The organism is Xenorhabdus koppenhoeferi (genome assembly GCF_900116635.1).
Classification (GTDB): domain Bacteria; phylum Pseudomonadota; class Gammaproteobacteria; order Enterobacterales; family Enterobacteriaceae; genus Xenorhabdus; species Xenorhabdus koppenhoeferi.
On the sequence record NZ_FPBJ01000005.1, the window covers coordinates 57672 to 115342 of the forward strand.

The following is a 57671-nucleotide window of genomic DNA, read 5'->3' on the forward strand; positions in this document are numbered from 1 at the left end:
CGTTTTACCCGGTGATACCCTAGGCGCCATTTTATGTTTACCCATGGTTCGGCCGAAAATATAGGCACCTGAATCGGCAGCCCATACCAACAGCATCACATACAACAGCCACCATGCACCATCATAAGTATTGTTTTCATAGCTATGAGTACGCAGTACCATCATCCCACAATAAAATGGCACGATAGTCAGAACACCAAACAGCAGGCGCAATATAACCGATGATTTCCAGATAGAAGCAGAGGCTGGATAAGTAACCACTAATAAAATAGCGACTACCCACCAAATTATCCCTGCCCACAATAGATATATAATTTGAGTTTTTTCAATAAGATGAGAAAAATCCGACAAAGAATACTGCAAAGCCAATAAACCTACAGTAAATAACACTGCCAATGTAATGCGTTTAGCTTGAGTAAAGAGACCTGCAAATTGCCCCCATTCCCATGCGGCCAGCGCAGAAACAGTAATGACAACCAGTCCAAATCCCGATGGGGGCAGGAAAAACAGTGCTGCAACAACAAGCGGAATTAATATCAACGTAGTTAAAAGACGGTACTTCAGCAAGTTCTCCTCCTATGATCCCACTTCGGCATCGTCTGGTATTGTTCCGCCGAATCGGCGTTCTCGTTTGGAAAAGGCATTAATAGCACCTTCAAAAGCAATTTCATCAAAATCAGGCCAAAGTATATCGGTAAAATACAATTCTGCATAAGCGATCTGCCATATCAGGAAATTACTGATACGATGCTCACCTCCCGTTCTGATTACAAGATCAACTTCAGGCTGCTGATTTAAATTGATGAAACTGCCAATTGTAGCCTCAGTAATCTCTTCAGGTGCCAGTTCACTTGCCTTAACTTTGTCGGCAATTTGCTTAACACCCTGAAGTAAATCCCAACGTCCGCCATAATTAGCTGCAATATTAAGCTGCAATCCGGTATTGCCCGTGGTTAATTCAACTGAACGGCGAATACGTTCCTGCAACCGTGAGCTAAAACGACTGATATCACCAATGACAGACAATTTTACATTATGCTTATGCAGACTCTTCACTTCATTATCAATAGCAAAAACAAACAATTCCATTAATGAGCTGACTTCTTGCTGTGGGCGATTCCAGTTTTCACTACTGAAAGCATATAACGTCAGTGATTCAATATTATGTTTAACTGAAAAACTTACAGCACTACGTACAGCTTTAATTCCTGCACGATGGCCAAAAGCTCTTAATTTACCACGCTTTTTTGCCCAGCGGCCATTACCATCCATAATGATGGCAACATGTCTGGGTACCGTTGGCAATGAGTCACTATCATTGGGAGATATCACTCAAAATAATCCTTAAATAACTAGGCTGGGCTTACAATAAATTCAATCGCTTCCAAACATGAAAAAGCCGTGTCACGTGTTAATTATTATCACGGCTACCACGGCTATTTCTGGCACGGCCTGAATGAAAGCCTTTACTCTGGTTTTGCTATCAGAACACGGGCGCAAAGTAATTGAATTGGCGATTATAACATCTATAATTTACCCGCGAACTATATCATTTGCCAAAACGCAAACAAACATATACTTATTAACAAAATTCGCTACTTAGCAAAAATTCTGATGGTTTTTCTCGCCGCAATTCTGGCTATTTTATCGATTTCTAAGACCTCTTCTATATCTTGAGGTTCAGATAAATTTAATTTTTCTACCACTAATCGATTGATTTTCGCAATATCTGTGAAACGGATTCCATCTTTCAAAAAAACATCAACGGTTTCTTCATTCACTGCATTCAAAACAGTTGTTGCTGCCTGCCCTTCATGACAAGCTTCAATAGCCAACTTCAGGCAAGGGTAACGCTGATAATCCAGTGTTTCAAAGGTGAGCATACTCAGCTCGGTAAAGTCCAGTGGTTTCGCGCCAGATTGAATACGGTTGGGGTAAGCCATCGCATAAGCTATGGGAGTACACATGTCCTGTGTTCCCAACTGGGCAATAATACTGCCATCTTGATAGCGGACCATAGAATGAATGACTGATTGAGGGTGCAATAATACTTCCATTTCCTCAGCGGACGCATTGAACAAGTAACGTGCTTCAATGTACTCCAGCCCTTTATTCATCATGGTCGCTGAATCAACTGAAATTTTACGTCCCATTGACCAGATTGGATGTGCACACGCTTCATCCGGTGTAACATCAGGCAGCTTATCCAGAGATGTTTTACGGAATGGGCCACCCGAGCCTGTCAGTATAATGTTGGAAATACCATAATCCTTCAAATTTATATTGCCAAGATTATGTTGAACCTCAGCAGGCAAACTTTGGAAAATAGCATTATGTTCACTATCAATGGGTAACAGTTGCGCTTTGTATTGCGCAACTGCATCCATAAACAGGCGCCCACTGGTAATCAGTGATTCTTTATTCGCCAACAGAACTTGCTTACCCCGACGAATAGCCGCCAGTGTTGGTAATAGCCCTGCTACACCAACAATGGCAGACACGACTTGATCGACATCTTCCAGTGCCGCTAAATCACAAATAGCCTCTTTGCCGAATAAAACTTCGGTTTGGTTTCCTTGTTCTTGCAGTAATTGACGTAACGCATTCGCAGATTGCTCATCCGCCATCGCTGCGTATAGCGGGCGGAACTCCAGGCACTGCTGTGCCATAACTTCAATATTTTTCCCAGCGATGAGTGCGACAACATTGAATTTCTCTGGATTATTTCGGACAACAGAAAGCGTACTTTTCCCAATCGAACCCGTTGAGCCAAGAATAGTTAACCGTTTCATTTTAATACTCTGAATATGCTACTGATATAAATATCGCATTAGTTTGAGCTGTACAGATCGCTATGTCCATCGTTTGAGAAAGAAATGTGTATACACTTCGTCTTTCAAACTGCCTCTTTGTTGGCTGCGCTCGCTCACCCCGGCCACATAGTTATCTATGCTCCCGGGGATTTGCTCTCTTGCCGTCGCGATGCAACTTGAAATCCATTGGGTATATGAAGTGTATATCAAGAATAAGAACAACGCCGCAGGGATACGACGCTGTATTTAAGAAATAGAGATTAGAAATCCATTAACTCGGTTTCTTTATTTGCCAATGCTTCATCAATCTTTTTAATAAAGCTGTCGGTCAATTTTTGGATTTCATCCTGTGAACGACGTTCTTCGTCTTCACTGATCTCTTTTTCTTTCAGCAGTGCCTTAACTTTATCGTTAGCATCACGGCGAATGTTACGGATGGATACACGACCCTGCTCCGCTTCACCGCGAACAACTTTGATAAGATCTTTACGGCGTTCTTCTGTCAGTGCAGGCAATGGAACGCGGATAATGGTTCCAGCAGAAGATGGATTCAGACCCAGATCAGAAGCCATAATCGCTTTCTCAATTGCCGGAGTCATGGAGCGATCAAATACCGTAATTGCTAAAGTACGGACATCTTCTGCAACGACATTTGCAATCTGACGCAATGGAGTCGCAGCGCCATAATATTCAACGCTGATGCCATCCAACAGGCTAGGAGAAGCACGGCCAGTACGAACCTTGCTGATTTGGTTTTTCAGTGCTTCGACGCTTTTTTCCATGCGGTCTTGTGCGTCTTTTTTAATTTCATTAATCACGTTACAAACCCTTGGGATGATGGTTATTTTTTTAGGCCATATATGCGTAACTAGCAGATACACTAATTAAGCTGATAATTAGATGGCCCTATGTCATTAAATTTGGCGCATCAGGACGCTGATCATACCGTCAAATTTCACTGATGTCTCTCTGAACACGAATTATGAAAAATCAGTCGTGAGAAATCAGCGTGCCTTCATTTTCACCCATCACAACACGACGAAGTGCGCCTGGTTTATTCATATTAAAAACACGAATAGGCAGTTTATGATCCCGGGCCAACGTAAATGCAGCGAGATCCATCACTTTTAATTCACGTTCCAATACGTCCTGATAAGCGAGTTTATTGTAGAGAACGGCTTCAGGATCTTTCGTAGGATCAGCAGAATAGACGCCATCAACTTTAGTCGCTTTTAACACAACATCTGCTTCAATTTCAATGCCACGCAGACATGCAGCAGAATCTGTTGTAAAGAACGGGTTACCAGTACCCGCAGAAAAAATAACAACCCGACCGTGACGCAGTAAGCTGATCGCCTCAGCCCAGCTGTAATTGTCACACACCCCATTTAGTGGGATGGCTGACATCAAACGAACGTTCACATAAGCGCGGTGTAAAGCATCACGCATCGCCAGACCGTTCATCACAGTCGCTAACATGCCCATGTGATCGCCTACTACACGATTCATTCCTGCTTCTGCCAAGCCAGCACCACGAAACAGGTTACCTCCTCCAATAACGACGCCGACCTGAATACCCAGCTCAACCAGTTCTTTGATTTCCTGAGCCATGCGGTCTAAGACGCTGGCGTCGATACCAAAACCTTCTGCGCCTTGCAGGGCTTCTCCACTGAGCTTAAGAAGGATTCTCTGATATACGGGTTTTGCATTGGTTGCCATGGTGTTCAGTCCTAAGCAAATAAGGATATTGGGGATTTATTCAATTACTACACATCCACGCTACGCAGCCCAGATGTAAACACTCATTATGAGATAAAACAGAACCGCCAATCGGCGGCTCCGTTTAAGAAAATTAAGACTGCTTACTCATTGCAGCAACTTCTGCTGCGAAATCAGCTTCAACTTTCTCGATACCTTCACCAACTTCGAAGCGGATGAAGTTGATCACTTTAGCATTGTTCTCTTTCAGCAGATCGCCAACAGATTTGCTTGGGTCCATTACGAAGTTCTGACCAGTCAGAGAGATTTCGCCGGTGAATTTGTTCATACGGCCAGAAACCATTTTCTCTGCTATTTCGCGAGGCTTACCAGACTGCATTGCGATTTCCATCTGGATCTGATGCTCACGCTCAACCACGTCAGCAGGAACGTCAGTTGGGTTCACGTATTCTGGTTTGCTTGCAGCAACGTGCATTGCAACGTGTTTGATCAGTTCTTCGTTTGCGCCTTCAGCCGCAACCAGAACGCCGATGCGAGCACCGTGCAGGTAAGAACCTACAGCTTCGCCTTCCAGGATTTCAACGCGACGGATGTTGATGTTTTCACCGATTTTCGCAACCAGTTCAGTACGCTGTTCTTCGAACTTAGCTTTCAGAGCATCGATATCAGTGTTTTTGTCAGCCATTACTGCTGCGATCACTTCTTTACCAAACGCCAGGAAGCCTGCATCTTTAGCAACGAAGTCAGTTTCACAGTTCAGTTCAACAATACCCGCGAATGTAGCATCAGCTGCAACTTCAACCAGGATAACACCTTCAGCGGCAACACGGCCTGCTTTCTTAGCAGCTTTTGCCTGACCTGATTTACGCATGTTATCAATAGCAAGCTCGATATCACCATTTGCTTCAACCAGTGCTTTTTTACATTCCATCATGCCTGCGCCAGTACGCTCACGCAGTTCTTTTACCAGAGCAGCGGTAATGTCAGCCATTTGTTTTATTCCTCGATGTGTCTCGCGGGAAGATAATATTCCGCGTGGAAAGTTCTATATCAGATAATAGTTCTATATCAGATATGTAAAGGGGGCCGTAATAGGCCCCCTAACCAATATATTTCAATACCTGGTCAATAAGGGCTCAAAATGAGCATACCTTATTATTCAGCGTCTACGAGACCTTCTTCCGCTTGAACAACCAGATCTTGAGAACGACCTTCACGAACAGCGGTAGCTGCAGCGGTCAGGTACAGTTTTACTGCACGGATTGCGTCGTCATTACCAGGGATGATGAAATCAACGCCATCTGGATCAGAGTTAGTATCAACGATAGCAAATACTGGGATACCCAGATTATTTGCTTCTTTGATAGCAATATGTTCGTGTTCAGCATCGATAACAAACAGAGCATCAGGCAGGCCGCCCATGTTTTTGATACCGCCCAGGCTGTTTTCCAGTTTGCCAAGCTCACGAGTACGCATCAGCGCTTCTTTTTTGGTCAGCTTGTCAAAAGTACCATCCTGAGACTGCACTTCCAGATCTTTCAGACGCTTGATTGACTGACGAACAGTTTTCCAGTTAGTCAGCATACCACCTAACCAACGGTGATTAACGAAGTATTGGTCACAGCTCAGCGCTGCTTCTTTTACTGCTTCACTAGCAGCACGCTTGGTACCAACAAACAGAATTTTACCTTTACGGGAAGCGATTTTGTTCAGCTCTGCCAATGCCCCGTTGAACATTGGAACAGTTTTTTCCAGGTTGATGATATGAACTTTGTTACGAGCACCAAAGATGAAAGGTTTCATTTTTGGGTTCCAGTAACGAGTCTGGTGACCGAAGTGAACGCCTGCTTGCAGCATATCGCGCATGGAAACAGTTGCCATTTTAGACCTCTTAAAGTTAATTGGGGTTATGCCTCCACAGGTCCCATGACACCGACTCTTTAGCTGCAAGCTACCCATATGATTAGCCGCATGAGAGCACCCCGGTGTATGTGCCGACCCGTGTGTGTTATTTACACATAATGAGTTTATTTAGCATCCCTGCGCATTGCATTATGTCAGAAACAATTACACAGAATACCGGCGCGCTTTATACCACAAACCACCACTATACTCCAACATTTGTTACAGCTTTCTGATAGTCTGTCAACCAACGGTTATTGGCAGACATTCGGTGGGCTGGTACCATTACCGACAACAATTTTCCTTAGTTAATATCAAATAGTTGGTCATTTTCCGACTTAAATGGACCTATTTCATGGCTATTTCTATCAAAACAGAAGAAGACATTCAGAAAATGCGTGTTGCCGGACGTCTGGCAGCCGAAGTTCTGGAAATGATTGAGCCTTACGTTAAGGCGGGTGTCACCACAGGTGAACTGGATCGCATCTGCCACAAGCACATCACCGAGAAACAACAGGCCATTTCTGCTTGTCTGGGTTACCACGGTTTCCCTAAATCGGTGTGCATCTCAGTCAATGACGTAATTTGTCACGGTATCCCAAGTGATGACAAAGTGCTGAAAGACGGTGATATCGTCAATATCGACGTTACTGTCATCAAAGATGAGTTCCACGGTGATACATCCAAAATGTTCATCGTCGGTAAGCCAACCATTCAAGGTGAGCGCCTTTGCCGCGTGACGCAAGAAAGCTTGTATCTTGCCCTGAAAATGGTTAAGCCGGGCATTCGCTTGCGTACCCTTGGCAAAGCAATTCAGCAGTTTGTGGAAGCTCAGGATTATTCTGTTGTTCGCGAATATTGCGGTCACGGTATCGGCAGGGTCTTCCACGAAGAGCCACATGTTTTGCATTATGATGCGGATGATGGCGGTGTTGTTTTGCAAAAAGGAATGGCATTCACTATTGAACCCATGGTTAATGCAGGTGATTTCCGCATCCGTACCATGAAAGACGGCTGGACAGTCAAAACCAAAGATCGTGGTTGGTCTGCGCAGTATGAACACACTATTGTCGTAATCGACAATGGTTGTGAAATCATGACATGGCGCAAAGAAGAAGAGCCGTATATTTCAGCAGTCTTAGTCAATGAATAATTGCTGACTGACGCAGTTTATCATTTCTAATCAATGAAGCGTCTGTCAACTCACTGGGCTGGCGCTTCATTCTGTTTCATTCTCATAGCCAATAACCCCTGTTCATCTCACGATTTTCTCAGTAATCTGGTCATTATGGTTCGCTTCCCCATAAGCTTTCTCATAATAGGTTTTTGCATATGCCAGTCGATATCTCCTTAGCGCAAGCACCCGTTCCTCCCCTTTCTCCTGTGGAATTTTCCCACAATGACCTTCAATACCCTGTCCTTAAACAGCATATTGATGAATTTCAGCTATGGCTGGAGCAAGCCTTCAAGGCAGGAATCACGCCGGATGCACTGATTTACGCTCGCAGTGATTATATTGATCAACTGTTGAAGCGCTTGTGGCAGGAACGGGAATTTGACCAAATGGTCTCTCTTTCTCTGATTGCAGCCGGTGGCTATGGTCGCCGTGAATTACATCCTCTATCTGATATTGATCTATTGATCCTAAGTGAATCTCCGCTCACTGAAGAACAATCAGTACAAATCGGAAAGTTCATCGCTCTGCTCTGGGATATTCGTCTGGAAGTAGGTCATAGTGTCAGGACACTCGAAGAGTGCCAGCAAAAAGGGCTTTCCGATCTCACTATCGCCACAAACCTTATTGAAGCACGCTTAATTTGTGGGGATCTGCCTTTATTTCTACGCTTGCAGAAATATATTTTCAGTGATGATTTCTGGCCATCTGCCCAATTTTTCGCGGCTAAACTCGTTGAACAGCAAGAACGTCATCAACGTTATCACAGTACAAGCTACAATCTGGAGCCTGATATCAAAAGCAGCCCCGGTGGATTACGCGACATTCACACTTTACTTTGGGTTGCTCACCGCCATTTTGGCGCGACATCCTTGGATGAGATGGTCGGTTTTGGCTTCCTGACTCGCGAAGAACGTAACGAATTAAACGAATGCCAAAATTTTCTCTGGCGCATCCGTTTTGCCCTTCATCTGGTCGTTACCCGTTATGATAATCGGCTGCTGTTTGAAAGTCAGTTCAGTGTTGCCCGACTGCTCGGCTATGAAGGCGAGCGTAATCAACCCGTCGAACGGATGATGAAAGATTTCTATCGCATGACCCGTCGTATCAGTGAACTCAATAGCATGCTGTTGCAGCTATTTGATGAAGCGATTCTGGCATTGCAGCCTAATGAGAAACCTCGTCCCTTGAATACAGAGTTTCAATTACGGGGTAATCTCATCGATTTAATTGATGAAACGCTGTTTAGTCGTGATCCTACCTCAATATTGAAAATGTTTTATCACATGGCGGAACATCACGAAATTCAGGGGATCTACTCCAGAACATTGCGCCAGCTTCGCTATGCCCGTAGAAATCTGCGTAATCCTTTATGTGAATTGCCCGAAGCACGAAAAGTTTTCATGGATATTCTGCGCCATCCCTGCGCAGTCAGGGGTGCGCTACTCCCAATGCACCACCATAGTGTATTAGGAGCGTATATGCCGATGTGGAGCAATATCGTCGGCCAGATGCAATTTGATCTTTTTCATGCTTATACCGTTGACGAGCACACCATACGGGTACTACAAAAGCTGGAAAGTTTCGCTAATGAAAATAACCGCGTGATCCATCCTTTGTGTGTTGAGCTTTATCCCCGTCTCCCGCAACCGGAACTGCTGCGGTTGGCGGCGTTTTTCCATGATATCGCCAAGGGGCGCAATGGTGATCATTCTGAGCTTGGTGCTAAAGATGCTTTCACGTTCGCAAAAGTACATGGCCTGACAAATCACGAAGCAGAATTAATAGAATGGCTGGTTCGTGATCATTTATTAATGTCAGTCACCGCCCAGCGACGGGATATTCAAGACCCTGATGTTATTCAACAATTTGCTAGAATAGTCAAAAACCAAACCCGATTGAACTATTTAGTTTGTCTGACTGTTGCAGATATTTGCGCCACTAATGCTAAGCTATGGAACAGTTGGAAACAAAGCCTGATACGCGAACTCTTTTTCGCCACAGAAACACAATTGCGCCAAGGTCTCCAAAATCCCCCTGACTTACGAGAACGTATTCGCAATAATCGCACACAATCACTGGCTCTATTGCGACAAGCCAATATTGACGAACAACAATTGCACAACATATGGAGCCGTTTCCATGCTGATTATTTCCTGCGTCATACGCCGGATCAATTGGCATGGCATGCCAGCCACTTAATCCACCATACTTCTTCAGAACCGATGGTGTTGATCAGCACCGCATTTTCCCACGGCGGCACAGAGATTTTTATTTGGTGCCAAGACCGGCCTTCATTGTTCGCCGCAGTTGTTGGAGAGTTGGACAGACGTAATTTAAGCGTCCACGATGCCCAAATCTTTACGAGTCGTGATGAAATGGCAATGGATACATTTGTGGTACTGGAGCCTAACGGTCATCCACTGGCGCTTGATCGTCACGAATCCATCCGCCGTGCTTTACTGAAAGTGGTGAACGATCCTCATCCCAAGGTGCCGAAGGCACGTAATCTACCAACTAAATTACGCCATTTTAATGTCCCGACCCAAGTCAGCTTTTTACCGACGAACAATATCCGCCGCACTTATATGGAATTGGTTGCATTGGATCAACCCGGATTACTGGCTCGGGTAGGCAATATTTTCACTGAATTGGGAATTTCCTTGCATGGAGCCAGAATCACCACCATAGGGGAACGTGTTGAAGATTTTTTTGTACTGGCAGATAAAGATCAAAACGCATTACATAAAAAAATAAGGAATGAATTATCAGAAAGGTTGACAGAAGCCCTCAACACACGGGATAAACTATAGCAATACTCTTGACTTAACAGAAATTAGGAACCGTGTACTTATGCAGCAATTACAAGCTACAATCGAAAATGCGTTTGAAAACCGTGCAAACATTACACCATCCACCGTTGACGTAGCCGCCCGCGAAGCCATTAATCAAGTCATCCAAATGCTGGACAGCGGCAAACTTCGCGTCGCTGAAAAGATTGATGGGGAATGGGTAACGCATCAATGGCTGAAAAAGGCTGTATTGCTTTCCTTCCGCATTAATGACAATCAAGTTATGGAAGGCGCTGAAAGCCGCTATTTCGACAAAGTACCCATGAAATTTGCTGATTATGATCAGGCTCGTTTCGAGAAAGAAGGGTTCCGTGTAGTGCCGCCAGCGGCAGTGCGCCAAGGCGCTTTTATCGCCCGTAACACCGTGCTGATGCCATCTTACGTCAACTTAGGGGCTTATGTGGATGAAGGTTCAATGGTAGATACTTGGGCTACTGTGGGTTCCTGTGCACAAATCGGTAAAAATGTTCACTTATCTGGCGGCGTTGGTATTGGAGGTGTTCTGGAACCCTTGCAGGCTAACCCAACCATTATTGAAGACAATTGTTTTATCGGCGCCCGTTCTGAGATCGTAGAAGGCGTCATCGTGGAAGAAGGCTCCGTGATCTCAATGGGTGTTTATATTGGTCAAAGCACCAAAATCTATGATCGTGAAACCGGTGAAATTCATTATGGCCGTGTGCCAGCAGGTTCAGTTGTCGTATCCGGTAACCTTCCGTCGAAAGATGGCAGCTACAGCCTGTACTGTGCAGTTATCGTGAAAAAAGTAGATGCCAAGACCCGTGGCAAAGTTGGTATTAACGAACTGCTGAGAAATATTGATTAAATTTTTAGAAAATAGCGAAAGCCCCTTACACGATATCTAGGGGCTTTTCTTTAAGCTACCGAAAAAACAACAAAAGATTAGGCGGCTTCCTTACCTTTTGAACAGGCTTTCATAATTCTATCTGTAATATTCTGCTCAATCTTTATTTCAAAGTCGGTAAACAAAGCGATTGGTTTGACATTTTTTCCATTTTTTTCCAGCCGAACAAAACCATGCCGATTAAGTGTTTTTAACGTAGTGGACAAATTGCTGGGTTTCCTTCCGGAAAGCCCGGAAAGTTCAGCTATCGTTTCTGGCTTCTGCTCATCCATCATACGAAGTAAAGCAATATTGTTTTCACTCAACACTTGTGCGAGTGCGATCATGGATGTAAACCACACTTTAGGCTCATCTGGCTGCGGTTTATATTCACTCTTAGCGATTGCCAATATACGTTTGCGAATAAGTTCTTCATTCATTACGCCGATGAGTGCTTTCATTTTGCTAACCTCTAGATTCTCTCTCAGCTATAACCTCATCAATTTTAGCAAAAAAATCCTCAATTAATTGATAAGGTGACGTAAATTCGTATGGTACTCCTTTATCATACGAGTTTCTGTGCATGTGATCGTATACTATACGTCCCTTATATTTCCCTTTCTTAGGTATGGAAATAGCATGCGCATTATCCATACCAAATACTCTAGTGTTATGTTTATCATGTAAGGTCAGGCTATACCTGATTCCATGAGGTATCATCTTTGTTTTGACTACTGTCCACGCCTTTATTTCCCACCAGTAACCATCATCCCTATTAACTCGTTGGCAATGAAGATCTAGTAAGACTTCTAGTCCATGTTCATAATCCACGACTAAAACCTCATTATTGTTATGAGCTAATCATAAGTATATTGATGGGGGATTTCAAGCAATGTCATTATTCTATTTTTATGAGGCTCCTCTCACTCACCATTAACCAATTGACTTTTGGCAACGCCAAAATGGATAATAGATCCACTATTTTTTGCCTTTCCATTTCATTTAGGTGACTAGGTGACGCGCTATGTACGATAACTTGAAAAGTTTGGGGATCACACATCCTGAAGATATTGATCGCTATAGCCTCCGCCAGGAAGCGAATAACGACATTCTGAAGATTTATTTCCGCAAGGACAAAGGCGAATTCTTCGCCAAAAGCGTTAAGTTTAAGTATCCACGTCAGTTAAAAACTATCTCTGATGATAACTCAAGGCAAGGTTACAAAGAAGTCAAAGAGATAAACCCCAATCTGCGTTATGTAATTGAGGAGCTGGATCAGATTTGCAAACACGACCAGATCGAAATGGATCTAAAACACAAGATCCTTGACGATTTACGTCATCTTGAACATGTTGTTGCCAATAAGATTGCGGAAATCGAAACGGATCTAGAAAAACTGACCCGCAAGTAATCAGTTAGCTACACCATTACACCGCTTATCTTCCTAACGTTACATTAAAGTAAAGGCCTAAGCGGTGTAACGGGAAACTTTCCTACAGCAAAGCCCCCCAGTGCTCAATCCAGTCTTGGGAAAAGGCTTCGGGTTCAACTACTTCAATGGCATCAATCAACAGTATATCCCCGATTCGTTTGGCTCCCTGTTCTTGTAACAGTTCATCAAATGCACGGCCACCACCGCAAAATGTGTCGTAACTACGATCGCCCAACACAATCATGCCGTAGCGCAAGTCAGACTGATGCCCCAACTTATCATTCAGTTCTGCGTAGAGTGGTCGGATATTATCGGGCAGCTTACCCTGTCCTGTCGTCGAAGTGATCACTAACACAACCTGTTGCCGGTATTCTTGCCATTGCGCTAAAGTTGCATCTTCAAAGACTTTAACTTCATGCCCTTGCCGTCCAAGGATCTGCTGCGCCTCTTCTGCAACTGCCAGCGCATTGCCATAAACTGTACCAACGAAAACACCAATCTTTGCCATAGATATTGATCTCTTTAATCAGTTTGATACTTCGTTCATTCATGAGCGGTTAGACATTCCAGATCAGGCACAATACACCGCCACCCAAATTGTTCAAGCAAATGCTGCCAGGATGCGTCCCACCGAGCAGTCAGAAGAAGTTTTTCTCCTGTTACAGGATGCTTGAGTTGAAGATGGCTGGCATGCAACATTAACCTACCAGTCTGGTAATATTTAACAACTCCTCGGTTTTGTCGCAAATCGCCATGCGTGGTATCCCCAATGATAGGATGCCGGATATGTGCCATATGCCGCCGCAGTTGATGCTTACGACCCGTTTTTGGCATCAGTTCCAACAGGCTGAAACGTGATGTCGGGTACCGCCCTATTTCAACCGGACACTCAACAGTTGCCAATGAACGATAATGTGTAATTGCTGATTGTGCCTCTCGGTCAGTATCAGCAAACTTATCTGCGATTTTGTCCAACTGTTCCATAAGGGCATAGTCGATAATATCATCACCTTCAACATAACCCCGCACAACCGCATGATACGTTTTTTGTATATCGTGGAATTCAAATTGTTGTGAAAGCGTCCTCGCTACTTCACTTGAAAGAGCCATCAATAAAACGCCTGATGTCGGCCTGTCCAGACGATGGACAGGGAAAACATGCTGTCCAATTTGATCACGCAGTGTCTGCATCACAAAAACGGTTTCGTGGCGCGCCAACCAGCTACGATGAACCAGCCATCCAGCAGGTTTATTGACTGCGACAATATGCTCATCCTGATAAATAATATCCAGCATATCAAGCACCGTGCGCAAATAGAGTATCCAATTCCCTTAAATTCTCCAGCAAAGGTAGATAATGCTCTGCTTCTTCTTTATAAATTTCTTCAAAATACGGGGCGATAGCAAATGCAGTCGGTAAATTAGCCTTTTGTTCTATTAAAGCCCGTATTTTTGGGATTAATACCCATTGAAGCCATTCATCCGCTGACATAGTATCAATAGAAAAAGGCTCGGTACTTTCAAAGGCTTCTGGTTTAGGTGGATAATTTTGCCATATACCTACCATTTTCATGGTGGCTTCAATTAACTGTAATTTAAGTAAAATTTTTTTCTCGATACTCATGATGTTTCGTCTGATGCCTGTCTATTGTTCAGATGGCAGAAACTGCCACTATTTCATTGGAGCATAAGAGTATCATTGATGTGATTTCAGCGGAAAACTTGCGATGAGATAAGATAAAATATACCCAATATATTTTGAGTTTCGGCTTGAAATCCTCTGGGCATAAAAAGAGGAGAGATAAAATATCCCTCCTCTTAGCGGTTTTCATAGCAATCCTGCTAAATGGGTGCATCCTGCTCGTTCCCTGACAAAAAACGTCCCTGCCTGTTATCCTTATACTTAATCATTATACTGATAGATTCTGGCGCTCCTGCCTGTACCTGACCATCCTTGAACCATCTTCCCGATGGAATTATTCCCTGGTTATTGTTTTGCCGTGATTCCTTTCGGAACAGTGAAATGATCTAATATTCAAGCTGCTGAAACAAGTCACTGAATTAGCGTAATAAATTGCATGACAAAAGGATGGTACAACCATAAACTTCATGTCATTGATATATCATAAAAATAATATTCACCAGTAATATTCACTTCATAATTAAGAGAGATATCTCACACGGTATGTGAGATATCTCTTACAAAAAATCAAACCAATATCTGCAACTAACTTACTATGGCAGGCTTGATAATAGAAAGGAAAGTGGCTAGATCCGGGGATAATGTCGTTCGCTCATGGCTGCCAAATTGCTCAAGTATCACTTGTCCTGTCAAATTACAGACAGAAATCAGCCCCATTTCAGAATCTGTCGTTCCAATAAATAGAGTAGGGGAGAGCTTTAACCGCTTCTGAGTGACCAAATGACCAATAAGATTTTCCTGCAACCGGATAAAATCATCTTCACTCCATACCTGAATCAGACTCAGGTTTTGCCCTTCAAAGCTGGCTGCCATATCCCCGGCAAACTGCGTTACATAGTAATCGTGGATAGAACCCTGTAAACAGATATCCAGCGCTGTTTCAACCTTACTCAGCTTTCCTTGAATAGAAAACGGCTGAGGAAGCCAGTACACCACTTCATCTCCTGTGCGATCAATACACGGAGAAGGGATACCATACAGATCGCTACTGGCTGGTGGAAACCCTGTATTTTCTTGCCACAATTCAATATATCGCTGGGTAAAGTCAGAAAGTGCTTTTGTCACATAAAAGGTCATAGAGTTATATCATCCATTATTTTCAGGTATGCAATGTTATCCCACTTATTTCTATACGTTCTTGACAAAATAAGGTCTATACACAATGGATTTCAAGTTGCATCGCGACGGTAAGAGAGCAAATCCCCGGGAGCATAGATAATTATGTGACCGGGGTGAGCGAGCGCAGCCAACAAAGAGGCAGTTTGAAAGACGAAGTGTATATACTCAATGCATTGATAAGCATCTTAATATAACATTCCCTTTCGATGAAAGTACCGATGATCTTGTTATGCATTAGACATGATAGGTTTATTTTTAAATTCATATTAAAAAAACAATCTACAAATAAAATATAAAGGGAATAAAAATAATGATCTCATCAAATTCAATCGAACAAGAAAATAATGATTCACAACAGAATTTCATGGCTGAACCAGAATACCCCCTACTTAATTTCCCTTCAAATATAAAATACGGAAATAGATCATTTAGAAATTGGTCAGGAGAAATTCGGGCTTATAATATTCCATGTTGCATACCACGTAGCACAGAAGACGTTATTTCAATCGCCAATTGGGCATGGAAAGAAAATTATAAGCTCAGACCAATCGGTCAATCCCATAATTGGTCACCACTGATAATGGGAATAGGGAAAAATCCGACAGCCCGCATTATGTTGATGGATCTTTCTCAATTCTTTACTCATGTTAATATCGAGCATCATCCCCAGTTTTCCATCGTCACAGCACAAACGGCTATATTAATGGAAACGCTGCTGACACAAATGGAAGAGCAGGATCTTGGCTTTACTGCAACCCCGGCTCCCGGTGATTTAACCCTTGGGGCGGTTCTCGCAATAAACGGACATGGTAGTGCCATTAAAGCTTTCGGAGAAGAGCCGCTTACCGGGCATACATACGGTTCTCTGAGTAACACAATATTGTCTTTATCTGCTGTCGTTTGGGATACAGAAAGTCAGCAATATACCATCAAACGTTTTGAACGAAATCATCCAGATTGTGCTCCTTTATTGACCCATATCGGCAGTGCCCTCATTCTGGAAGTTCAGTTTCAGGCTGGTAAAAATCAACGTTTACGCTGCCAAAGCTTCACTGATATCCCTGCGGCAGAGTTATTTGCTTTCTCAGGAAATACAAAAGAAAATCGAACTTTCAGCCAGTTCTTAGATAAAAGCGGTCGAGCTGAAATAATTTTGTTCCCCTTTACAGATAAACCATGGCTAAAAGTCTGGAGTGTGTCACCAAACAAACCCGTATCGAGCACTGAAGTTAAAACCCCCTATAACTATCCATTTTCCGATAATATTTCATTATTCATATCCGATATTACAGAAAATATACTTATCCATACCCCCGCATTAACGCCCCTTATAGGTGAAATGCAATATCAGCTTGTAAAGGGTGCCTTACAAGGCCGTGAAAAAGATATCTGGGGCTGGAGTAAAAACCTGCTGTTATATGTGAAACCGACAACATTGCGCGTTACAGCAAATGGTTATGCCATCTTAACACGCCGAGCCGATATTCAACGTGTGCTGAACGTATTCTATACCCAGTGGCAAACTATGATGAAGGAATTCACCGTGACAGGAAAATATCCTGTCAACGGTCCTCTCGAAGTCAGAGTCACTGGATTAGATGATCCTGCTGATGTAGTACATGAAAAAGCCGTTGTTCCCAGCTTATCTGCCATCCGTCCACGTTCGGATCATCCTGAGTGGGATGTTGCAATTTGGCTGGATATACTAACCTTTCCTAAAACACCCCATGCCATTGAATTTATGCGTAAATTCGAGATATGGTTATTTCAGGAATTTAATGGCACTTATGCTTCAGCTCGTGTCGAATGGAGTAAAGGTTGGGCATATAGTGAAAATGCCGCATGGGAAGATGAGGAAGTGCTGACTAAAATAATTCCCGTCTCATTTACTGATGGCTTACCTACAGATAACAACTGGAATTTAGCCGTTTCCGCATTACAGAAACACGATCCGCATAATATATTTAGATCCCCGTTATTGGATAAATTACTTTCTGACTAATCGTAGTCTAATAAATAGCAGGTATAAAAACATATCTGCTATTACCAAATAATGGAGAAATAAAACGGACATATAGCTATTCCATTAAAGAAAAGAGACTCGGCCTCTCAGAAACAGGCTTGAGGAAAATGGCAGTAATGCACAATAAAAATACGAACTTTTAAGATTCACTGATACACTACGGACTTACCTCACAGTCTAAAAATCTAAGAATTTTCTAATCTTAAGGAATCCTAATGTCTCTATATCAGGATAATGAAGCACTCTCCCAGCTTACGTTAGGTAAACCAACTCCCTACAAAGACAGTTATGACTCCACGATACTCCAGGCCGTTCCCCGCAGCCTGAACCGTGAACCCCTTGGGCTGTATCCTGACAATCTCCCTTTTCACGGTGCTGATATCTGGACAATGTACGAACTTTCCTGGCTCAACGCACGCGGCGTCCCTCAAGTTGCTGTCGGGCATGTTAGTCTTAATTCAGCCAGTGAAAATCTTATCGAATCAAAAAGCTTTAAGCTTTATTTGAACAGTTTTAACCAAACCCGTTTTTCTGATTGGGAAACGGTACAAAAAACTCTGCAACAAGATCTATCTGCTTGTGCTAATGGTGATATTGAGGTTGTTCTATATCCTCTGCATCATTTCAGTCAACAGCCAATTGCCGATTTTGCAGGAGAATGCATTGATAATCAGGATATTGAAATTGATGATTATCAGTTCAGTCGAGATTATCTTAATAATGCAGCAACGGGTTCTATCGTTGAAGAGACCTTGGTGAGTCATTTGTTAAAATCAAATTGTCTGATCACCCATCAGCCAGACTGGGGTTCCGTTATGATTCGCTATAAAGGCCCTCAAATTGATCAAGAAAAATTATTGCGTTATTTAGTCTCTTTCCGTCATCACAATGAATTTCATGAACAATGTGTTGAGCGTATTTTTAATGACTTAATGGCATTGTGCGTCCCTGAAAAACTCACTGTTTATGCACGTTATACCCGTCGGGGCGGATTGGATATTAATCCATGGCGCAGTAACGAAGAATTCATTCCGGCGACAGGAAGATTAGCCCGCCAATAATCGAATCTGATTGGCGAAATTTTCAGATGGGGCTGGTGCCAGGGAATACACCCACGGACGGAACACAACAACCATGATACACCTTTTGATTGTAGATGCCCTGAATCTGATTCGGCGCATCCATGCTGTACAGGGAAGCCCTTGCATTTCTGCTTGTGAACATGCCCTGAAGCAATTAATCACCCACACCTCACCGACTCACGCGGTTGCGGTATTTGATGAAAATGATCGCAGCCATAGCTGGCGACATCAGCTTCTTCCCGACTATAAAGCGGGCCGTTCTGCCATGCCGGATAGCTTGCAGCAGGAAATGCCCCTGATCAAGCAGGCATTCAATACACTGGGTGTAGAGTGCTGGCATATGGAAGGACATGAAGCAGATGATTTGGCTGCAACACTGGCAACTAAAGTCGCCAGTAGCGGGCATCAGGTTACGATTGTTTCAACGGATAAAGGCTACTGTCAGCTTCTTTCTCCTAATATCCAGATCCGTGATTACTTTCAAAAACGCTGGCTAGATTTGCTTTTTGTTCAGCAAGAGTTTGGTGTTTCGCCTGCCCAACTTCCTGATTATTGGGGGCTGGCAGGTATTAGTAGCAGTAAAATACCGGGAATTCAGGGCATTGGTTCCAAAACCGCGACCAGCCTGCTACAACAAGCAGGTTCGCTGGATAATTTATTCCAGCATTTGGAAACTCAGCTCGATAAATGGCGGAAAAAATTAGAACCCCACAAAGACATGGCTTATATCTGCCGTGAAGTGGCATCCTTAAGAACCGATTTATCGCTTCAGGGGAATTTGCAGCAATTACGGCTCATCAATAATAGATAAAAATTCATTGCCATAGTCTTTCAAGATGTAGTTTTATTGGCTGCATCTTGAAATCTGTTTCAAATAACGCGTTGAAAATGTATAACGCCTGATGAAGCACATCATCAGGCGTTAAGTAAAATAAGTGTCAACATATCTCAGAACTAGACATTTGCATGAATGACAGTGATGTTTACCCGATCATTTAGCAAACAATTTTGGGATCTCACGTAAGCACCAAGACTTCGCCTCTCCCATACTATCGCGTCGCCAGGCCATAATGACGTTGGTTTCATGGCTGTATTCCGAGCCGAGAACCCGTAAACGGCCTTCAGCAATATCTTGTTCTACCATCGTATACGGCATAGTCGCCACTCCCAGTCCCGCCAAAAGTGCACGGCGTTTATCCTCCAGTGAACTTACCGTCAGGCGGGGCTGTTTATCCAATAGCTGAACCGTCAGAACAGGGCGTTCTCTTGCCGTGTCAGCAACTGCTATCCCGCGATATTTTACCCGCGTGGCATCAGACAGCGGTTCTGGTTCAGAATGGATAGGATGATCCGCACTGGCAACATAGACATTGTTAATCGAATAAAGTGGACGGGAATTCACCTCAGCAGAGGCTCTGAAGTGTAGATCTGGTGCAATCACTATATCAGCATGTCCGGTTGCCAACCGCTCCCAGGCACCCGCCAAAACTTCGGTCATCAACGAAAGTTGTGTATTCGATTTTTTTGCCAGTCTATCCACGAGAGGAAAAAGGGAGGCTGCCGGAAACAGGGCTTCACACACAATTGTCAGATGGGTTTCCCAACCACGGGCAAGCGCTTCTGCATCAGCCGTCAATTTATCCGCAGCTTCAAGCAACAAGCGCCCTCTTTCCAGTAACAGACGGCCAACATTAGTAAATTTCGTGCGATGACCAGAACGGTCAAACAGTACGACATCCAGCTCTTCTTCCAGTTTCTGCATGGTATAACTCAATGCAGAGGGAACCCGCCCCAATTCATCCGCCGCCGCCGCAAAACTTCCCCGTCGGTCTATCGCATCCATAACTCTCAGGGATTCCAATGTTAGCGCACGCTCTTTGCCCATATCTTTCTCAATCAGGAATTTTGAATATAGCCACCAGATTAACTGGCTAACATTTCAACGTCCAGATAATTAAGATCGAAATTTATATACTCTATGGGCTTGGAGCTAATTTGAAAGACAAAGGGTATCGTTTATTAGTTAAAGAGATGACAATGATGATGATAACGAGATCAGCAACTCAATGTGGAAAAGCCGATTATGGTTGGTTACAGGCTCGATATACTTTTTCATTCGGTCACTATTTTGACCCAAAATTTTTGAACTACCAATCATTACGTGTTCTTAATCAGGAAGTTCTGGCACCAAAAGCCGAATTTCAGCCTAAATCTTATCCTCACGTCGATATTTTGAATATTATCCTGCAAGGAGAAGCTCAATATCGTGACAGTGAGGGAAATTATATCCATGCCAAACAAGGTGATTGTTTGCTGTTTTCTGCTCGTCAGGGCATTAGTTATAGTGAACTCAATCCCAGTGACAAAATACCCATGACGCGGCTGCAACTCTGGCTCAACGCCTGTCCTCAGCAAGAACCCCTGCCATTACAACGTAAAATTTTGCCAAATAGGCTGTTAACATTGCTGGCTTCTCCCACATCAGAAAACAGCAGCATGTACCTGCGTCAACAAGTGTGGATAAGCTATTTTGTGATAAAACCCCGAGAACACCAAACGTTGTCTTTGTGGAATAAATATGCCTACCTGCAATCCATCAGTGGCAATGCAAGGATTGGCAGCAGGACAGATGAAGTTGTGATTCAGTGTGGAGATGGTGTATTTATTCAGGAAGAACAAGAAATCACATTGCAAGCAGATACGCTGTTTCGGGGGCTGTTAATTGATTTGGCAGAGTGATTTTTCTGGCTTAGTTTTTTCTGGTTCAGTTTTTTCTGACTTAGCATTCATTTCATCTGACCAAGAAATGAATAAGCCCTACAGAGGAGATACTCTGTAGGGCTAAATTTATGAAGTTGACCGATAAGCCGGGTTCTGTCTTGGACAGCCATTCATCTAGGCCAGCACTTGCGCACTGGCTCAAGCAACCTACCCGGGTTCGGTACGGGCCGTACCATATGAACCCCTATTTGGTCTTGCTCCGGGTGGAGTTTACCGTGCCACGAACTGTTGCCAGCCGCGCGGTGCGCTCTTACCGCACCCTTTCACCCTTACCTGATCCCAAACTTATTTTTACAAATAAACCGGGCCATCGGCGGTTTGCTCTCTGTTGCACTGGTCGTAGGCTTTCACCTCCCAGACGTTATCTGGCACCCTGCCCTGTGGAGCCCGGACTTTCCTCCCCTTTACTTCCCCCGGAGGAGAACGGTAAAGCGGCGACTGTCTGGTCAACTCCGGCGCGGATTATAAGGGGTTTACTATCCGATGTATAGGAATTTTCATACGTCGTCTTTAATTTGCTCAATGGCAGATTTCAATTAACTGTCTTGATCAAGAGCGTAACGGTACAATGCATTTTTCTTCACACCATGTATCTCAGCCGCCAATGCCGCTGCCTTTTTCAATGGCAGCTCTTTTTGCAGCAATGTCAATGTTCGCAAGGCTTCCGGTGGTAAACTATCTTCCGCTGGTTTACGGTAGCCTTCCACAATCAGCACCATTTCACCACGGCGACGGGTTTCATCTTCCCTGATCCATGCCAGAAGTTCTCCCGCAGGCATTCCTTGAATGGACTCCCACGTCTTGGTCAGTTCCCGGGCCAACACAACGTACCGATCTGCTCCCCATACTTCTACAATATCTTCTAAACTGTTCAATAAACGGTGTGTCGATTCGTAGAATATCAGCGTCCTTGGTTCCTGTGCTAATTCACGCAGGGTATCCTGACGCCCTTTACTTTTTGCTGGCAGAAAACCTTCATAGCAAAAACGATCGGAAGGCAGGCCAGCCGCAGACAAAGCTGTAATCGCTGCACAGGGGCCCGGCAATGGAACAACTTTAATTCCTGCTTCCCGACAACGACGGACAAGGTGGTAGCCCGGATCGTTGATCAAAGGTGTACCGGCATCAGACACTAACGCGATGCTTATTCCTTGTTCCAATTTTGCAATCAATTGATCTGCTTTCTGCTGTTCATTATGATCATGAAGTGCGAACATACGCGCATTAATGGCAAAATGTTGAAGCAACAAGCCAGTGTGTCGCGTATCTTCGGCTGCAATCAGATCGACATGTTTAAGAACTTCAAGAGCACGCTGGGTAATATCCCCGAGATTTCCAATAGGGGTTGGCACAACATACAGCGTGGATGTCGTAACCACTGCTCGATTGGTTTGATTCATTGTTTCATCCGAATGACCGATTTAAAATTGAGCATCTTTGAAAAAAACATCACTGGATACAGTATGCTTCCCTCAATTTTTGTGCGTTTCAAAACAGGTTTAGTCTATACAGCACTGCTGTCGACTATGATTATTGCAGGGTGTACCATGCCCACACAGCAAGGGCAACCAACTTCTCAGCCTCAGGACAATATCAGCGCAGAGATTAACCGCTATCAAGCCATTATTGATACAGCTCATAATCAACCATCACTGGATGTTATCCGTGCTTACATTGCGCTGGAACATTATTTATCAAAGACACACGATGTCACAGAAAACCAAGCAACATATGAAGCTGAGCATCAGAAAAACATTGATGAAACCTGGGAGGCTTTGACACATCTTTCCTCGCAGCAACTCAGCGAGTTGGTGATCAATGCCAACGAATATACGTTGCAAGGCTGGCTCGACTTGCTCAATGCTTATCAGAACAATAAGCAAAATATCGATAAACTCCGCCCTGCCATCAGCGATTGGAAAATTCGCTATTCCGGCAACCCTGCTGCACGTAGTTTACCTACTTCACTGCAACAAATGTTGGAAAAATCAAATGATGGTCGTGTCACAATCGGATTATTCCTGCCCCTAAGTGGTCAGGCAAAAATGTTCGGTGACGCTATTCGCCAAGGTTTCCTTGATGCGCAAAAAGGGTTGCCAAAACCGGTATCGCCTGTAAACGTGACTGACTCAACTATTGCTGCGGCTATTGCTTCTACGACGGATAATGGATTATCTGATAACACCGATCTATCGGCAGTAAAAGTCTATGACACTAACAGCCAGCCACTTACTACCCTGCTGGCACAAGCTGAACAAGATGGTATTACACTGGTCGTTGGGCCTTTACTGAAACCCAACGTGGAAAAGCTTGCACAGATTGAAACGTCGCTTAGTATTCTGGCTCTCAATGAATTGGATGTTCCACAGGCACAACCTAATATCTGTTATTTTTCGCTGTCCCCAGAAGATGAGGCAAAAAACGCCGCCATGCATATCTGGCAGCAGCAGAAACGCAATCCACTGCTCTTAATACCGCGAACTGAATTTGGTACACGAATTGCAAAAGCCTTTGCAAACGAGTGGCAAAAATTAGGGGGACAAACCGTATTGCAGCAAACTTTCGGGACACCGGATGAAATGAGACAATCCATGAACCGTGGTGTTGGCATTCGCATGTCCGGTACGCCAGTTACGGCCAGCACCCCCGCACCGGATACCGCTAATCAGGCCAATATAAATGTGCCCGTTGTTTCCACAAGTTCAGCCAATGGCTCGGTGGATGCCGTTTATATAGTCGCGACAGCGGATGAGCTGACAACGATCAAACCAATGATCGATATGGCAATCAGCTCTCGCAAAAAACCCGCTCTGTATACCACCTCACGTAGTAATAAATCAGGCTTGGGCCCTGATTTCCGTTTAGAAATGGATGGAATACAGTTTAGTGACATTCCACTGTTGACAGGCATGAACGTGCCATTAATGCAGCAGGCTGCCAAAAAATTTTCCAATGACTACTCCCTGATGCGCCTTTATGCAATGGGAATCGACGCATGGTCACTGGCTAATCAGTTTACACAAATGCAGCAAGAAACGGGATTCCGTCTGAATGGCGCATCAGGGGAGCTTTTAGTTTCGGATAATTGCATCATCATGCGCCAACTCCCTTGGATGCAGTTCAGTAATGGTCGTATCATGCTCGAAAATCGTGCTGACAATGCTGAACATACCGGGATTACTAATAACTCGAATGAATCAGACGATGTGAATAATGCTGATCAAAGTAATGCGTTACAATAAACATCACAAAACAGCGGGTAGCTACGCGCTAGGGCAGCATTACGAACATCAGGCCAAGCAATTTCTGCAACAACAGGGGCTTACCTTTGTTGCAGAAAATGTGAAAATTCGTGGTGGAGAAATCGATCTCATCATGCGTGATAAGCATACGTGGGTATTTGTCGAAGTCCGCTTTCGCCAGAACGCTCAATATGGTGATGCTATTGCTACAATTACCCAAAGCAAGCGCAGAAAGCTATTGCATACTGCGGCAGTTTGGCTGAACCGACGTAATGAATGCCTGGAAACTACACCTTGCCGCTTTGATGTTTGTGCGATAACAGGCCAGAAATTTGAATGGCTGAAAAATGCCTTTACCCTGAATGAGAGCCTATTTTAGTAGGTTCTTAATTTACTCTCTAAACAGATTCCATATACATAGGTCATAACGTGCTGGATAGAATTAAAGTCTGCTTTACGGAAAGTATTCAAACTCAGATCGCAGCAGCAGAAGCCTTACCCGACGCAATATCGCGCGCGGCAATGCTGATGGTTCAATCACTGCTGAACGGCAACAAAATTCTTTGTTGTGGTAACGGTGGCTCAGCCGCAACCGCACAGCGTTTTGTCGCCAGCATGATAAACCGCTTTGAAACAGAGAGGCCAAGTCTGCCGGCGTTGTCTCTGAATACTGATAATGTGGTGATCACGGCTATTGCCAACAGTAAACAACCTGACGAAATCTACGCCAAGCAAGTCAGGGCGTTGGGGTATGCTGGAGATGTTCTGCTCGCCATTTCTACCCATGGTAACAGCCGGGATATCATCAAAGCCGTGGAGGCGGCTGTCACACGCGATATGACGATTGTCGCACTGACAGGCTACGATGGAGGTGAAGTGGCAGGGTTGCTTGGCCCGCAGGATGTTGAAATCCGTATCCCCTCACATCACAGCATCAGGGTTCAAGAAGTTCATATGTTGACAATCAATTGCCTGTGCGACTTAATCGACAATACATTATTTCCTCACCAGGATGAATAAGGAACTCAGTAATGCGGTTATTTTCTCTATTATCGCTATGTTTTAGTGCAATGTTATTACAAGGATGTATTGGAGCCGCTGTCGTGGGTTCAGCTGCGATTGCTACAAAAGCCGGCTCAGATCCACGGACAGTAGGGCAACAAGTTGATGATACTACTCTGGAAGCCAGAATCAGCAATGCCATCAGCAAAGATCCACAAATTAAGGCACAAGCCCGCGTGGTAGCAACAGTATACCAAGGCAAGGTTCTTTTAACCGGACAAAGCCCCAATATGGCGCTGGCTGATAAAGCAAAGCAAATTGCGTCAAAAGTCGGAGGGGCTGAGGTGGTCTATAATGAGATCCGCCAAGGCAATCCTGTTTCACTGGGAATAGCGTCCTCAGACACTTGGCTGACAGCTAAAGTACGCTCCCAGATTCTGGCCAGTGATGCGGTTAAATCTTCCAGCATCAAAGTGGTGACAGAAAATGGTGAAATCTTTTTGTTTGGCATCGTGACCAGAGAAGAAGGGGCTGCTGCTGCAAAAATTGCCAGCGAAACGAGTGGGATCAGGCGCGTGACAACGGCGTTTACTTACCTGAATTAATCTCAACTAAATACCCAAACTAAAACTTCTCCATTCTCCAGGTAAAGCGGCACAATGGCACAATATAGTGATAGTGCCATAGTGATAGTGCCGCTTTTTATTCTCAATAAATTACTGCCTTGTGTCAGTTTCTATTTCAATGCCTCTGATATTTTTTATTATGAGCTATAGCAGTTTCGATAGCATCGAAGTCAGATCCCCAATGTTTTGGAAACTTTTGATCTTCGGCGGTAATACCATATAAGGTGAGATTTGATTCTGAGCTATCCATGTGGAGCGAGAAACATAAGATAAATTAATTGACAGTAAGGCGCTCACTTGCCGCTCTGCCATCATCATAGAAAATGGCACCGGCAGAAACGAAAACGCGATTACAGCAACAAACCATAGAACTGTGATCGACAGAACAATTCTTTTCAGCCAACGCCATAATATTAAAAAAGGATTTATCATCCAGTTACTAAATCATTTCCAATATTTTCTTAACCAGTTTATCAATCCCTTTTTCTGCCTGGGATAAGGATTCAGCCAGCATATAGGCTGGTGTTGTTACAATTTTATTTGCAAAATCAACAACAATATCATCAACTGGACATTCTACGTGTATACCTCCCATTTCTTCTATTTGAGCCGCAGTTTCAGGATCATTGCCGATGGTAACTTTTATCGGTTTACCTAATATTTTAGGCACCATCACAGGAGAAATACACATAAAGCCCATTGGTTTGCCTTGTTGATGCATTGCCCGCACAATACTTAATAATTCTTTATTTATTTCGCAATCTGAGCCTTTAAATGCGAAATTACATAAATTCTTGGCTACTCCAAAGCCGCCTGGAATAATCAATGCATCCAATGCATTAATATCAACTTTAGATAAAGATTGTATATTTCCACGTGTTATACGGGAAGATTCCTCCATTATGTGTCTGCTTTCTTGTTTCACTTCTCCATTAACATGATTAATTACATGATGTTGTGTATCATCAGGTGAAAAAAAGGATACTTCAGCGCCAAGACGACTTAAAGAGAGCATAGTCAGGACTGATTCGTGAATTTCACTTCCATCGTACATTCCACAACCACTCAATATAATGGCAACAGATTTCATATTTCTCTCCATTTGTAGTAGATTAATGCTTAACCCCTTAGAGGGTTAAACACCAATCTTCATCACAGATTTTAATGAATCTTGTAACAAAAAATCTTATCTTTGCTATGTTGGTACCTGTGTTCTGTGTGGAAGAATTTTTTAACTACTCGCACCGAAAACAAATCTCAGATAAGCGGGTAAATAAGTTTCCCTGGTGTTGGCGCAGTATTCGCGCACCCCAACTTCGGTTGGGGTTATTTTTTTGTAGCATCCGACAACCAATTTCTCAATATTTCTATATCATGCTTCCATTCTGACTTTAACTCATCCACCCATTCCTGAACGTTATCCCACCATGCCGGTAGATCCGGAGATTGAATTTGCTGAGCTAGCTGCTGCAAGTGGCGTAATCCGACAGAGCCTGCCGCTCCCTTGATTTTGTGGGCTTCTTCCGTAATTCCTTTCTGATCTCTGGCAGTCATATTTGAGTCCAGCAAGGCAAGGTAACTGTGCATCATGGTTTCAAAAATTACCAGGTTATCAACAATCATTTTAGGCCCAACCAATTCGATATATTGGTTAAGCATCTCCGTATCGAGCAGTTCTTCATCCCGTGTCACGATATTAGCCTCTTGTGGTGTGTTTTCAGGTTCGAATGCCTTACCCCAATATTTTTCCATCACAGCTGTTAACTCTTTAACGGAGAGCGGCTTATTGAGGACCTCGTCCATGCCGGCATCAAGATATTCTTTTTTATCTTTCAATACATTAGCTGTCAGGGCAATCAATGGGGGTAAAGATTGGCTGGAGTAACGCTGGTGTAATTTGCGGGCAATATCAAGCCCGGTCATATCCGGCAATTGGATATCCAACAACACCAAGTCATATTCTTCAGGATCGAACATTGCCAGTGCATCATGACCATTCATGGCAACATCCACACTGTTCCCCAGCTTTTCCAGTACGGAACGGGCAACAATGACGTTAAGTTCAATATCTTCCACTAACAGGATATTCAGCGCCGGTAATGGCAGGGTATCTTGCGCTTCTTTTCCTTTAAGGTGTTCATCAATGACAGGGGCAACAACAGACAAAGTAAAGCAGGAGCCGTGTCCCAGCGAACTTGTTACCGTAATGTTACCACCCATAGCCTGAGCAAGGCGCTTCGAGACGGCAAGGCCAATGCCTGTTCCTGTCGCAGGGCGCCCACCAGCACTGTCTGTCACTTGGTAGTACATGGCAAAGATTTTTTCCAGCTCATTGGCAGGAATGCCAATACCAGAATCTGTAACTTCAAAAAACAGCCACTCCCCCTCTTCACGCCAGATACGAATCCGGATTTCCCCTTCTGGTGTAAATTTCACGGCATTACTGATCATGTTCCACAGGATTTGCCGCAAACGGGTTCCGTCAGCCACTACTTTGGCAGGCAACGGTTGTTCCGGCTCCATCACGAATTTAATACCTTTCGGTTGCGCCAGCAGCCCTGCAATGTTCTCCAGGTCAGCCATAAAACCGGTGAAATCAATTGGCTGGTTATCAAGCTGGACTTTGCGGCGCTCAATTTTATCTAACTCAATAATATCATTGAATATATTACCCAGTGTAATTGCGCTGACATGAATAGTTTTCAGATAGTTGCACTGTTCTGCTGTTACATCGGTGTCCATCAGAATCCGGCTCAGACCAATGATGCCATTTAAAGGTGTACGAAGCTCATGGCTAATCGTAGAGATAAAAGTCGTCTTATCCCTGCTGGCATTCTCCAACGCGTCCTGATAGCGCTTACGCTCCGTGATATCGCGCCCAAACCCCATTAGCCCATGTCGTTTCCCGACACGATCATAAAAAGGGACTTTCCGAAGTTCAAAACAAGCCTTGCGCCCGTCAGGATAAACCAGCCATTGCTCGTAAGTCAGGGATACATTGTGACGAAATACTTTTTCATCGGTTTCCATTACCTTCTTGGCAATTTCTTTATCATAAACATCCTTCGGAGTCAGACCGATAAGCTGCTTCTCACTTTTGCCTGTCAGCAGTTCCACCGCCCTATTACAGCCGGAAAATTCGTCGTCTTCATTGCGGTAATAAACCAGATCAGGAGAAGCATCCAGAAATGAACGGAGCAAAATAGATTGCTGCTCAAGTTCAATCTGAGTTTTTTCACGATACTCCATTTCTAATTTGAGTTTATTTAACAACACCAGATGCGCTTTTTCCGCTTTCTCTCTTTCGGAAATTTCTTGATTCAATTGGCCAATATTTTCTTTGAGTTGCAGATTCAATTCCGCATCACGCTGGCGCATCTCCTCAAGTTTTGCGACCAGACTGGATAAACGCTGACGGGATTCTTCCAGTTGTTCTACCACAATAGAAAGAAAATAAACCGCCCAAGGAGTGATTAACAAACCAAAAAAGATTGAGCGGATTAAATCAATGCCCTGTACCTCCCCGTGCAATACGAATGTCACCGCCATTTGCATAGCCATTGCAAGAATAACCAGAGCAGATGCGAGCAATATTGAAAAACGCACTAATCCTAGCTTCATCATCAAATCTACATAATATTGGGCAAGTTCCCGAATCAGCTTCATAACCACTCCAAGTCAAAACAATTTCCAGTAAAGTCATCAGATTGAATCATAACGCAAAAAAGACTCAACTTCGTTGAGGGATATCATCTGACACCCACAGCCATAAAAACTCACAAAAATAGAATATTTAATCATAAAATTTCTCACTTTATTTTTTAGAGTAAAAAACAATCGATAATTTATTCTTATCTTACATAAGATACATTTGATAATTTCGATATATTTACAAAATTTAGATTAAAAATCTAAAAAAAACTTAATTTAACAGCATATATGAAACAAATAATCCCATTGATTTAGTGATATAACTCACATCATGTAATACTCATGATCTAGTTCACAAAATACAAAATTACATAATTTTTTATTTAAATTTAACGTGATAGATAAACATCAATAATAATAAACCTGATTTTCCACGATTTGACCTGTCCTATTTTTCTCTATAAGTTGGGAGTTCACTGAAAATCATATATTGGATAATCGTCCGATTCATATTTATGCAGTGATATGACATGAAACATAACATCATTTTGATTTACCGCTTGTTGCTGCAAATAAAAGTTGCAAATAAAACAAGTGGTGTTTGCTGAGGGCGCAAATCAGACGCCTATAGAAATAATATATCTATACCATCTCGCGAGTGATGTGAGAACCGGACAGAACTTGGGAGCTTTACAATGTTGTATGACAAATTGCAGGAAAAAGATAACTGTGGCTTTGGATTAATCGCACATATTGAAGGTGAGCCAAGCCACAAGGTGGTGCGCACAGCCATACATGCGCTGGCTCGGATGCAGCATCGGGGCGCGATTCTGTCAGATGGCAAAACCGGTGATGGCTGTGGTTTATTAATGCAAAAGCCAGATCGTTTTTTTCAGATGATTGCCAGCGAGCAGTCGTGGCGACTCGCCAAAAACTACGCCGTCGGTACGCTGTTTCTGAGTCAGGATGCCAAAATTGCCCAATCATGCCGTGACATCGTAGAACAAGAATTACAAAACGAAACCCTATCTATTGTTGGCTGGCGGGAAGTTCCCATCAACCGAGATATTTTGGGTGAGATTGCCCTGTCAAGCCTTCCTCGCATTGAGCAAATTTTTATCAATGCGCCTGCCGGATGGCGGACACAAGATATGGAACGCCGGTTGTTCGTTGCCCGGCGCCGTATAGAAAAACACATTACCGACAACGATTTTTATGTTTGCAGCCTGTCCAATCTGGTCACGATTTACAAAGGGCTGTGCATGGCGACCGATCTACCCCGTTTCTATCCAGATTTGGCCGATTTACGGATGGAGTCTTCTATCTGCCTGTTCCACCAGCGTTTTTCAACCAATACGGTTCCTCGCTGGCCACTGGCACAACCTTTCCGTTATCTGGCCCACAATGGAGAGATCAACACCATTACAGGAAACCGCGAATGGGCCAAAGCCAGAGCCTATAAATTCCGTACGCCACTCATTCCTGATTTATATACCGCCGCGCCTTTCGTTAATGAAACCGGTTCCGATTCCAGTTCGTTAGACAATATGCTGGAGTTGTTTCTCAATGGTGGCATGGACTTAATTCGCGCAATGCGCCTGCTGGTTCCACCTGCATGGCAGAATAATCCCGATATGGATGATGACCTGCGCGCGTTCTTCGATTTCAATTCTATGCACATGGAACCCTGGGACGGGCCTGCCGGCATCGTGATTTCTGATGGGCGCTATGCAGCCTGTAATCTGGACAGAAACGGCTTACGCCCTGCCCGTTATGTGATTACTACAGATAAACTGATTACCTGTGCGTCTGAAGTGGGCATTTGGGATTACAAGCCCGATGAAGTCGTGGAAAAGGGGCGTGTAGGGCCGGGCGAATTGATGGTCATTGATACCTATGCAGGCCGTATTCTTCATTCCGCTGAAACTGACAATGATTTGAAAATCCGTCATCCTTATAAAGAGTGGTTAGAGAAAAACGTCAGGCGTTTGACCCCATTTGAAGAACTACCGGAAGATCAGGTCGGGCAAAGAGATTTAGATGATCGGCTGTTGGCAACTTATCACAAGCAATTTGCCTACAGTAATGAAGAGCTGGATCAAGTTATTCGTATTCTTGGCGAAAATGCACAAGAAGCGACAGGCTCTATGGGAGATGATACACCGTTCGCCGTTCTTTCCGGCCGCCCACGCATCATCTATGATTACTTCCGCCAACAGTTTGCCTAGGTGACCAACCCTCCCATCGATCCACTGCGTGAAGCTCATGTCATGTCGCTGTCTACCCGCATTGGGCGGGAGATGAATGTCTTTTGTGAAGCAGAAGGGCAAGCGCATCGATTGAGCTTTGAATCACCTGTTCTGCTCTACCCTGACTTCGTGCAGCTCACGACACAGAAAGAGCCATATTACCGTGCTGACACACTGGATTTGACCTTCAATCCGCAGGAAACCAGTCTTAAAAATGCGGTTTTCACCTTGTGCAAGGAAGCAGAGAAACTCGTCCGTAACGGCTCAGTATTGCTGGTATTATCTGATCGCAATATTTCATCAGAAAGATTGCCAATCCCTGCGCCAATGGCCGTCGGTGCTATTCAGCATTGTCTGGTTGAAAAAAACCTGCGCTGTGATGCCAACTTGATTGTGGAGACCGCCAGTGCGCGTGATCCGCACCATTTTGCCGTATTGCTGGGTTTTGGTGCTACGGCTGTCTACCCTTATCTGGCCTATGAGTCTCTGGGAAAGATGGTAGATGATGGCACAATCAATACCCCCTATACCCGCGTTATGCTGAATTATCGCAACGGCATTAATAAAGGGTTGTATAAGATTATGTCCAAAATGGGCATCTCTACGATCTCCTCTTATCGCTGTTCTAAATTATTCGAGGTCGTAGGCTTACATTCTGATGTAACGAATATTTGCTTCAATGGTGTCGTCAGCCGCATTGAAGGGGCAGATTTCAGCGATTTTGAACAAGATCTGCTTAATCTTTCTAAGCGGGCATGGCTGCAACGTCACACCATCGATCAGGGCGGTTTGCTGAAGTATGTTCACAATGGAGAATATCACGCTTATAACCCCGATGTTGTCAGCACATTGCAAGCGGCAGTCCACAGTGGCAAGTACAGTGATTATCAGAAATACTCTGAATTGGTGAACAGGCGTCCCGTAACAACATTACGGGATCTGTTGGCGATTTTACCTCAGAATGAACCCCTCTCCATTGAGGATGTTGAACCGGCAGAAGCCCTGTTCAAACGTTTTGATACCGCTGCCATGTCGATTGGTGCGTTAAGCCCGGAAGCGCATGAAGCGCTGGCGGAAGCGATGAATGCCTTGGGCGGGTTTTCCAATTCCGGTGAAGGTGGGGAAGATCCGGCTCGTTACGGCACAAAAAAAGTTTCCCGCATTAAGCAAGTTGCATCTGGCCGGTTTGGCGTTACACCGGCCTATCTGACCAGCGCTGATGTCATTCAGATAAAAGTCGCACAGGGCGCGAAACCGGGTGAAGGTGGTCAGTTACCGGGAGATAAAGTCACACCTTATATTGCCAGATTGCGTTACTCCGTACCCGGTGTCACACTGATTTCGCCACCACCGCATCACGATATTTACTCAATCGAAGATCTGGCCCAGCTGATTTTCGACCTTAAACAAGTCAATCCAAAGGCGCTGATTTCAGTCAAACTGGTTTCAGAACCGGGTGTGGGAACCATCGCCACAGGCGTAGCCAAAGCGTATGCCGACCTGATCACGATTGCAGGTTATGACGGTGGAACCGGAGCAAGTCCTCTATCCTCTGTAAAATATGCCGGGTGCCCGTGGGAATTGGGGCTTGTGGAAACTCAGCAGGCACTGGTTGCCAATGGATTACGCCATAAAATTCGCCTTCAGGTTGACGGGGGTTTAAAAACGGGCGTGGATATTATCAAAGCCGCTATTTTAGGCGCGGAAAGTTTTGGTTTCGGTACGGGCCCGATGGTTGCCCTTGGCTGTAAATACCTGCGGATCTGCCACTTAAATAACTGCGCGACCGGTGTAGCAACGCAAGATGAAAAACTACGTCGATCCCACTATCACGGTCTGCCGGAAAGAGTGATTAATTACTTCCGCTTTATTGCGCAGGAGACACGCGAGTTAATGGCGCAATTGGGTGTGAAAACACTCACTGATTTGATTGGTCGAACAGATTTGCTGACGATACTGGAGGGTATCTCCGCCAAACAAAATAAACTCTGTCTTGAGCCATTGCTGGAAACGGCTGAACCTCATGCTGGCAAAGCGCTGCACTGTACTGAAGGTAATCCACCTTTTGATCAAGGTGAACTGAATAAGTCCATCGTCGCCCACGCTATGCCTTATGTGGAAAATTCACAGAGCAAAACTTTCTATTTTGATATTCAAAATACCGACCGCTCTGTTGGCGCTTCTCTCTCTGGTGAAATTGCAACTCGATATGGCGATCAAGGGCTGGCCGCTGATCCGATCAAACTCTATTTCACCGGAACCGCCGGGCAAAGTTTTGGTGTCTGGAATGCGGGTGGTGTCGAACTAACTTTAACTGGCGATGCCAACGATTATGTCGGCAAAGGTATGGCAGGAGGTTGTATTGCCATCCGCCCTCCTGTTGGTTCAGCATTCAAAAGTAATGAGACCACTATCATCGGTAATACCTGCCTTTATGGTGCAACAGGTGGAAAATTGTTTGCTGCCGGACGTGCCGGTGAACGTTTCGCAGTCCGTAACTCAGGTGCCATCACCGTTATCGAAGGGATTGGCGATAACGGCTGTGAATATATGACCGGTGGGATTGTCTGTGTTCTCGGCGGCACTGGCGTAAATTTCGGTGCGGGCATGACAGGTGGTTTCGCTTATGTACTTGATGAATTCGATGGTTTTCGCAAACGCGTCAATCCAGAGCTGGTGGAGGTGCTCTCAATGGATACCCTTGCTATTCACAAAGAACATCTGCGTGGGTTAATTACTGAACACGTACACCTGACGGGTTCTCCACATGGCGAAAGCATACTGGAAAACTGGTCACAATGGGTCGATAAATTTGCGCTGGTTAAACCTAAATCCAGTGATGTCAGCGCGTTGTTGGGACACCGTAGCCGTTCCTCTGCGGAATTGCGGGTTCAGGCGCAATAAGGAGTCAATAATGAGCCAGAATGTTTATCAATTTATCGACTTACAGCGTGTCGATCCGCCTAAGAAATCGTTGAAAATCCGTAAAATAGAATTTGTGGAAATTTATGAACCTTTTTCAGAGAGTCAGGCACAAGCACAGGCAGATCGCTGCCTTGCCTGTGGTAATCCTTATTGTGAATGGAAATGTCCTGTACACAACTATATTCCAAACTGGCTGAAACTGGTCTATGAAGGACGCATAATCGAAGCGGCTGAGTTGTCACATCAGACAAATAGCCTGCCAGAAGTCTGCGGGCGGGTTTGCCCCCAAGATCGCTTGTGTGAAGGTGCCTGTACACTCAATGATGATTTTGGTGCTGTCACCATTGGCAACATTGAGCGCTATATCAACGACAAAGCGATCGCAATGGGCTGGAAGCCCGATATGTCACATGTAACCCCAACAGGCAAACGCGTGGCTGTTATTGGTGCCGGCCCTGCGGGATTATCGTGTGCTGATGTCCTGACGCGCAACGGTGTGCAAGTCGTTATTTACGATCGTCATCCTGAAATTGGTGGCTTACTCACATTCGGCATTCCCGCTTTTAAATTAGAAAAAGAGGTGATGATCCGTCGACGTGAAATGTTCTCAGAAATGGGTATCGAATTCCGTTTAAATACGGAGATAGGTAAAGACATCACGCTGGCTGAACTCACCGCAGAATTTGATGCTGTATTTCTTGGTATTGGTACCTATCAATCCATCCACGGCGGACTGGAAAATGAAGATGCGGATGGTGTTTATGATGCCCTGCCTTTTTTAATCGCCAATACTCGTCAGTTAATGAGCTACCCTTCCCTGCCGGAACAGCCCTATGTTGATATGAAAGGCAAGCGCGTCTTGGTTCTGGGGGGCGGTGATACCGCGATGGACTGCGTTCGTACCTCAATTCGTCAGGGCGCAACCCATGTTATCTGTGCCTATCGGAGAGATGAAGAAAATATGCCCGGCTCCCGCCGTGAAGTTAAAAATGCCATAGAAGAAGGGGTTGAATTTCGTTTCAATCTCCAACCCGTAAACATTGAAATTAACGATGCAGGGCGTGTTTGCGGTGTCAAAGTGGTAAAAACACAACTGGGTGCCGTGGATGAAAAGGGCCGTCGCCAAGCGGAACTCATTCAGGATTCAGAATTCTTGATAGAAACTGATGCGGTAATCATGGCCTTTGGCTTTAAGCCTCATACTATGAACTGGTTAGATGAGCATCAAGTTAATCTTGATCAAAGAGGGCGTATTATTGCCTCTGAATCAAATGTTCTGCCTTTTCAGACCAGTAACCCCAAAATATTCGCTGGCGGTGACATCGTGCGTGGCTCTGATCTAGTCGTCACTGCAATTGCTGAAGGCAGGAAAGCCGCCTCAGGCATTCTCGACTATCTTGAAATATAAAACGTCCTATTTCCTTTTCTTCCCGCTGATTATTTCTCCGGTCTTTTGACCGGAAAAATCTTCACAAAACAGACTTTCACTTCTCTTTTTGTTGCCATCCTAAAACCATCCCTTGTTAGAGTTAGTGATTATTTTTCATTTGATTGATGAATTCTATAAATATATCAATAAATTAATCGTTAATAACGATTAATTTATTGATCTTTTTTGATTCGGCTGGTACATTTTTTATGTATGTAGAAAAGAGCACACAAAATTGTGCTCTAACACTATAACCTCTATGGAGATGGTGATAGTTTCCCTTTTATTACCATGATTATTGTATTTTTTTGTTTTATGCGATTATTTTTATATCCTAAAACCAAATAGTTAAATTTAATCTCGTATTCAATACAACAATAGCAACAATAATGAAATACCGTAATCCAGCAATAAGTTTCATTTTTTTCATAAAGAAAATTTTTTATTTTAACTGTTTTAATAGAAATAAATTAAAAGACCGTAAAAGTGATAATTACAGGAAGCAATTTATGAGCTTATTCACCCAGATACTCTTCTTATCTTGCATATTCTCGATTAGTGTCCCCTCAATTGCCGGACTCTCTACCTCTGCTGAAATTATGCAGCAAGTGCAGAAGAGAGGGGTGAACTCGGTTGTGGCAGAATTAGGTGAAAGCTATGAGTCGGAAAAGATTGTGGATAGTATTGCTGCTGGTGATAGCGAATGGCTACAGGTTGCCTTTATATTATTCCCGAATATCCATCCCAAATTTTCAAAACAAATTCTTGAGTCCTTATCATCTGCTTTGATTAATAATCCTGATGAGGTATTATCTCTAATAGAAAAATATCGTACTCCCGCATTTTCGGATATCTGTAATATCCCCCCATCAATAGTCAGTTCAGCACAACAAAAATCATTTATTAATAAGATGGTTAGTAGCTTAAATAAGATAAAAAATTCAAATTCTGGAAAAAATCGGGACAGTATAGAAATGTGTTTGTGGGAATTGGAGAGAAATTATGGTGATTACTTTTAACATCAAAGCTGATTTTTATCCAAAATTAATTTCTATAAAAATAAAGGAGATATTGTTCTCCTTTATTTTTATACCCGTCATCTTTCAAGTTGCAGAACAGCAGCAACTTGAAATCGGTTAGTTAGATATAGAGCATTGCGTAATTATTTTATCACACGCAAAGTCGGACGCCCTTTTGGTGGTTGAGGAGGATCGTCATCTGGTGAGTCCTCATCACGAGGAGTTTTTTTACTGTGGAGTAGTACCAGATTATCTGCTACTGGCAAATCCGAATCTTTTTCTTCAAATTCGCCATTCGCTTCATAAGCGAATTCTGGCTCAAACATCATTCCAGCGCCATTTTCACGGGCATAAACCGCAACAACAGCCTCCATTGGGACTGAAACTTGACGGGCAACACCGCCAAAACGGGCATTGAATCTAACTTCATCGTTAGTCAATTCCAGATTGCCAACCGCCCTCGGAGAGATATTCAGGATGATTTGCCCATTTTGTGCATACTCCATCGGAACGTTGACTCCATAAAAGCTAACGTCCACAATCAGATGCGGGCTCATGTCATTATCCAACAACCACTCATAATGTGCCCGCAATAGATAAGGGCGACGTGGAGACATTTGAGTCATCTCCATAAATTAACTCCGTGATTGTAAACGCATTTCACGTTCCGCTTCTGTTAATGAAGCCAAGAATGCGTCACGTTCAAATACACGCTGCATATAGACTTGAAGGTCTTTTGCACCTGGGCCAGACAGTTCTACTCCCAAGACAGGCAAACGCCATAGCAGTGGACACAGGTAACAATCCACCAGACTAAATTCTTCACTCATGAAGAATGACATTTCTCTGAAAATAGGCCCGATAGCCAACAATTCCTCAGCAAGCTGTTTTCTCGCAGCATTAGCTTCTTGGACATTTCCTTTCTGAATTTTGTACATCAGGGAATACCAATCTTTTTCAATTCTATGCATCATCAGGCGGCTGGAGCCACGAGCAACAGGATACACAGGCATGAGTGGTGGATGCGGAAAACGTTCATCCAGATATTCCATAATGATACGAGAATCATACAGAGTCAGCTCACGATCAACGAGAGTAGGAACAGATTGGTACGGATTTAAATCGATCAAATCCTGCGGTAAATTACCTGCTTCAACGTGTTCGATTTCAACGCTGACCCCCTTTTCCGCCAGTACAATTCGCACTTGATGGCTAAAAATGTCGGTCGGGCCGGAAAACAGAGTCATTACCGAACGTTTGTTGGCAGCGACAGCCATGAAAACCTCCAAGTTTATCTAAAAAAGGAACGAACAGCCTTTTAATTAACAGTGGCTATTCTCGCTCATATTCTCATCCTGTTTCGCACTTATTATCCGAGGCTATCCCTTTCAATCTTTCAAGTGACGGCGTTGTTCGCATTCGCTGTAACGAGAAATCTATCAAAGATGTGTTTTACCTCTGCCAAATCAGGCAAATTCATGGATAAGGCAAAAAATTGTTACTAGTCTACCAGATTCTGCACATTTTGTGGGGAAGTACATTGAGAATTAATGATGAAATATTTGAGAGCATAGATTTGCATCTTCAATATGCTATTTTTTTCCAAAAAAAAGAAATTCTCAAAACAAAAAATTGGGAGAAATAAAAAAACCCGCCATAAAAATGACGGGTTTTCAACTTTAATCCACTGCCACAATAGTGGCAACAAATTAACGTTTGGAGAACTGTGGACGACGACGTGCTTTGCGCAGACCCACTTTTTTACGTTCAACTTCACGAGCATCGCGGGTAACGAAGCCAGCTTTGCGAAGATCAGAACGTAGAGTCTCGTCATAAGCCATCAGTGCACGGGTGATACCGTGACGGATTGCGCCTGCCTGACCAGAAATACCACCACCTTTAACAGTGATGTACAGATCCAGTTTGCCCAGCATTTCAACCAGCTCAAGTGGTTGACGAACGACCATACGCGCAGTTTCACGACCGAAGTAAACTTCGAGGCTGCGTTGGTTGATTACGATGTTACCGCTACCTGGCTTAATAAAGACTCGAGCGGAAGAGCTTTTGCGGCGACCAGTGCCGTAGTATTGATTTTCAGCCATTGCCTATAATCCCGATTAAATGTCCAGAACTTGTGGTTGCTGTGCCGCGTGGTTGTGCTCGCTGCCCGCGTAAACTTTCAGTTTACGGTACATTGCACGACCCAGTGGCCCTTTTGGCAGCATGCCTTTAACCGCGATTTCAATGACACGCTCAGGACGGCGGGCAATCATCTCTTCAAAGGTCGCTTGCTTGATACCACCGATGTGGCCAGTGTGGTGATAATAAATCTTGTCAGCACGTTTGTTGCCGGTTACAGCAACTTTCTCTGCGTTAACAATAATGATGTAGTCACCAGTATCAACGTGCGGAGTATATTCCGCTTTGTGCTTGCCGCGCAGACGGCTAGCTATTTCAGTTGCAAGACGGCCTAAAGTTTTGCCATCTGCGTCAACAACATACCAGTCGCGTTTTACGGTTTCTGGTTTAGCTGTAAAAGTTTTCATTAAAGCTTACCCAATTATAAGTTACACGTTGGTGAACACTCAATGTTCAGAAACTGTTTTAGAGGTTCACACGACTCATGTCCAGCAAACCTACCCCTTCGAATAGCCTATGCCGGCACTAATGCAAGTTTTTCGGGAAATAAAAAATCTTGCTGATCTTGCTGTAACGTGGGGTCGCAAGATTATAGAGAAGTCATCGTAAAAAATCGACCCCAAATTCAATAATTATCCCATTGGGTGTATTGCTTTTGTTTCAGCGATAAATACACCAGGGTAGATTCAGGGCAAATGAGGTAATTTAAGATATTCCTCACTTTGCATTTCCTGTAATCGGGACAGACAACGGCGGAACTCAAACTCGAGCAGTTCTCCCTGATAAATTTGCTCCATAGATACCTCGGCACTAATGATGAGTTTCACCTGACGTTCATAGAATTCATCCACCAGAGCAATGAAACGCCGGGCCGCATTTTCATTCCGTGCTCTCATGATCGGCGTGTCATGCAGTAAAACGGTGTGATAAAGCTTCGATAACGCAATGTAATCCACCTGACTACGAGGATCTTCACACAGTGTTTTGAAATTAATTGCCAATACCCCATCAACGCTACTGATTGTGGGCATACTGCGATGATTAATCTCCAATACCGGATTAGGTTCACCTTCCTGTCCCGCCAGACGCAGAAATATGCGACGCATTTCCTGTCGATTTTCCTCCGACAATGGTGTCAGATAGAGATGTGCTCGTGTGAGTGTCCGCAATCGATAATCAATTCCTGCATCCACATTCATAACACCACAATACTCTTTGATTTGTTCAATGGCAGGCAGGAAACGTGCTCGCTGTAATCCATTTCGATATAGCTCATCAGGCGGAATATTGGATGTTGCCACCAATGCAATTCCCCGCGCAAAGAGGGCTTCCAGTAACGTACCGAGGATCATCGCATCCGTAATATCTGAAACAAAAAATTCATCAAAACAGAGAATATCTGTTTGTGCTTTGAAACCATCAGCCACTACCTCCAAAGGATTTTCATGCCCTTGTAAAGCGGTTAATTCTTCATGTACTCGTAACATGAAACGATGAAAATGGAGACGCAGCTTACGCTCAGTGGGCAAGCTTTTATAAAACATATCCATCAACCATGTTTTGCCACGCCCGACACCTCCCCACATATAAAGTCCCTGAACCGGACAACACTGTACGGGCGCTTTCCGGCCAAACAACCGATCCAATATTCCTTTCAACCAATTGGGCTGTGGAGAATGGCAAGGACGGAAGTTGATAAGGTCACGATGAATAATATCCAAACATGCAACGGTATCGCGCTGTACATCGTCAGGTTGATACTGACCATTAGACAGTGCAGATTGATATAGGAATGAAGGTGTAATCGGTGACATGAAAGTAACAATCCTTAAACGTTTTTTATTTTCAGCACGTATGACATCTTACGGAGAAGAGCTGCACCAATTTTGCAAATAATTCGCTGCGCGCCCGGACAAATTTATATAAAATTAACACATTAGGCAGTACATAAATTAATTAAATAATAATCAATATTCCACTCTAACTAAATTAGCGGTTATAGTGGTAGTAATGATATTGCAGAACAATGATGTTACTAAAGGAGTTGCCATGACTTGGGAATATGCACTGATCGGGTTAATCATTGGTTTTATCGGCGGCGCGCTGGTTGTCCGCTTTGGTAGCTCAAAGCTGCGTCAGCAAAATGCACTACAGGCAGAATTAGAAAAAAACCGGGCTGAATTAGAAGAATATCGCAAAGAGCTGGTCAGCCATTTCGCCCGCAGTGCTGAGTTACTGGACAATATGGCTCGCGATTATCGTCAGCTATATCAGCACATGGCTAAAAGTTCCAACGAGCTTATGACCAATATACCAGTACAAGACAATCCCTTTAATTATCGTCTCGGCGAACCCGAAGCCGAGAAAAATAAAATAGTGGCAGACAAGCCTCCACGGGATTACTCTGAGGGTGCATCAGGACTCCTCCGCCCCATTCAAGATAAAAAATAATAATCACACTTGCCGTGGCAACAGTAAATGCCACGGCCCATCAATACCTTTTTATCTGATAGAAAAAGTTTTGTTCTTTAATTTTAATTCACGTAAATACCTGTAAAGAAGCCCAGAGAAACTACATTATTAGTGAACTTTGCTGAATAATCAGTAGTCGTAAAAACATCGAAATAATTATGCTTAGAGCCTATCTCACCGAGCGTAATTGCCGGGGAAGGAAAATCTCCTGACAGGATAGGCTTCTTAAGTACGATTTCCCTTTCTGACTTAGGTATTAAGAGAACGTATTCAATGAAAAGAAAAAACACATTGCTTAGCGCACTCGCAATCAGTATTGGATTATCTTTAGCTTCAGTTCCAATGGTAGGCAATGCAGCTTTACCTGCTGCAATGGCCTCTCAGGAATTACCCAGCCTCGCATCCATGCTGGAGAAAGTGCTTCCTTCTGTTGTGACAGTGCATGTTTCAGGCACTGAAGTGCAAAATCGGCAGCTCCAGTTACCGGAAGATTTCCAATTCTTCTTTGGGCCAGGTTTTCCTTCACAAGAACAAAGAAGCCGTCCATTTAAAGGATTAGGATCTGGCGTTATTATTGACGCAGAGAAAGGTTATGTGCTGACCAATAATCATGTCATTGATAATGCAAATAAAATGCGCGTTCAATTAAACGATGGTCGTGAGTATTCAGCCAAACTCATCGGGCGAGACCCACAAACTGATATTGCACTTTTACAGTTGAAGGATGCAAAAAACTTAACGACTATCAAGTTTGCTGACTCCGATCAACTGCGCGTTGGGGATTATGCTGTTGCAATCGGCAACCCATTTGGGTTAGGGCAAACTGTGACATCGGGGATCATTTCCGCCCTTGGTCGCAGTGGGTTGAATCTGGAGGGTTTGGAAAACTTCATCCAGACCGATGCCTCCATTAACCACGGCAATTCCGGCGGAGCATTAATTAACCTGAAAGGCGAGTTAATCGGCATTAACACCGCCATCATAGCGCCGAATGGCGGTAACGTTGGTATCGGTTTTGCCATCCCTAGTAACATGGCCAAAAACCTTGCCGCACAGCTCATTTCAAACGGAGAAGTCAAACGCGGCATACTCGGCATTAGGGGCATAGAAATGACCGCAGACATTGCCCAAGCGCTCAAGATTGATACGCAGCAAGGTGCCTTTGTCAGCGAAGTTATACCTAAATCAGCAGCGGCAAAAGCGGGTATCAAATCAGGGGATGTACTGGTTTCCTTTGAAAGCAAAAAAATTAGCAGTTTTGCAGAATTGCGAGCGAAGATTGGCACAACAGCTCCGGGTAAAGAGGTTAAAATTGGTTTATTGCGTAAAGGGAGACCCCTGGAAGTCACAGTAACATTGGACAACAACGAAGATGGTTCAACCAAAGCAGAGAAACTGAGTAACGCCCTGCAAGGTGCTACCCTGAGCAATGCCACAGTAAAAGAGACTCAAGGCATCAAAGTGGACACTATTATTCAGAATTCACCTGCTGCGTTGTCCGGTTTACAGAAGAATGACTTAATTGTTGCTGCCAATAATACCCGTATCAGAAATATTAACGAATTGCGTAAGGTTATTGAAAACAAGCCGTCTGTTATCGCGCTGAACGTCTTGCGAGGTGACAATAACGTTTATCTATTATTGCGTAATTAATCCGTTTAATATTGAAAACGCAATCTAATACCCGTTAGGCACAATAGGTATCAAATTGCTGCTCGGCGGCAAGGGAGCAAATCTTCAGTCACATATACACAATGGATTTCAAGTTGCATCGCGACGGCAAGAGAGCAAATTCCCGGGAGCATAGATAACTATGTGACCGGGAAAATAAGCGAAACCAACAAAGCTGCGACCTGAAATGATGAAATGAACAAACACAGTATTGTGCTGTGTTTGTTCATTTTCATGCTACTCTTTTTTCACCTATTTACTTACTGAATAATGCCATGCTGATCAAGTTATTGCGCTCTATAATAATAGGGTTATTAATTGCAGTCATTTTGCTGGTTGTCATTCCTTCCCTGCGTCCCAATGGTTTGAAAAACCTCCTGAGCGGCAACAACTACAGTGATGAAGTTTATAGCTTTAGCCAAGGCGTTCGACGTGCAGCACCTGCTGTTGTTAATATTTACAGTAGCAGCATGGGTAGTTTCTCCCATGAAAGCCGCGAACTTCAACCTCTCGGTTCCGGCGTCATTATGAGTGAACAAGGCTATATTCTTACAAATAAGCATGTTATCAATAAGGCTGGTTCTATCATTGTCGCTCTGCAAGATGGTCGTTTTTATGAAGCCCTGTTAGTCGGCTCAGATGGCCCGACAGATCTGGCAGTTTTAAAGATTAGTGCAATAAATATTCCCGTAATCCCGATCAATCCGAAACGAGTGCCCCATGTCGGGGATATCGTCCTGGCAATCGGCAATCCATACAATTTGGGACAAACCATCACGCAAGGCATTATCAGTGCCACAGGGCGCGTTGGCCTGAGTCCAACACGTCGCCAGAATTTCCTGCAAACAGATGCATCAATTAATCAGGGCAACTCCGGCGGAGCGCTGGTCAATACGCTGGGAGAATTGGTCGGTATTAATACACTGACATTCGATAAGTCAGAATTTGGTTCAACTCCTGAAGGATTGGGATTTGCCATTCCGGAGAAACTGGCTACAACAATCATGCAGAAGTTGATTCGTGACGGGCGAGTCATTAGGGGATATATAGGCATCACCGCCAAAGAATTATCCTATATCCGTTCATCAGGCAGTAATATCAATCAAATCCAAGGCCTGCGTGTTTTTCAAGTAGCACCGGAAGGGCCTGCTGAAAAAGCGGGTCTCAAAGTTGGGGATATCATTATCAGTGTCAATCATCAGCCTGCGATTTCCCCTACTGAAACAATGGATCAAGTTGCAGAGATCCGCCCGGGCAGCGTTGTACCAGTCACCGTTTTGCGTGACGGCACATCTCTCACACTTAAGGTTATAATCGATGAGTTTGACGTTTATTAAAACTGATTTGCTCAAATTGGCATTCTAAACATCAACCCAGCCATAAGCTGTGGAAATAAAGGATTTGAGGTTTCATGCTCTTAATTTTCATTCTTATTTCCCCCCACCTACATCAGGCGAGGGAAAATATTAATCCTGTTTAGTCAGCCGACTTAATACGTTCAATATTTGCACCCAGGCCCCGCAGTTTATCTTCAATATGCTCATAGCCTCGGTCGATATGATAAATACGATCGACAATAGTGGTTCCCTCAGCAATACAACCTGCCAGAACCAAACTTGCCGAAGCGCGCAAATCGGTCGCCATCACCTGAGCACCAGATAGTTTTTCAACTCCGTGGCACAGTACTGTGTTGCTTTCAATTTCAGCACGAGCGCCCATACGGATTAACTCAGGGATATGCATGAAACGATTTTCAAAAATAGTTTCGGTAATCATACCCGCACCATCCGCAACCATGTTCAATAAACTGAATTGAGCCTGCATATCGGTTGGGAAGCCCGGATGCGGAGCTGTACGGAATGTCACGGCCTTAGGGCGCCGGCCGTGCATATCAAGGCTTATCCAATCCTCTCCGACCTTGATATCCGCCCCTGCTTCACGCAATTTGGCTAAAACAGCATCGAGTGTATCGGACTTAGCATTATGGCAAACCACTTTGCCACGAGAAATAGCAGCCGCCACCAAGAAGGTACCCGTTTCGATACGGTCAGGCAGTACGCGATAAACGCCGCCACCCAGACGCTCAACACCTTCAATCACAATACGATCAGTGCCTGCACCGCTAATTTTTGCTCCTAATGTATTGAGGAAGCTCGCCGTATCTTCAATTTCAGGCTCACGCGCCGCGTTTTCAATGATCGTTGTGCCTTCCGCCAATGTTGCCGCAGTCATGATAGTCACTGTTGCACCAACACTGACTTTATCCATGACAATATTGGCACCTTTCAGGCGACCATCTACGGTGGCTTTGACATAACCTTCATTCAGCACGATTTGCGCGCCAAGCTGCTCTAATCCGGAAATATGGAGATCAACCGGACGGGCACCTATGGCGCAACCACCCGGTAAAGAAACCTGCCCCTGGCCGAAGCGCGCCACCAGCGGTCCCAATGCCCAGATGGAAGCCCGCATTGTTTTAACCAGTTCATAAGGTGCGCAGTATTCATTGACTCCGCTGGCATCCACAAAAACAGAGCCATTGCGTTCCACTTTCGTTCCCAGGCGATTAAGCAGTTTGATAGTGGTATCAATATCTTTCAATGCAGGAACATTTTGTAACTCAACGGGTTCTTCTGCCAGCAGCGCTGCGAACATAATTGGTAGTGCGGCATTTTTTGCCCCGGAAATAGTAACCTCTCCCGACAGGCAGGCAGGCCCTTTCACACGAAATTTATCCATCTGTCATGATTCTCTTATTTAATTCAAAGTGTGCTGTTCGCGACGAGGCAAACAGCCTCAAAATCCTTGAAGCTTACGATCACGTTGCCACTGCACAGGCGTATAAGCCTTGATTGACAACGCATGAATACGGTTATCAGCAATGTATTCCATCAGAGGAGCATAAATAGTCTGCTGTTGTTTGACACGGCTCAGGCCATCAAAAATTGCACCAACAGCAATAACCTGAAAATGACTGCCATCACCGCTAACGATAACGTCATCAAGTACTAATCTTTCCATCAGCACTTTTTTAATTTCATTAGTATCCATAAATTGCTCACATTCGTTGTTAGAAAATAATAGTAGATGCCTATCCTAATAGAATCCAGGCGACTCTTAAACCAAGAAAAACGCCCCTGTAAGATGATGGCTTACAGGGGCGCGCTGTTCAGGGAGCGGCTGCCGATGGCCCCCCGGTTTTGGGTATACAGCTCACGCGTCCGAATAGGCAGTTGGATCATTCAGATAATTGCCAAACTTTAGTCATTCATGTAATTAAGTCAAAACCCTAAATTCTGGCGCTAATTGGCTGAAACCCAATCCATTATTTTTTTCTACCTTAATTTGAACAGGGATACGCTCTTTTAATGCTTCTACATGGCTTATTATCCCAATAGTTTTCCCTGACGCATTAAGGTGATCCAAAGCATCCAGAGCGATATCAAGAGTTTCAGGATCCAGTGTGCCAAAACCTTCGTCAAGGAACAAAGATTCTATCTGTGTTTTGTTGCTCACCAGATCAGACAAGGCGAGAGCAAGAGCAAGGCTGACAAGAAAACTTTCCCCACCGGAAAGGGTTTTGGTATCCCGAACTGCATCCGCCTGCCAGGTATCAATAACTTGTAATTCCAACCCGCCGTCATTTTTACGTTGTAAGTAGTAACGACCATGTAATTTTTCCAATCGGATATTTGCCAGATGTACGAGATGATCTAATGTCAGCCCTTGGGCAAAACGACGGAATTTAGCGCCATCAGCGGAACCAATAAGATTATTGAGATAACTCCAGTCATTATAATTTTGTTGTGAGAGTGCGATTTGCGCCAGTAACTGTTGTTGTTGCTGTCGGCGGGTTGCATCGCTGTTGAGCAGGATTTTGACCTCGCCTTGTTGCTGGTTATTGTGTTTTAACTTAGCTTCAGCCTCGGCCTGCATGGTTGATAATTGCTCGGCTTCATACTGCTCAGACAATTGCGGCTGTATTTCCGTATGCTGCTGTAATGCAACCTCAGATCCATGATGTCGGGTTCTGGCTTGCAATTGTTGTTGTTCAAGTTTTTCTTGTAACTGTTGCAATTTTTCCCGTTGTTCCGGCTCCAATAAAACACGCTCAAAGGATGGTTGATCAAGAAAACCTTGTTGTGCTAATCCGGACTGGAAGTGGCTAACAGCAAGCTTATGGCTGGATTCGGCTGAGATGTGGCTTTTTTCAATTTCACTGGCAGCACCAGTTAATTGGCTCATTTTATTTTGTAGTTGTTGTAAGTGAGAAGCAGCCTGTTTGTGAGCAACTTCAAGTTCATTGGTTTTTTGTTGTAAGCCCTGACGAACGTCAGTAATGGTTTGCTCACCAAATAAATTGTGACGTTCCTGACAGGTTTGCTCCAATAACTGTTTTTGTTGCTGTTGTTGTTCATTCAAGCCATGAAGGTGGATGGCAAGCTTATTTTTTTGCTTTTCCAATTCATTGAGTTGGCTTTGCAGGGCTGCTTGTTCTTTTTGTAGTTGCTGCCATTTTTCGCGTGAATCACGGTAATTTTTTAATTCTTGTTCACGTTGTTGCAGCCAGTTTTCTGCTTCTTGGTAAGCAGGCAGTGTGAAAGGTGTTGATTGCAATTCAGTATTTAATTGTTGTGCTGTTACTGCATAATCAGCTTCTGTCTGACAAATCTCTGCGGTTTTTTCTGACAATTTTTTTTGAGCGGTATTCAGCTTGAATTTAGCCAGTTCAATATTCTTTTCGTATATTTGAGATTGTTCACGGTTGGAGGTTAGCGTTTTTTCCGCTGTTTGATAGATTTTTTCTGCCTGCGAAAGTGCTTGCTGTTGGCTCAGATATTGCTGATAAGCGGATTGTCGCTGGCTGATAAAGTGATTAACCGATTCTGTATCCATCAGCAAGTCAGTGGACTGTAATAACTGGCAATGATGCTCCCACTGTTTAGTGAATCCCGTCAATGTATCGTTGAATTGCGCGATATTTTGCTGCAATTGTTCGCAATGTTGTTGCTGGATCTGTTGTTTTTGCTGCAGCGCTGTCCGATTTTCTTGCAGTTGCCCAATTTGTTGGCGCAGGCTTTTCAATCGTTCCTCTGACTGCGGTAAGGCAATACTCTGGTATTCACTGATTAGGGGATGGTGAGTTGAACCACAAAGTGGGCAGGATTCCCCTTCTTTTAATAGTGATCGTTCTTTTTCCAGACTGACAATCCGTTGTTCTAAACGTATACGATTGTCGAGATCGTCATAATGTTGCTGTTTTTCTGCTAATTGTTGGTTGGCAGTGGCGATCTGATCCGGCAAGAGTTTGAGGCACTCCTGAGATTGTATCAGTTTGGTTTGACCGTCTGCGATCGCTCTGTCTAATTGCTGGATCTGGGGCAGCAAGATCGCCAGTTTATTCTGTGATGTCAGTTGGTTCTGATAATTTTCTATATTTTTCTGTAACTGTTCCAACGGATGCTTTTGTTGCAAAACAGTAAGTTGGTTTTCAACCTTGATAAGGTTATTACGCAATATTTGCTTTTGTTCTTGCTGTTTAACCAATTCTGCATTCAGCTTGTTTAAATGATCGGTTTCGTGAGTGATCTCTCGGGTAATTTGCTGGGTATTTTGTGTAAGTTGGTTTATTTTCGTCTGTCGTTCTTGCTGACGGGTAATTAATTGCTTCCATTCAGGCAGCTTGCTGTCCAAATTGTGGTAATAGGGATGTTGCTCGTAATAGGACTCCAGCCTTTTCTGCTCTTTATTCAGTGTGGTTGTATGATTTTGCGTGGTTTGGTACTGAGTTAGGATGTCAGAACACTCGCGGTTCTGTCTGGTTATTTCTTTTTCCAGTCTCAGCCGTTCTTTTGATTGAATATCAATTTTATGATCGAGTGGCATTACTTGCTCTGAGATGAGCTTTTCCTGTTGATTTTGGAATTGTTGATGCTCTTCCCGCGTTTTTTCTAAATGAACCAATAGCTGTTCCGCAGGTTGCAGTAATGCTTGCTGCTGCTGGCACTCATTTTCTATTTTTGTATGTTGCTCAATAAGCCGCTGTTTTTCATCAAGAGTACGATTTTGTGCATCCCATAATGAACGGATTTTTTCTGCCGGTTCGCTGGCTGCGAGTTGTTGTAATTGGGGATCTGCTACCTGAATAGCCTGCTCAGCCTGTTGCAAAAGTGACGTATTGTGTGCCAGTGATTGTTGAAGTTCATTGCGTCGGGAAAGCCACTGTTCGGCTATTTGTAATGCTTTTATTTGCTGGCTGAGCTGGGTTTCTTCTGTAATAAGCTGCTGTTGTTGACTTTGGTATGCTTGTTGCTGTTCTGGTGTGAGCAATTCAATAGAAGATGCTTTGGCTTGCTGAATATTGAGTTCAGATTGTGCTTCTTTATGGCGCTGATAAATTTCCTGGGACAGGAAGCCGTAAATTTCTGTTCCTGTTAGTTCTTCAAGAAGGTCTGCCCGATCTTTATCCTGTGCATTCAGGAATGCGGCAAAATTCCCCTGTGATAAGAGAATGGATTTAGTAAAACGGCTAAAATCCAGACCTGTTATTTCGGCAATTTTCTCTTTTTTATCCCGTATCTTATCTGCCAAAATCTTACCGCTTTTTTTATCTGCCAATTCAACTTTCGGCTCCTGAAGTTTGCCATCAGCTTTATTGCGGGCACGGCGTTGGCTCCAGAATGCCCGATAAGCGATACCTTTGACTTCGAATTCCACCTCAGCAAGACATTCGGCAGTATGGTGCGTCATTAATTCATTTTGGGTTGTGGAAATAGTCTCTAATCGTGGTGTTTCATGATAGAGAGCAAGACAAATGGCATCCAGCAAGGAGGTTTTGCCCGCGCCGGTTGAACCCATAATGGCAAATAATCCATTGCTGGCAAATGGCTCTGCTGTAAAGTCAATTTTCCATTCTCCTTTCAGGGAATTGATATTTTTCAGTCGTAAACTAAGAATTTTCATGGAGTTTGTTCTTTTTGTTAGTGCTGAGAAATATCATCCAGCGTTTGCTTAAACAGGGTAGTCAGGCGTTGTTTTTGAGAAAGATCGTCCATTTCGGCCAGTGCCAGACGCCGTTCAAAAACGTCTTCCACACTCAGTTCAGTGAGTGTTTCTTTATTTTGTTCAGACAATGACAGTTGACGGACGCTTTTGCTGCGGCGTAGCAGGATAATTTCTACAGGCAACCCTTCGCTCAGGGTTTGGATGCGTTTTTGGATATCGTGAAGGTAATCTTGGGTTGCAACTTCAATATCGAGCCAAACAGGACGTTCTCCTTGATACTCTTTGAACGCCTGCAATTGTTCTTCTATTTGCGTAAGGTTGCCACGAATAAGCTGCATAGGCTGATAGCGCGGAATAGGTAAGAGTGTAATGCTCCCGAGTTTATCTGCCTTAAAGTCAACCAGACACACACTTTTTTCCTGATTTACCTCATCAAAACTTAGGGGAATGGGGGAGCCACTGTAGCGAATGTGCTCTGATTTTCCGATGACTTGCGGACGGTGGATATGCCCGAGTGCGATATAGTCAGCAGGCGGGAATGCCTGTGCGGGAAAGGCATCCAGCGTGCCGATGTAAATATCACGAACAGAATCCGTGGTAGCAGCTCCCACGGTGGTAAGATGCCCGGTAGCAATGATTGGCAAGGGTTGAGCAAGTTGTTCCCGCAATGCACTGGCCTGTTGATAAAGCTGGTGGTAGTGTTTGGTGATGGCATCCTGTAACACTTGCTGTTTTTGAATGCCAGACTGCCCGGCCTGACTGGTCATAATATCCCGTGGGCGAAGGTAGGGGATCGCACAGAGAACTGCCCCCGGATTGCCATCCTTATTATTCAGTACCTTTATTTGCTGCTCTGTACTTTCGGGTTCAGCGCTGGCAATCACCGTCGTATTCAGGTAGGAAAGCAGGGCTTTTGATTCATTGAGCGTAGCGACGGAATCATGGTTTCCCCCGAGAATGACTAGCTGACAGCCTGTAGGCTGTAGCGCTACGATAAATTTATTGTAAAGCTCACGAGCATAGCTGGGAGGGGCACTTGTATCAAAAATATCTCCGGCAATAATTAATGCATCAACCTGATGCTGTATGATTTGTTCAATAAGCCACTGTAAAAAATGCTTATGTTCCGCAGCACGGTTCTTGGTAAAGAAATATTGGCCAAGATGCCAGTCCGATGTATGAATGATTCGCATATTTTATCACCTATACCTATGCTCTCTCTTACTCATGATAAGCGCTAATTATAATGGGTGTATAAGGGATGTCCTGCGCAATTTGATTTCCATAATTGAATTTTCGAGCAAGTTCGCATTTACAATTGAAATATGACAAAAGTGTGATGCATTCACTGTGAATGAGTTTGCAGATTGATAATTGAGGTATAAGGGTTTTCATAAAATTGTCATAAAATTGACTCATAATGACACAAAGTGAATGTTGCTGACTTCAATGATATTGGCAGGATCAACTATGGTTAAACGTATTTTGGTAGTTGAAGATGAAGTACCGATTTGTGAAATGGTTTGTTTTGTTCTGGAACAAAACGGTTATCAGGCCGTTGAAGCCGAAGATTATGATACGGCAATAGGTAGGTTATCAGAACCTTATCCCGATTTAGTGTTATTAGACTGGATGCTTCCCGGAGGTTCGGGAATACAACTTATTAAGCAAATGAAGAGGGATAATAATACCAAAATAATTCCTGTCATTATGGTAACAGCGCGCGCAGAAGAAGAAGATCGGGTGCGTGGGCTTGATATCGGGGCTGATGATTATATCACTAAGCCCTTTTCACCCAAGGAATTGGTTGCTCGCGTTAAAGCTGTTCTTCGGCGAATGCCGCCTATAGAGGTTGACGATGTTATTGATATGGATGGGTTAATACTGGACCCATCATCTCATCGTGTTTCCAGTCAGGGGCAGAATGTGGAAATGGGACCAACTGAGTTCAAACTTCTCCACTTTTTTATGACTCATCCAGAGCGGGTTTATAGCCGCGAGCAGTTACTTGATTATGTGTGGGGAACGAATGTTTATGTGGAAGATCGCACTGTTGATGTGCATATCCGGCGTTTGCGTAAGGCTTTAGAAGTCGGTAATCATGACAAAATGGTACAGACTGTTCGTGGCACAGGATATCGTTTTTCTACCCGTTATTGATGGTGCTGAATTCGTTTATTGTTGATTGGTCATGTTGGTTTGAATGATAGCTGTAACTGAGTAGTGGGTGGTTTCGGGTAATAGAAGTTTCGGGTCATAATGTTTTCATGCTGGAGAAACATGTTGGAGAAAATAGTGTGCTTGAGCGTTTATCTTGGAAAAAATTGGTCTGGGGCCTTGTGCTTTTTTGTCTGCCTGCGGTCATTTTGTCTCTTTTTATCGGTCATCTGGCATGGTTACTCGTTATTGCACTATTTCTGGCACTGGGATGGCATGGCTATAACTTGCTGAAGTTATCCGATTGGCTATGGCTGGATCGCAGTTCGCTACCTCCTGCGGGGAGAGGAGGATGGGAGCCTATTTTTTATGGTATCTATCAGATGCAGCAGCGTAATCGTAAACGGCGTCGTGAACTCGCGTTATTGATCAAATGGTTTCGCAGTGGCGCAGAATCATTGCCGGATGCCATCGTGATACTTACTACGGAAGGTAACATTTTCTGGTGTAACCGCTTAGCCCAACATTTACTTGGGTTTCGCTGGCCGGATGATAATGGTCAGCATATTTTCAATTTACTTCGTTACCCCGATTTTAGTCGCTATATCATGGCAAATGATTTTTCCCGTCCTTTATCTATTGAGCTGAATAACGGAAATATGATGGAGTTTCGGTTCATGCCTTATTCAGAAAAGCAGTTATTGATGGTGGCGCGCGATATTACTCAAAAAAGAGTGTTGGAAAACGCCAGACGGGATTTCTTCGCCAATGTCAGCCATGAGTTAAGAACGCCACTCACCGTGCTTCAAGGCTATTTAGAGATGATGCAGGATCAAGAGCTTGATAGTAAGGCCAGCCAGAAAGCTGTCAGTACCATGCAGGAACAAATCTGGAGAATGGACAGTCTGGTTAAGCAACTGCTGCATCTTTCCAAAATTGAAGCAGGACCACAAGTTGACATGAATGAGATTGTTGATGTTCCCGCGTTCTTGACGTTATTGCGGCAAGAAGCATTAACCTTGGGAAATAATCAGTACGATATTGTATTTAATATCGATGAAAAACTGAAAGTTTTTGGAAATGAGGATCAGTTGTGCAGTGCTATGTCAAATCTTGTCTATAACGCCATCAACCATACTCCTTTGGGAACAAGAATTGAAGTGAGTTGGCGAAGTGTCTCTCAGGGGGCGTTGTTTAAGGTGGAGGATAATGGCGGTGGGATTAGTGCGGAACATTTACCACGCCTGACAGAACGTTTTTACCGCGTAGATCGTGCACGTTCGCGGCAAACGGGCGGTAGTGGGCTGGGGCTTGCAATAGTGAAACATGCCCTGCATCACTACAATACTCATCTCGACATTTCGAGTGTATTAGGAAAAGGTTCTACTTTTAGCTTTCTATTGATATCTAGACTTATCGTTTCATCTAAAAATAGTTTATATAAAAAATAATGAGTTACATGGAATTAAATGGTAACAAAACGGGAAAAAATGATTTATTAATCAATATGACTAAAAAAGTACAAATCATATAGTGTGTATTCAATGATAGATAACAATAATCACTAATTTTTAAAATTAGTTTGGAATATTATTCTGGTTTTTGGTTTGTCGCTTGCCTTTTGGCACTATAAAAGTTTTACTTGGGGGCAGTTGTTGGCGATTCTAGCTACTATTATCACTATAGTTCTGTATCTTGCGATTATCAGTGAATATTATGTTGATCACTGACTGTTACATCAGAATTCAGTCTCGCCGTTGAAAATTCAAGTGTTTGCGTTAATTAGTTAATATCGCACATGCAATTCTTTTGACAAAAATAAATTAATAATCATTATGGCATACCGTTTATCATCTAAGGATATTTGGGCATTAGGCTTTATGACCTTTGCCTTGTTTGTTGGTGCGGGAAATATTATTTTCCCGCCTATGGTTGGCTTGCAGGCCGGAGAACATGTTTGGATCGCAGCTTTAGGCTTTTTGCTAACGGCTGTTGGCCTGCCAGTCATCACAGTAATTGCTTTAGCAAGAGTCGGTGGAGGTATTGAAACACTCAGTTCGCCTATTGGTAAAACTGCGGGTCTGATTCTGGCAACTGTTTGTTATATGGCTGTCGGTCCTTTGTTTGCAACACCAAGAACCGCCACAGTTTCTTTCGAAGTAGGTATTGCACCGCTTATGGGCACAGGAGCACTTCCTCTATTCATCTATAGTGTTATTTATTTTGCGTTGGTGATCCTGATTTCACTATATCCGGGTAAGTTGCTGGATAGCATCGGACATATACTGGCTCCGGTTAAAATTCTGGCGCTGGCGATTCTCGGCATTGCTGCTGTGTTGTGGCCAGCAGGTAGCCCTATTCCTGCCGTTGAAACCTATCGAGAAATTCCATTCTCAAATGGTTTTGTCAATGGGTATTTGACGATGGATACATTGGCCGCGATGGTGTTCGGTATTGTTATTGTCAATGCAGCTCGTTCTCGAGGAATTGAAGCATCTACTTTGCTGACTCGCTATACCATGTGGGCAAGTTTGATTGCTGGTCTTGGTTTGGCTCTTGTGTATCTCTCCTTGTTCAAACTGGGGGAAAGCAGTGGCACATTAGTACCCACTGCTGAAAATGGCGCAGTCATTTTGCATGCTTATGTCCAGAATGTTTTTGGTAACTATGGCAGTTTCTTCCTTGCGATACTGATTTTCATTGCCTGCATGGTTACCGCTATTGGTTTGACTTGCGCCTGTGCTGAGTTCTTCAGCCGTTATTTGCCGTTATCTTATCGTTCTCTGGTTCTGATGCTGGGCACTTTCTCCATGCTGGTGTCTAATCTGGGTCTGAGCCACTTGATTAAATTCTCGATTCCTGTGCTGACGGCAATTTACCCGCCATGTATTGTGCTGGTATTGCTGAGTTTTACCATAAACTGGTGGCGTAACTTTACACGTATTCTGGCTCCGGCCATGTCTGTCAGCTTATTGTTTGGCGTTTTGGATGCAGTAAAATCGTCTGAATATTTGTCCCACCTGTTGCCAGAATGGACGAAACACTTGCTATTGGCTGATCAGGGGCTGGCATGGCTATTGCCTACTTTGCTGTCTATTGTTGTGTGTGCTATCTATGACCGTATTGCGGGAGGCGTTAATCTCCCAAAGTATGAAGTTCAGCATGAAGAAAAGTAGAATAAAATAAGTTCATTACAGGCAGTTATTTGCTAATTTTATTTATAATTCATGCAATGACATTAATGATAAGGGTGAGCATACTTACGCTCCTCACTCAATGAAGGTGATGAAAATAAAATTGAGAATGAATAACAGATTACTGGCTGTAATCGAACTGGAGGATCGTGTGAGACGTGCTAATTCGCTAGCTCCCACCGGCGACCGCGCAGTTTATAGTTATAGTTATAGTTATAGTTATAGTTATAGTTATAGTTATAGTTATAGTTATAGTTATAGTTATAGTTATAGTGGGGCGTTAATCCGCCAGACAAATGTATCTATATAAATGTACCACTATATAAATGTATCACTATATTATGCTCTGCGCGCAAAGCTCGTTAGGAGAATAAGGAGCCAGTCAGCGGATTACATCAAGGTCCGCAGCTCAGCTTTAATTTGGGTTATTAATAGCATTCCCATCGAACAGGTAAGAATTTTAATGAGTTTATTTTTCATTAATCCCCAGGAGCATAGGTAACTATGCGACTGGGGTAAGTGAGCGCAACCAACAAAGCTGCAACTTGAAAGACGACGGGTATATTACTAAAGATTAGTGTTTTATAATATAAAGATCTTTTGTCTTAATAACTCCCAGTGAATTAATCTCTACACCACCAACATAAGGTTTGATTAATTTAACCCGCATATAATAGTAGACCGGAATGGCAGGCATATCTTTATTAAGAATATCAATAGCCTGTTGATAATCGGCCGGATCATTAGTTTCATCAGCTTTTAAAGCCCATTTATCAAATTCCTTATTTTGATATCTCATATGATTATTCGTATTGCCTGAAGTGAAAATATCTAAAAAGCTGGTCGTATTATTATAATCCGCATTCCATGCATATCTCGTCACTTCAAAGTCGCCTTGAGTCATACTCACATTCTGTGTCTTAGATTCCTGATTTTGTAAAATGACATTCACACCCAGATTCTTTCTCCACGTCGAGCTGGCAGCAATGGCAATTTTTTTATGGGCATCAGAGGTGTTATACAGTAGGGTAAGCTTAAGAGGATTCTTTTCGTTAAAGCCCGCCTCATTCAGTAACTCTTTCGCTTTTACAATACGCTGTTCTTGTGTCCATGAAGCAAATTCAGGATGTTTTAAATAAATCCCTCCGGTGCCAGGTGCTACCACATCATAGGCGGGCTTTTGACCATTACCCAATACCTTGTCAGTAATAATGTTTCTGTCCACTGCTAATGCCAGTGCTTGCCTGACCCGAACATCATTAAACGGCGGCTTTTGCGTATTGAACAGATAATAATAGACTCCAATAATGGGCCTGACATGGAGTTGATCGCTATATTTCTCTTTAATCAGAGGCAGGAATTCTGATGGCCCACCATTGGATATATCAATCTCACCTGTCAGATAACGGTTAAAATCAGCCTTATAATCTGACAATGGCAGATGAGT

Annotated in this window: 47 protein-coding genes, 1 other RNA gene and 1 pseudogene (2 of these 49 cut by a window edge); 21 read left to right on the forward strand and 28 right to left on the reverse strand. The window is 43.7% G+C overall.

Annotated elements, in window-relative coordinates; translation table 11 throughout:
- The 7 genes from cdsA to rpsB all read right to left on the reverse strand — a co-directional run.
- Positions 1-567, reverse strand: the 5' portion of a protein-coding gene (gene cdsA / locus BM329_RS02775; RefSeq protein WP_092548579.1) for a phosphatidate cytidylyltransferase. Its footprint begins 297 nt before the window's first position; only the first 567 of its 864 coding nucleotides appear in the window; its start codon is at positions 565-567; the stop codon falls past the left edge of the window.
- Positions 568-576: 9 nt separating this feature from the next.
- Positions 577-1272, reverse strand: a complete 696-nt coding sequence (gene ispU, locus BM329_RS02780) for a (2E,6E)-farnesyl-diphosphate-specific ditrans,polycis-undecaprenyl-diphosphate synthase (protein ID WP_245758998.1) — start codon at positions 1270-1272, stop codon at positions 577-579.
- Positions 1273-1595: 323 nt separating this feature from the next.
- Positions 1596-2792: a 1-deoxy-D-xylulose-5-phosphate reductoisomerase gene (gene ispC, locus BM329_RS02785; RefSeq protein WP_092548585.1), complete on the reverse strand. Its 1197-nt coding sequence runs from the start codon at positions 2790-2792 to the stop codon at positions 1596-1598.
- Between the two features lie 281 nt (positions 2793-3073).
- Positions 3074-3631, reverse strand: coding sequence for a ribosome recycling factor (frr, locus tag BM329_RS02790; RefSeq protein ID WP_092548588.1), 558 nt, complete (start codon positions 3629-3631; stop codon positions 3074-3076).
- Positions 3632-3803: 172 nt separating this feature from the next.
- On the reverse strand, positions 3804-4532 hold the full coding sequence (pyrH, locus tag BM329_RS02795) for a UMP kinase (protein ID WP_092548591.1): 729 nt from the start codon (positions 4530-4532) through the stop codon (positions 3804-3806).
- Positions 4533-4665: 133 nt separating this feature from the next.
- On the reverse strand, positions 4666-5523 hold the full coding sequence (gene tsf / locus BM329_RS02800) for a translation elongation factor Ts (RefSeq protein ID WP_092548594.1): 858 nt from the start codon (positions 5521-5523) through the stop codon (positions 4666-4668).
- Positions 5524-5687: 164 nt separating this feature from the next.
- Complete coding sequence (rpsB, locus tag BM329_RS02805; protein ID WP_092548597.1) at positions 5688-6413, reverse strand: 30S ribosomal protein S2; 726 nt, start codon at positions 6411-6413, stop codon at positions 5688-5690.
- A gap of 376 nt (positions 6414-6789) precedes the next feature.
- On the opposite strand from rpsB, the gene map reads away from it, so the two are divergent.
- The 3 genes from map (at position 6790) to dapD (ending at position 11286) form a co-directional block, all read left to right on the forward strand.
- Positions 6790-7587 (forward strand): type I methionyl aminopeptidase, encoded by a 798-nt coding sequence (gene map / locus BM329_RS02810; protein ID WP_092548600.1) that lies wholly within the window; start codon positions 6790-6792, stop codon positions 7585-7587.
- Positions 7588-7766: 179 nt separating this feature from the next.
- Positions 7767-10421 (forward strand): bifunctional uridylyltransferase/uridylyl-removing protein GlnD, encoded by a 2655-nt coding sequence (gene glnD, locus BM329_RS02815; protein WP_092548603.1) that lies wholly within the window; start codon positions 7767-7769, stop codon positions 10419-10421.
- A 40-nt stretch (positions 10422-10461) separates the two neighbouring features.
- Complete coding sequence (gene dapD, locus BM329_RS02820; protein ID WP_092548606.1) at positions 10462-11286, forward strand: 2,3,4,5-tetrahydropyridine-2,6-dicarboxylate N-succinyltransferase; 825 nt, start codon at positions 10462-10464, stop codon at positions 11284-11286.
- Positions 11287-11363: 77 nt separating this feature from the next.
- Here the strand turns inward: dapD and BM329_RS02825 are convergent, their stop codons facing one another.
- On the reverse strand, positions 11364-11765 hold the full coding sequence (locus BM329_RS02825; protein WP_092548609.1) for an HVO_A0114 family putative DNA-binding protein: 402 nt from the start codon (positions 11763-11765) through the stop codon (positions 11364-11366).
- A gap of 4 nt (positions 11766-11769) precedes the next feature.
- The gene (locus BM329_RS14965; RefSeq protein ID WP_092548612.1) at positions 11770-12135 is read right to left on the reverse strand and encodes a toxin-antitoxin system TumE family protein; all 366 of its coding nucleotides are present in this window, start codon (positions 12133-12135) and stop codon (positions 11770-11772) included.
- A 193-nt stretch (positions 12136-12328) separates the two neighbouring features.
- On the opposite strand from BM329_RS14965, the gene BM329_RS02835 reads away from it, so the two are divergent.
- Positions 12329-12715 (forward strand): DUF3461 family protein, encoded by a 387-nt coding sequence (locus BM329_RS02835; protein WP_092548615.1) that lies wholly within the window; start codon positions 12329-12331, stop codon positions 12713-12715.
- A gap of 82 nt (positions 12716-12797) precedes the next feature.
- Here the strand turns inward: BM329_RS02835 and BM329_RS02840 are convergent, their stop codons facing one another.
- The 4 genes from BM329_RS02840 to syd all read right to left on the reverse strand — a co-directional run bounded on the left by BM329_RS02840 (position 12798) and on the right by syd (position 15515).
- Positions 12798-13244, reverse strand: a complete 447-nt coding sequence (locus BM329_RS02840; protein ID WP_092548618.1) for a flavodoxin — start codon at positions 13242-13244, stop codon at positions 12798-12800.
- A gap of 35 nt (positions 13245-13279) precedes the next feature.
- Complete coding sequence (gene truC, locus BM329_RS02845; RefSeq protein ID WP_092548622.1) at positions 13280-14032, reverse strand: tRNA pseudouridine(65) synthase TruC; 753 nt, start codon at positions 14030-14032, stop codon at positions 13280-13282.
- A gap of 1 nt (position 14033) precedes the next feature.
- On the reverse strand, positions 14034-14360 hold the full coding sequence (locus BM329_RS02850) for a YqcC family protein (protein ID WP_092548625.1): 327 nt from the start codon (positions 14358-14360) through the stop codon (positions 14034-14036).
- A gap of 603 nt (positions 14361-14963) precedes the next feature.
- A complete protein-coding gene (syd, locus tag BM329_RS02860) occupies positions 14964-15515 on the reverse strand; it encodes a SecY-interacting protein (RefSeq protein WP_092548629.1) in 552 nt (183 codons plus the stop codon).
- Between the two features lie 352 nt (positions 15516-15867).
- On the opposite strand from syd, the gene BM329_RS02865 reads away from it, so the two are divergent.
- The 3 genes from BM329_RS02865 (at position 15868) to xni (ending at position 19473) form a co-directional block, all read left to right on the forward strand.
- Positions 15868-17559 (forward strand): cholesterol oxidase substrate-binding domain-containing protein, encoded by a 1692-nt coding sequence (locus BM329_RS02865; protein WP_092548632.1) that lies wholly within the window; start codon positions 15868-15870, stop codon positions 17557-17559.
- 236 nt (positions 17560-17795) lie between these two features.
- Complete coding sequence (queF, locus tag BM329_RS02870) at positions 17796-18641, forward strand: NADPH-dependent 7-cyano-7-deazaguanine reductase QueF (RefSeq protein WP_092548635.1); 846 nt, start codon at positions 17796-17798, stop codon at positions 18639-18641.
- A gap of 73 nt (positions 18642-18714) precedes the next feature.
- Positions 18715-19473: a flap endonuclease Xni gene (xni, locus tag BM329_RS02875; protein WP_092548638.1), complete on the forward strand. Its 759-nt coding sequence runs from the start codon at positions 18715-18717 to the stop codon at positions 19471-19473.
- Between the two features lie 180 nt (positions 19474-19653).
- Here the strand turns inward: xni and BM329_RS02880 are convergent, their stop codons facing one another.
- The gene (locus tag BM329_RS02880; protein WP_092548641.1) at positions 19654-20547 is read right to left on the reverse strand and encodes a LysR family transcriptional regulator; all 894 of its coding nucleotides are present in this window, start codon (positions 20545-20547) and stop codon (positions 19654-19656) included.
- 155 nt (positions 20548-20702) lie between these two features.
- Here BM329_RS02880 and BM329_RS02885 point away from each other — a divergent pair, with 155 nt between their 5' ends.
- Positions 20703-21401, forward strand: a complete 699-nt coding sequence (locus BM329_RS02885; RefSeq protein ID WP_092548715.1) for a pirin family protein — start codon at positions 20703-20705, stop codon at positions 21399-21401.
- Positions 21402-21509: 108 nt separating this feature from the next.
- On the opposite strand, the gene rnpB is transcribed toward BM329_RS02885, so the two are convergent.
- Positions 21510-21897: RNase P RNA component class A (rnpB, locus tag BM329_RS02890), an RNA gene on the reverse strand.
- Positions 21898-21979: 82 nt separating this feature from the next.
- Positions 21980-22843 (reverse strand): 16S rRNA (cytidine(1402)-2'-O)-methyltransferase, encoded by an 864-nt coding sequence (gene rsmI, locus BM329_RS02895; RefSeq protein ID WP_092548643.1) that lies wholly within the window; start codon positions 22841-22843, stop codon positions 21980-21982.
- Between the two features lie 63 nt (positions 22844-22906).
- On the opposite strand from rsmI, the gene BM329_RS02900 reads away from it, so the two are divergent.
- From BM329_RS02900 to dolP, 4 genes are read left to right on the forward strand one after another with little or no spacing between them, the layout of a single operon-like run.
- On the forward strand, positions 22907-24685 hold the full coding sequence (locus BM329_RS02900; RefSeq protein WP_092548646.1) for a penicillin-binding protein activator: 1779 nt from the start codon (positions 22907-22909) through the stop codon (positions 24683-24685).
- A complete protein-coding gene (locus tag BM329_RS02905; RefSeq protein WP_092548718.1) occupies positions 24672-25064 on the forward strand; it encodes a YraN family protein in 393 nt (130 codons plus the stop codon). Before BM329_RS02900 ends, BM329_RS02905 begins: the two co-directional genes overlap by 14 nt.
- Before the next feature lie 50 nt (positions 25065-25114).
- Positions 25115-25705 (forward strand): DnaA initiator-associating protein DiaA, encoded by a 591-nt coding sequence (gene diaA, locus BM329_RS02910; RefSeq protein WP_092548649.1) that lies wholly within the window; start codon positions 25115-25117, stop codon positions 25703-25705.
- Between the two features lie 11 nt (positions 25706-25716).
- Positions 25717-26292 (forward strand): division/outer membrane stress-associated lipid-binding lipoprotein, encoded by a 576-nt coding sequence (gene dolP / locus BM329_RS02915; RefSeq protein ID WP_092548651.1) that lies wholly within the window; start codon positions 25717-25719, stop codon positions 26290-26292.
- 460 nt (positions 26293-26752) lie between these two features.
- On the opposite strand, the gene elbB is transcribed toward dolP, so the two are convergent.
- A complete protein-coding gene (gene elbB / locus BM329_RS02925) occupies positions 26753-27403 on the reverse strand; it encodes an isoprenoid biosynthesis glyoxalase ElbB (RefSeq protein WP_092548654.1) in 651 nt (216 codons plus the stop codon).
- A 236-nt stretch (positions 27404-27639) separates the two neighbouring features.
- Entirely contained in the window at positions 27640-29979 is a 2340-nt protein-coding gene (arcB, locus tag BM329_RS02930; RefSeq protein ID WP_092548657.1) for an aerobic respiration two-component sensor histidine kinase ArcB, read from the reverse strand.
- Between the two features lie 680 nt (positions 29980-30659).
- On the opposite strand from arcB, the pseudogene gltB reads away from it, so the two are divergent.
- The 3 genes and pseudogenes from gltB to BM329_RS02945 all read left to right on the forward strand — a co-directional run bounded on the left by gltB (position 30660) and on the right by BM329_RS02945 (position 37586).
- A pseudogene (gene gltB / locus BM329_RS02935) lies at positions 30660-35117 on the forward strand (glutamate synthase large subunit).
- Positions 35118-35127: 10 nt separating this feature from the next.
- Positions 35128-36546: an FAD-dependent oxidoreductase gene (locus tag BM329_RS02940; protein ID WP_092548660.1), complete on the forward strand. Its 1419-nt coding sequence runs from the start codon at positions 35128-35130 to the stop codon at positions 36544-36546.
- Between the two features lie 530 nt (positions 36547-37076).
- The gene (locus BM329_RS02945) at positions 37077-37586 is read left to right on the forward strand and encodes a hypothetical protein (protein ID WP_092548663.1); all 510 of its coding nucleotides are present in this window, start codon (positions 37077-37079) and stop codon (positions 37584-37586) included.
- A gap of 143 nt (positions 37587-37729) precedes the next feature.
- Here BM329_RS02945 and sspB read toward each other — a convergent pair whose 3' ends face one another.
- The 5 genes from sspB to zapE form a co-directional block, all read right to left on the reverse strand.
- Positions 37730-38218: a ClpXP protease specificity-enhancing factor gene (sspB, locus tag BM329_RS02950; RefSeq protein ID WP_092548666.1), complete on the reverse strand. Its 489-nt coding sequence runs from the start codon at positions 38216-38218 to the stop codon at positions 37730-37732.
- 3 nt (positions 38219-38221) lie between these two features.
- On the reverse strand, positions 38222-38863 hold the full coding sequence (gene sspA / locus BM329_RS02955) for a stringent starvation protein SspA (protein WP_092548670.1): 642 nt from the start codon (positions 38861-38863) through the stop codon (positions 38222-38224).
- A 432-nt stretch (positions 38864-39295) separates the two neighbouring features.
- Positions 39296-39688 carry a 30S ribosomal protein S9 gene (gene rpsI / locus BM329_RS02960; RefSeq protein WP_010847761.1) on the reverse strand — a complete coding sequence of 131 codons (393 nt, stop codon included), beginning with the start codon at positions 39686-39688 and terminating at the stop codon, positions 39296-39298.
- 15 nt (positions 39689-39703) lie between these two features.
- Positions 39704-40132 (reverse strand): 50S ribosomal protein L13, encoded by a 429-nt coding sequence (gene rplM / locus BM329_RS02965; RefSeq protein ID WP_012990147.1) that lies wholly within the window; start codon positions 40130-40132, stop codon positions 39704-39706.
- 279 nt (positions 40133-40411) lie between these two features.
- Positions 40412-41539 (reverse strand): cell division protein ZapE, encoded by a 1128-nt coding sequence (zapE, locus tag BM329_RS02970; RefSeq protein ID WP_092548673.1) that lies wholly within the window; start codon positions 41537-41539, stop codon positions 40412-40414.
- Positions 41540-41774: 235 nt separating this feature from the next.
- On the opposite strand from zapE, the gene zapG reads away from it, so the two are divergent.
- The 3 genes from zapG to degS all read left to right on the forward strand — a co-directional run bounded on the left by zapG (position 41775) and on the right by degS (position 45205).
- Entirely contained in the window at positions 41775-42176 is a 402-nt protein-coding gene (gene zapG / locus BM329_RS02975; protein WP_092548721.1) for a Z-ring associated protein ZapG, read from the forward strand.
- A 294-nt stretch (positions 42177-42470) separates the two neighbouring features.
- Positions 42471-43850 carry a Do family serine endopeptidase gene (locus tag BM329_RS02985; RefSeq protein ID WP_092548676.1) on the forward strand — a complete coding sequence of 460 codons (1380 nt, stop codon included), beginning with the start codon at positions 42471-42473 and terminating at the stop codon, positions 43848-43850.
- 293 nt (positions 43851-44143) lie between these two features.
- Positions 44144-45205, forward strand: a complete 1062-nt coding sequence (gene degS / locus BM329_RS02995; protein ID WP_092548679.1) for an outer membrane-stress sensor serine endopeptidase DegS — start codon at positions 44144-44146, stop codon at positions 45203-45205.
- Between the two features lie 139 nt (positions 45206-45344).
- Here degS and murA read toward each other — a convergent pair whose 3' ends face one another.
- From murA to sbcD, 4 genes are all read right to left on the reverse strand, one after another.
- Entirely contained in the window at positions 45345-46607 is a 1263-nt protein-coding gene (murA, locus tag BM329_RS03000) for a UDP-N-acetylglucosamine 1-carboxyvinyltransferase (RefSeq protein ID WP_092548682.1), read from the reverse strand.
- A gap of 57 nt (positions 46608-46664) precedes the next feature.
- Complete coding sequence (ibaG, locus tag BM329_RS03005; RefSeq protein WP_092548685.1) at positions 46665-46919, reverse strand: BolA family iron metabolism protein IbaG; 255 nt, start codon at positions 46917-46919, stop codon at positions 46665-46667.
- A 225-nt stretch (positions 46920-47144) separates the two neighbouring features.
- A complete protein-coding gene (locus BM329_RS03010) occupies positions 47145-50831 on the reverse strand; it encodes an AAA family ATPase (RefSeq protein ID WP_092548688.1) in 3687 nt (1228 codons plus the stop codon).
- Between the two features lie 17 nt (positions 50832-50848).
- Entirely contained in the window at positions 50849-52066 is a 1218-nt protein-coding gene (sbcD, locus tag BM329_RS03015; protein WP_092548691.1) for an exonuclease subunit SbcD, read from the reverse strand.
- 277 nt (positions 52067-52343) lie between these two features.
- Here sbcD and phoB point away from each other — a divergent pair, with 277 nt between their 5' ends.
- From phoB to brnQ, 3 genes are all read left to right on the forward strand, one after another.
- On the forward strand, positions 52344-53033 hold the full coding sequence (phoB, locus tag BM329_RS03020) for a phosphate regulon transcriptional regulator PhoB (protein WP_092548724.1): 690 nt from the start codon (positions 52344-52346) through the stop codon (positions 53031-53033).
- A 137-nt stretch (positions 53034-53170) separates the two neighbouring features.
- Positions 53171-54481, forward strand: coding sequence for a phosphate regulon sensor histidine kinase PhoR (phoR, locus tag BM329_RS03025; RefSeq protein ID WP_092548727.1), 1311 nt, complete (start codon positions 53171-53173; stop codon positions 54479-54481).
- 384 nt (positions 54482-54865) lie between these two features.
- Positions 54866-56206 carry a branched-chain amino acid transport system II carrier protein gene (gene brnQ, locus BM329_RS03035; protein ID WP_092548697.1) on the forward strand — a complete coding sequence of 447 codons (1341 nt, stop codon included), beginning with the start codon at positions 54866-54868 and terminating at the stop codon, positions 56204-56206.
- Between the two features lie 592 nt (positions 56207-56798).
- Here brnQ and BM329_RS03040 read toward each other — a convergent pair.
- Positions 56799-57671, reverse strand: partial view of an ABC transporter substrate-binding protein gene (locus tag BM329_RS03040; RefSeq protein ID WP_245758996.1) — the 3' portion only. Its footprint extends 762 nt past the window's final position; 873 of the gene's 1635 nt are visible here — the last part of the coding sequence; the start codon falls outside the window, past its right edge; it ends in the stop codon at positions 56799-56801.

Bases quoted from the DNA above. Each gene is read 5' to 3' on its own strand.
- BM329_RS02840 (WP_092548618.1), bottom strand. From the start codon at position 13,244: ATGGCAAAGATTGGTGTTTTCGTTGGTACAGTTTATGGCAATGCGCTG.
- dapD (WP_092548606.1), top strand. From the start codon at position 10,462: ATGCAGCAATTACAAGCTACAATCGAAAATGCGTTTGAAAACCGTGCA.
- sspB (WP_092548666.1), bottom strand. From the start codon at position 38,218: ATGGAGATGACTCAAATGTCTCCACGTCGCCCTTATCTATTGCGGGCA.
- brnQ (WP_092548697.1), top strand. From the start codon at position 54,866: ATGGCATACCGTTTATCATCTAAGGATATTTGGGCATTAGGCTTTATG.
- map (WP_092548600.1), top strand. From the start codon at position 6,790: ATGGCTATTTCTATCAAAACAGAAGAAGACATTCAGAAAATGCGTGTT.
- rpsI (WP_010847761.1), bottom strand. From the start codon at position 39,688: ATGGCTGAAAATCAATACTACGGCACTGGTCGCCGCAAAAGCTCTTCC.
- pyrH (WP_092548591.1), bottom strand. From the start codon at position 4,532: ATGGCAACCAATGCAAAACCCGTATATCAGAGAATCCTTCTTAAGCTC.
- BM329_RS02945 (WP_092548663.1), top strand. From the start codon at position 37,077: ATGAGCTTATTCACCCAGATACTCTTCTTATCTTGCATATTCTCGATT.
- rpsB (WP_092548597.1), bottom strand. From the start codon at position 6,413: ATGGCAACTGTTTCCATGCGCGATATGCTGCAAGCAGGCGTTCACTTC.
- xni (WP_092548638.1), top strand. From the start codon at position 18,715: ATGATACACCTTTTGATTGTAGATGCCCTGAATCTGATTCGGCGCATC.
- murA (WP_092548682.1), bottom strand. From the start codon at position 46,607: ATGGATAAATTTCGTGTGAAAGGGCCTGCCTGCCTGTCGGGAGAGGTT.
- ispU (WP_245758998.1), bottom strand. From the start codon at position 1,272: ATGGATGGTAATGGCCGCTGGGCAAAAAAGCGTGGTAAATTAAGAGCT.
- sspA (WP_092548670.1), bottom strand. From the start codon at position 38,863: ATGGCTGTCGCTGCCAACAAACGTTCGGTAATGACTCTGTTTTCCGGC.
- ispC (WP_092548585.1), bottom strand. From the start codon at position 2,792: ATGAAACGGTTAACTATTCTTGGCTCAACGGGTTCGATTGGGAAAAGT.
- BM329_RS02880 (WP_092548641.1), bottom strand. From the start codon at position 20,547: ATGGGCAAAGAGCGTGCGCTAACATTGGAATCCCTGAGAGTTATGGAT.
- BM329_RS02865 (WP_092548632.1), top strand. From the start codon at position 15,868: ATGATCTCATCAAATTCAATCGAACAAGAAAATAATGATTCACAACAG.
- zapG (WP_092548721.1), top strand. From the start codon at position 41,775: ATGACTTGGGAATATGCACTGATCGGGTTAATCATTGGTTTTATCGGC.
- BM329_RS02885 (WP_092548715.1), top strand. From the start codon at position 20,703: ATGATGATAACGAGATCAGCAACTCAATGTGGAAAAGCCGATTATGGT.
- rplM (WP_012990147.1), bottom strand. From the start codon at position 40,132: ATGAAAACTTTTACAGCTAAACCAGAAACCGTAAAACGCGACTGGTAT.
- elbB (WP_092548654.1), bottom strand. From the start codon at position 27,403: ATGAAATCTGTTGCCATTATATTGAGTGGTTGTGGAATGTACGATGGA.
- BM329_RS02985 (WP_092548676.1), top strand. From the start codon at position 42,471: ATGAAAAGAAAAAACACATTGCTTAGCGCACTCGCAATCAGTATTGGA.
- queF (WP_092548635.1), top strand. From the start codon at position 17,796: ATGTCTCTATATCAGGATAATGAAGCACTCTCCCAGCTTACGTTAGGT.
- zapE (WP_092548673.1), bottom strand. From the start codon at position 41,539: ATGTCACCGATTACACCTTCATTCCTATATCAATCTGCACTGTCTAAT.
- BM329_RS02850 (WP_092548625.1), bottom strand. From the start codon at position 14,360: ATGAGTATCGAGAAAAAAATTTTACTTAAATTACAGTTAATTGAAGCC.
- phoB (WP_092548724.1), top strand. From the start codon at position 52,344: ATGGTTAAACGTATTTTGGTAGTTGAAGATGAAGTACCGATTTGTGAA.
- sbcD (WP_092548691.1), bottom strand. From the start codon at position 52,066: ATGCGAATCATTCATACATCGGACTGGCATCTTGGCCAATATTTCTTT.
- syd (WP_092548629.1), bottom strand. From the start codon at position 15,515: ATGACCTTTTATGTGACAAAAGCACTTTCTGACTTTACCCAGCGATAT.
- glnD (WP_092548603.1), top strand. From the start codon at position 7,767: ATGCCAGTCGATATCTCCTTAGCGCAAGCACCCGTTCCTCCCCTTTCT.
- BM329_RS02900 (WP_092548646.1), top strand. From the start codon at position 22,907: ATGCTTCCCTCAATTTTTGTGCGTTTCAAAACAGGTTTAGTCTATACA.
- ibaG (WP_092548685.1), bottom strand. From the start codon at position 46,919: ATGGATACTAATGAAATTAAAAAAGTGCTGATGGAAAGATTAGTACTT.
- arcB (WP_092548657.1), bottom strand. From the start codon at position 29,979: ATGAAGCTGATTCGGGAACTTGCCCAATATTATGTAGATTTGATGATG.
- degS (WP_092548679.1), top strand. From the start codon at position 44,144: ATGCTGATCAAGTTATTGCGCTCTATAATAATAGGGTTATTAATTGCA.
- BM329_RS02905 (WP_092548718.1), top strand. From the start codon at position 24,672: ATGCGTTACAATAAACATCACAAAACAGCGGGTAGCTACGCGCTAGGG.
- rsmI (WP_092548643.1), bottom strand. From the start codon at position 22,843: ATGAATCAAACCAATCGAGCAGTGGTTACGACATCCACGCTGTATGTT.
- BM329_RS02835 (WP_092548615.1), top strand. From the start codon at position 12,329: ATGTACGATAACTTGAAAAGTTTGGGGATCACACATCCTGAAGATATT.
- BM329_RS02825 (WP_092548609.1), bottom strand. From the start codon at position 11,765: ATGAAAGCACTCATCGGCGTAATGAATGAAGAACTTATTCGCAAACGT.
- truC (WP_092548622.1), bottom strand. From the start codon at position 14,032: ATGCTGGATATTATTTATCAGGATGAGCATATTGTCGCAGTCAATAAA.
- BM329_RS02940 (WP_092548660.1), top strand. From the start codon at position 35,128: ATGAGCCAGAATGTTTATCAATTTATCGACTTACAGCGTGTCGATCCG.
- BM329_RS03010 (WP_092548688.1), bottom strand. From the start codon at position 50,831: ATGAAAATTCTTAGTTTACGACTGAAAAATATCAATTCCCTGAAAGGA.
- tsf (WP_092548594.1), bottom strand. From the start codon at position 5,523: ATGGCTGACATTACCGCTGCTCTGGTAAAAGAACTGCGTGAGCGTACT.
- dolP (WP_092548651.1), top strand. From the start codon at position 25,717: ATGCGGTTATTTTCTCTATTATCGCTATGTTTTAGTGCAATGTTATTA.